Origin of the sequence: Xanthocytophaga agilis, assembly GCF_030068605.1 — a bacterium.
GTDB classification, from domain to species: domain Bacteria; phylum Bacteroidota; class Bacteroidia; order Cytophagales; family 172606-1; genus Xanthocytophaga; species Xanthocytophaga agilis.
Window position 1 is genome coordinate 1 of sequence record NZ_JASJOU010000001.1, and the last position, 57,671, is coordinate 57,671.

Below are 57,671 nucleotides of genomic sequence, written 5' to 3' on the forward strand. Positions count from 1 at the left end.
TAGGCAGATCGGTAGGGTATCAGACTAGTTGGGATGCAGATGGCACAATGAAAGTAACCTTTAGTGAAAGACTGGCTGCCGGTACGTATGTGGCTATTCTGGTAGCAAAAGATGGATCTTCTTCTTCGCGATTTAAATTTGTGGTGCAGTAAGCTTTTGCTTAATCTTGTAAATAAAATTTCAAAAGGGGGCAGCAAAAAATGTTGCCCCCTTTTGTATTATGATAGTTATGAAATAGCTTTACAAATTATTGTTTTTTAAATCTATTTCTTAAGGTAGCTGGATGGTGCTTGAATTAATGATTCCTTAACTCAGTAATAGAATAAGGCAGCTTTATCTGCAATCAGTAATATAAAGATCTATTTCTTCTCTGATAAGCTTGATGAAATTAGATAATATTGATTCCGAGTTTATTGAATGAAAAAAATCTAAAAAAAATATCTTTAGAATAGAAGAAAAGTATATTCATTTACGTTTGCTCGTATAGAATACTACATGTATTTCTGAGTCAGATTACGCAATTGTTTCACAATGCACTAATCTAGTGTTTAATTACTTGATTTAAAGAATGACCAGCTTTTGTAGAAAAAAAGAATCCTATGGTAATGGTATAGGAGTAAAAATTTTTGTCCTGTGTTGGATGATTGTAAGTGTGATTGCCTTTGCTGCTTGTGAGTCACATTCACAAGAGAAACAAGCCCGACAGGATGCCTTACTAGTGGATAGCGTTTCTTTGTTGTTTAGCCCTGAAGATTCAGCTATAAAAGCCGCACAATTAGATACTTTCTTTCATAATCTGAATCAGAAACATGGATTCAATGGGACTGTTCTGGTCGCTCAATATGGGAAACCCATCTATAAAGGAGCTTTTGGATACAAAAATTTCTCTTCGCATGACACCCTTGCTCTGAATACTCCTTTCCAGTTAGCATCGGTTTCAAAGCAGTTTACTGCTGTTGCCATCATGCAGTTACAGGAAAAGGGCTTGTTGAGTTATGAAGACTCTATACAAAAGTTCTTTCCTGATTTTCCTTATCATGAGATTACCGTTCGATCTATGTTGACTCATCGTTCCGGACTTCCCAATTATATGTACGCCTTTGAAAAGATTATCCGGGATAAAAATAAACCTCTTACCAATGCAGAAGTAATTGACTTATTTATCAAGCATAAGCCTGGAATCTATTATTTGCCTAATAAGAAGTTTAACTACAGTAATACCGGGTATTTTTTACTGGCAGCTATTGTTGAGAAAATCACAGGTGAACGTTTCAAAGAGTATGTAGCAAAACATATTTTTGGACCAGCTGGAATGACTCATAGCTTTATCTTTGATGGTACAGACTCTGCAAAAGTAGCGAAGGCAGCTATCGGATATGTGGGAGGAAGATATATTCGACCTGTTACAGATAATTATTATTTAGAGGGTGTAACAGGTGACAAAGGAGTATATTCGACTGTAGAAGATATGTTTAAATGGGATCAGGCTCTGTATACTGGCAAAATACTTAAAACATGTACCCTTGAAGAAGCCTTTACTCCCAAACACTTTGATGTTAAAACGTATGCAAACTATGGCTTTGGATGGCGTACGTATTATGCGCCAGGTGGAGAACCACTAGTATTTCATGCTGGATGGTGGCATGGTTTTAAATCTTATTTTATGCGTAATCAGCGGGATCACAGCACCATTGTGATTCTGAGTAATAGAGCCTCTAATCATAGCTTGAGCCGGGTAAATGTAGTGCAGGCAATTTTATGGCCTAAAAGAGCCAACTTCTATCTGCATCGGGCTGACACAACCCAGCATACGACCGAATAATATTTTAGAGTGAGATTGAATCTTCTCATCTCACTCTACTTTTCTGCAAAGATTATCCGGCAGCACACATTGTTCCTCCAGCCAGGAAACATCCCAAACCAATCAGACAAAATATTTTTCCAACCTTTCTGCTGGGTTTGGGTATCAATAATATCAAGCCTATAAACAAGATAAAAGCTGCCAGTAGCAGAAAGAAGAAGCCCATACCAGCCATTTCACTGATATGAACCTCGGCAAAAATAAAGGCAGGTAGAATGCTTTTCATATGTGTGAAAAATATATATCGAATCGAAAATACAATCTTTTTTGGCATAGAGAATAATTTATCAAAACAATTTAGTGCTTTTTGGATTTGTATAGAATCTGATTGATGTCCGAACGATTGACTCACTCTATCAGGGACATTGATAACAATTTTATTCTATCACATGAAAATTGCAATTTTTTGGTTTCGGCGCGATCTGCGCCTGGAAGATAATGCCGGTTTCTCTGCTGCGCTGCAAAGTAAATATCCTGTATTGCCATTATTCATTTTTGATCAAACAATTCTCTCACAGCTTGAGGATCAGGATGATCCCCGTGTAACATTTATTTATGAGACAATTCAAAAAATGAGATCAGAGCTGGAAGCTGCTGGGAGTACATTGTTGGCTTACTATGGCAAACCTACTGACATATGGAAAAAGTTAATAACTGATTATGAGGTTGCAGAGGTTTATACCAATCATGATTATGAAACCTATGCGATACAACGGGATGATGAAATACAGACCATACTCAAAACACACAATATTCCGTTGAGGACATATAAAGATCAGGTGATCTTTGAAAAAAGAGAGGTTTTGAATGGAAGAAATGAACCCTATACAGTATTTACACCTTACAGCAAAAAGTGGAAAAGCCAGTTAACAGATAAAGATCTGGCTGCATATAACTGCAATCAGTATTTTACAAACTTATATGCTGGAAAGGTAGATGTATTACCCACTCTAGCAGATATGGGTTTTGTACGATCTCCACTGCATATTCCTTCTTCTGAAGTTGATGAAAATACAGTGGTTTCCTACGCAAAAAAAAGGGATTATCCAGCTTTGGACGCAACCACACATCTTGGAATACATTTACGATTTGGAACAGCAAGCATTCGGCAGTTGGTAACAAAAGCCAGACAGTGGAATGAAGTCTGGTTGAATGAATTAATATGGAGGGAGTTTTTTATGATGATACTGGCAAACTTTCCACAGGTGGAGAAACACGCTTTTAAGCCTGCCTATGATCGTATCCAATGGCGCAATAATCCTGACGAATTTCAAAAATGGTGTGATGGACAAACAGGTTATCCTATTGTAGATGCAGGTATGAGACAATTGAATGAAACAGGCTTTATGCACAACCGGGTACGAATGATCACAGCCAGCTTTTTAATAAAACATCTGTTGATTGACTGGCGTTGGGGAGAGGCTTACTTTGCCCGTAAGTTATTGGATTATGAATTAGCAAGTAATAATGGCAACTGGCAATGGGCTGCAGGTAGTGGATGTGATGCTGCTCCATATTTTCGGGTTTTTAATCCAGCATTACAAACACAAAAATTTGATAAGTCTCAGGCATATATCAAAAAGTGGGTGCCAGAGGTAGGAACTAAAGACTATCCTGATCCTATAGTAGAACATGAATCTGCCAGAGAGAGAGTTTTAAAAGCTTACAAAAAGGCTCTTCAAAGTTAAGTGTATGTTTCTCTGAAATGGACTATCTATTTCAGAGAAACAGCTACAATCTATAGTGTTTTCAATACTCGCTCTAGGTCTTCGGGCGTTTCTATACAGACACTTTCCATTTCTGTAAAAGCAACCTTGATACGATATCCATTTTCAATCCAGCGCAACTGTTCCAGCGATTCTGCCTTTTCTAAAGAAGATACAGGTAATTGAGTAATAGCCTTCAGAATATCAGTACGATAGGCATATAACCCTACATGTTTGTAAAATGTATGCTTATGAAGCCAGTTTTCAGTAGCTTCACCCCGAACAAAAGGAATAATGCTACGACTAAAATAAATAGCCTCCTGACGTGTGTTAATTACAACATGCGCTTCTCCAATATCTGTTAAGGTATGATAGTCTTCAATGGTCTTTATCAACGTAGATAACTCAGCTTCAGGAGATAATACAGATGTAAGTGTGTCAATTTGTGCGGGTTGAATAAATGGTTCATCCCCCTGAATATTTACGACAAAATCGTAGTGTCCACCAGTTTTCTGAAATGCTTCATAACAGCGATCCGTACCACTGGGATGCTCTTCAGCTGTCATCACAACCTCACCTCCAAAGTTTTGTACATGATTAAAAATCAATTCATTGTCTGTTGCCACAATTACTTTGGCTAACGATTCTGCTTTTTTAGCTTGTTCGTACACTCGTTGTACCATGGATTTACCAGCAATATCTGCCAGCATTTTTCCAGGAAAACGTGTAGATGCATAACGAGCCGGAATAATTCCAAGTATATTCATAACGTTTGGATAGAAATATGAGGCAGCAAAGATAGAAGGTTTTGTTTTTGGAAAAGATGTTTTTTGAACAGACTTGGTATATATTTGAACATTTGTAAGAATTTCTATTACTTTGGGGAGATAGATATCTACATTTACATGTATACCTACTTTATCCATGATACATCTTTCCCGATTATTCCATCTTAGTTTATTATTTCTTTTATTTAATTCCTGCACTCAACAAAAAGACTCCTTATCTGGGCAATCTGGTAATGACTGGCCTGAATATCTTGGAAATGCGGCCAGAAGCCACTACTCAACGCTTGAGCAGATTAATTTACAAAATGTAAACCAGTTGCAGGTTGCCTGGACATACCAGTCTGGAGGAAGGGATACAACCAATAACCAAACACAAATACAATGTAATCCGATAATCATAGATGGAATACTCTATGCTACTTCGCCTCGAATTGAGGTGTTTGCGTTGAATGCCGCTACAGGAAAGGAAATCTGGAAGTTTAGTGCGGCTGATTTTTGGGGTGGAAAAAATGCAAGTGCAGGAACAAACAGAGGCGTAACATACTGGAAGTCTGATTCGGATGATGATCAGCGAATCCTCTTTACCGCAGGTTCGTTTTTATTTGCCTTGGATGCCAGAACTGGGAAACCTATTGAAAGTTTCGGAGATAGTGGACGAGTGGATATGCGCGAAGAACTGGATTATGCTAAGAAAGATTTTTTCATTGTTTCCAATACACCCGGGGTAGTATACAAAGACTTTTTGATTATGGGTATGCGTTTGTCTGAAACAGCTGATGCTGCTCCAGGGCATGTACGAGCCTATAATATTCGGACTGGTAAACGGGAATGGATTTTTCATACGATTCCCCAACCCGGAGAATATGGATATGATACATGGGAGGATAAGGACTCCTGGACAAAGATAGGAGGCGCCAATTGCTGGACTGGTATGGCTGTAGATCAACAGCGAGGAATTGTGTTTGTTCCTACAGGGTCAGCAGCTTTTGATTTTTATGGCGGAAATAGGAAAGGACAAAATTTATTTGCCAACTGTTTGATTGCCTTGGATGCCAGAACTGGTAAACGAATATGGCATTTTCAGACTGTACATCATGATATATGGGATCGGGATTTGCCATCACCACCCAACCTGATTACAGTAACACAAAATGGTAAAAAGATCGATGCTGTAGCACAGACTACCAAATCCGGTTTTGTATTTTTGTTTGAACGGGAAACCGGACGACCTCTCTTTCCAATAGAAGAAAAGCCTGTACAGGAATCTACTATGTCCGGAGAAAAAGCCTGGCCTACACAACCCAGACCTGTAAAACCTCAACCATTTGCCAGACAATCATTTGAGGTCGCAGATGCAAACTCTTTCTCTACACAAAAAGATTCGTTGATTGCCAAGCTTAAAACTGTTAAAACAGGCGAGAATTTTATTCCACCCAGTCGTGAGGGTACTGTAATCTTGCCTGGATTTGATGGTGGTGCAGAATGGGGTGGGGCTGCGGCTGATCCTGATGGGATCTTATACATCAATTCCAATGAGATGCCCTGGATATTGCAAATGATAGATATTCCGACTGTTAATGCCAGTGACCCACATAGTGAGGCCAAGCAGTTATTTGCAACCAATTGTACCAGTTGTCATGGTGCAAACCGACAAGGAAATGGTGTATATCCATCCCTTATAGATGTAAAGAAACGACGTACAGAGACTTATGCACTTAATCTTCTGAAAACAGGAAAAGGATTTATGCCCGCATTTGCAGCTTTAAAGGATTCAGAACGTGAGGCATTAGTGAATTTTTTATTTGACAAGGTTCCTCAGCAGAAAGAACCGGGCTCATTAGCTGATATGCGTACATTAGGGGTACCTTATACTATTACCGGATACAATCGGTTTGTAGACAAGGATGGTTATCCTGCAATCAAGCCACCTTGGGGTACTTTGAATGCTATTGATATGAATACAGGTGAATACTTATGGAAAGTACCTTTGGGAGAATATACGAATTTGACAGCAAAAGGCATTGCTGTTACAGGTACAGAGAATTATGGCGGTCCTGTCGTAACCGCTGGCGGATTACTTTTTATCGCAGCAACGAAAGATGAAAAATTCAGGGCTTTTGATAAGAAAACAGGCAAGATAGTATGGGAGACTCAACTTCCTGCTGGTGGATATGCTACCCCCAGTACCTATGCCGTAAACGGAAAGCAATATGTGGTAATTGCTTGTGGTGGTGGAAAGATGAACACAAAGTCAGGAGATAGCTATGTAGCCTTTGCTTTACCTGAAAAATGAGAAGAAAATACTAAGGAATTAACTGTATACATAAAATATACACAGTTTAATGGAATTACAATTGCCACCTTATAAAGAGTATCCTATTGTAAGTAATGAAAGAATTTTGCTGAGACAGATTAAATCAGAAGAGATCAAAGATATTCTGGAGATTTCATTTTACGATGGTAAAAGGGCTTCAACTATAGAAGAAGCGTCTGCTATGCTACAAAAAATTGACGTTGATTATCAGGATGGTACTTCTATCCATTGGGGAATTTTTGATAAACTTACTACTATACTGGTAGGAACTTGTGGTTATTATCGTGGTTTTGCAGATGCAACAGGAGAACTGGGATGTATTTTAAGACCAGCATATTATGGAAAAGGGTATATGACTTCTGCACTTCAGTTGGCTATTGGGTTTGGAAAAGAACAGATGGGACTAAAGAAAATAATCGCTATTACAACCAAACATAATAATCCAGCATTGCACCTTTTGAATCGCCTAAGTTTTGTTAAGACACAAGACCTTATGGGTGATGACGTAGAATATGAGTTTATAATCCGGAAGTCTGATTAAAAGTTGTTCAATGAACCACAAAACTTGTTTCTGTTATTTTATGAGGGTATTTAAATTACTACTTGTATTTATAATCATTTTTTTACAAACACTCGGCGGATTTGCTCAGAACTTCTATCTCTTTATAGGAACATTTACAGGTCCTGCAGGAGGAGATGGAATACATGTATATCGTTTTGATAGCAAAGCAGGTACATTAACCAAAGTTAGTAATACGCAGAAACTTGTTAATCCATCCTATCTGACTGTCTCACCTGATGGTAAATTTGTGTATTCCTGTACTGAAAGCCGACTACCAGGATCAGGCAATGTGAGTTGTTTCGCCTTTAGTAAACAGACTGGTGTACTTACATTTGTGAATAAACAACCTTGCGGTGGCGATAATCCTGTGTATGTAGCTGAGCACAGTAGCCGGAAATGGTTAATTAGTGGTAGTTATACAGGAACCAGTATTACCGTATTTCCACTGGCAAACGATGGAAGTATTCTTCCTGCTGGCCAGATAATTCGTTATACTGACAGCACCATTGTAAATCAAAGAGACAATAAGTCTCATATTCATGCTACCGTTTTTGCTCCTGATGAAAAGTTTGTTTTTGTGCCTGATTTGGGTGCAGATAAGATCCGGTGTTTTTCTTTTGATGCTTTAGTTACTAAACCTTTACAGTTTGCATCAACACCTGCCACGTATGTTGTTCCAGGAAGTGGCCCAAGACATTTTGTTTTCCATCCCAATAAAAAGTTTGCCTATTGTGCTGAGGAATTGAGTGGAACGGTTGCTGCTTATACCTATACCAATGGAAAGCTTGATTCTATTCAACGCATCCTTGCTCATGAGGCAGCTACACCAAGCCCTTATGCCAGTGCAGACATTCATATTTCTCCAGATGGTCGTTTCCTATATGTTTCCAATCGGGCAAAAGAAAATACTATTGCTATTTTCAAAATTGATCAGAAGAGTGGTAAGCTTACAAGTATAGGATATGAGTCTACTTATGGAGAGCATCCCAGAAACTTTATGATTGATCCTACTGGAAGATACCTGTTAGTTGCGAATGAAATATCTAATTCGGTAGTTGTTCTAAAGAGAGATCGTAAAACAGGATTGTTAACTAAGACAAATACCACAATCAATATACCTGGGCCGTCCTGCCTGAAAATGTTGGCAGTCAATTAAGAAATTCTATAACAATAACAATAGAAGAAGCATTATATACTTTTGCTTTCCAGATTGTTTACAATATTTTCGCAAATAGTTCGTCTGTGTGGGAGTACTCTAACTAATCACTATAACTTCTTCACCTATTCTATACAATATTTGTTATAGCTGTATTGTTATCTTTTAGGAAAGGTTTACAAAAAGCAGAATTTTGCTATAAATGTTATAATTTTTTAGGAAGGGGATGGTTGTGTAAATGGTTGATAAGTAGATGGTTGTATTTGTTTGTTGAGTGTTAGAGAATAATGTGTGTATGCTGTTTTTGATTTTTATAGGGTTACCAATTATAGGAGTTTCCCATCAAGAGTTGTTCTATTGAAAAAACAGTTTTGCTATATATAATTTGAATAATTATGTGGTCATCCTTACTACAAAGACTCTTTAATATTGGTAAAGCCAAAGCCAATGATGCCCTGGATCATATAGAAGATCCTGTACAGATGATCAAGCTTGCTACTGTAGAGTTAGAGCAAGCTATTGGGAAAGCTACAAAGGCATTGGCAGTAGCTATGGCAAACCAGAAAAAGCTGGAGAAAGATCATGATCAGTTTAAGCTGGAAAGTATGAACTGGTATCAGAAAGCGGCCGCAGCTCTACAGTCCGGCAAAGAAGATCTGGCTCAAAAAGCGTTGACGCAAAAAGCGCTGGCAGATAAGAAAGAGGTTGAATACAAACTTTTGGCTGAGAATGCTGCTAAAATAGTGGGACAGTTACAAGAACAACTGGACGATTACAAACTTAAACTGGAAGAGTTAAAGACTCGTCAGTCTATCTATACAGCGAAAGCTGAAAGTGCCAAAGCTCAAAAACAGATCGCGGAATCTCTTAGTGGAGTAAATGGTTCTGCTTTGGCGAACATTGAGAAATACGAGAATACTATTAATCAGATGGAGGCTGAGGCCGAAAGCTTAACCCAACTGAATAGTGATAAAAATAAGTTGGAAAAAGAGTTTAAAGCACTGGAAAATACTATCAGTGTACAATCTGATCTGGATAAGCTGAAAGAAGAACTAGCGTTGAAGAGCAAACAAAAAGAAGAACAGAAAATTGTGGACATTCAGCAAAAGTTTGATGAGCTAAACCGGAGTACCAACACCAACCAGTTGAAGATCCAACCTACTCCTAAGGAAGACATCAACAAAAAAATCGACGACTTCTTTAATAAAAAGTAATCAGATTTCTGATAAAGAGATTGTTTACTTTTCGATCCTGACAAATTGTTCTGAATCATTTCAGATATAATTTGTCAGGAGTAGGAATACTATTTTCATTACAAACATCAAAATAAAAACTTTACATATCCAAACACACACTTAACTCACACACTTATGTCAATCAATCTGAAAAAAGGCGGTTCTATTAATCTGACCAAGCAAATGCCCAAACTGAACAAAGTTATGGTTGGATTGGGTTGGGAAATGTCTTCCTACACACTTGATTTGGATGCCTCAGTTTTTATACTGAGTGCGAACAACAGGCTGATCTCAGATGAATACTTTGTATTTTATAATAACCTGAAATCTCCAGATGGTTCTGTACAACATTTGGGTGATAACCGAAGTGGTTCTGCTGATGACGATGATGAAGTAATACTGGTAAATTTGGAAAATATCAACCCTGCTGCCGAAGATCTGGTAATCTGTGTTTCTATTCACGATGCCATCGCCCGTCGTCATAATTATGGCTTATTGAAAGATGCCTATATTCGTATTGTAGATGTCGATAATCAGAAAGAGATTGCTCGTTACGACCTGGATGCGAGCCATACTGGTGAGAATGCAGTAGTTTTTGGCCGCATTCGTAAGTCTGGTGGTGAGTGGCACTTTCATGCTGCATCTCAGGGAACTCAAAATGAGTTACAGGGATTGGTCGATATGTTTGCGTAAAGATCTTCATACAAGATAAGAGGTTGTAATTCTCTTTTACTTATTTGCATATTATATTTATTACAATGATCAATTTAAAGAAGAACTCACAAATCTCTCTGGAAAAAAACGGAGAAGATTTCAAACATATATGTATTGGCCTTGACTGGGGTGTAATCAATAAAAAATCTTTCTTTGGCCTTTTCAACGATAAAGAATCTGTCGATCTGGATGGATCTGTGACCATGTTTGATTCCAAAAAGAAAGAGAAGGATACGGTATATTATCGCAAGCTTGTGTCTAATGATAAAGCGATTCGCCACAGTGGCGATGATAGAGTAGGGGATAGTTCTGCCGATAACAAAGACAATGAAGTTATTTACATTGATCTGCAAAAGGTTTCTGTAGATGTAGATACGATCGTATTTTACCTAAACTCCTTCAAGCAACAGGATTTTTCAGATATTCCGTATTCAAAGATTAGAATTATAGAAGGTGAACATCATAATCCTAATAAGGTATTTGCCAGTTATGATTTGTCAGGAGATTCTTCATTCAAAGGATTTACCTCTATGGTAATGGCTAAAATGAATCGTGCCCCCGGTGGAAGATGGACCTTCACAGCCATTGGTGAACCTATAGAAGCCAAAGACATAGCCGGAACAATAAAAGTTATTCGGGAAAAATATCTGTAACTAGGAAAGATCATAAATATTTGAACACCTCAGAGAATAGTTTTAGTACTATAATCTGAGGTGTTTTTTTATGACCCATTCCCTCTCATTTTAGTAAGATGTATGGGAATGATGACAGAAATTGCCATACTTTGTGTAGTCAATTTATAAAAACAATGCAATTAACAATTACAGGCTATTCAACAGCTCTTTTTTCAACCTGGTATTTTATTGAAGAGCTTGGGATCTTATTTGATGCCGGAGATGGTGTTTCTTCAGGACTCCTGCAAAAAAGTCGTAAAATAGAGCATATCTTAATTTCACATGCAGATCGGGATCATTTAACAGGTTTGCTCCAACTCAATCAGTTAAATGCAAGACCAGGGTATCCTGTTATTTATTATCCGCAGAATAGTGGTTCATTCCCTCCACTGGAGGCATTCTCAAAGAAATTTGATCCACATGTGAATGGAACTCAATGGATTCCGACGAAAGAAGGTGTGGAGATTCGTATTCGGGAAGATATATTGGCTATTCCTGTTCAAAATGGTCATGTAGTGACGCAGGGAGAAGGGATCAAAAGTTTGAGTTACCATATTGTACAGACCAAACGAAAATTAAAACCAGAATTGGCAAAGCTATCAGGACAGGAAATAAAACGAATGGTAGAAGAGCTGGGAAAAGAAAATACAACAGTAGAAGTTCGCACTAATCTGATAAGCTATTCAGGTGATACTCCTGTCGAAGATCCCCAACGCTGGAAAGACACAAAGATCCTGATTCATGAAGCTACTTTTCTGGATGGAGAAGAAGACACTAAAATCCGTCCCCATAGTAATAAACATAGTACCTTGGAGGAGGTAATGGAGATGGTAGGGGCTAGTACTATTGAAACCCTGATTTTAGGACATTTTTCGTCACGTTATTCTGCAGAACAGATTGATCTGCGTATTAAACAACTATGTGAAAAGTATGCCATTACTATTCCTGTTTTTCGAGTATTGCCTGGAGAGATCAGTCGGAATATTCTAAATGGAGTACCTGTGAATCAGTAGCATTTGTCTATTTTGATATTCTTTATTTGCCTTTAAAAGCGTATTTGTTTTTGTAGATGTATATGTACAAATCTGTTCTTATTGTATTTTTTATTAGTTTATTAAGTGGGTGTGGTAATGATTCAACTGTAAAGGAAAGTAGCACTCCCAGTCCAGATACCACCCTTGTTTCTGATTCTATACTAATAGAAAGATATTTTGCCTGGCAAGATTCAATTGAGTATACAGATGATGATGATAACTACTATAAAAATACTATTAGAGACCATGAGAAAATACGCGATACAATATTGATTACTTACTATGCACAACAACTAGCAGACTCTCTGACAAAAAGAACAGGGCTTACTTTATCTCTTGAAGGATGGGCTAAATATCTTCATACTATTGATTTGAATGGGGATAATCAGTTGGATCTAATCTATGAAGGACAATCTGGAGGCGAACCATTTCTTACAGAATTTTTTCTGATAGATACTCTAGGGATTAAAAAGATATTTTCCGGTTATCAGGTTGTTACTAAAATGAATTTCAAGGAAGCTAAACTATCTTCATTCTCAATAATAAATCCTGGATGTTGTACTGATCCTGCTATCGTGGAATATTTTTATACAATAAAGTTTGATAGCTCGAAAGTGTCTTTGACGTTAGTAAATACTTTAGGTTATTTAAATCGTCTAGAAAAACCAACACAGAAACTAAGTGCTTCAGTTGCTTTTACTTTGAAAAAAATATCTAAGTTGAGGTGTGAGGCAGCTTCATTTGATGGATTTGAAAATCCAGTTTAGGGTAATGAAGGTAATTCTATAAGTTTATACTCAATAGGGAGTAAAGGAATAGTATATGGTAGTAAAAGATATCAGGACGAAGAATGGTTGTATGTATCTATGAATCCCGAATCCAAGCCAGTAAACAGTGAATTTCCTCAGTTTTTAGAGCAACCTACACAATTGTATGGATGGATTAGAAAGGAGGATACAGATTTGTACGCTGATTGATTCTGGATTGTTCTATCTGAATTTCTATATAATAATCAATACTTTTAGTCTGAATGCTTATCTACCTGAAAAATCAGCAAAAGAACTTTCCTGTATTATTGGAGACATTCAAAAGGGTCTCAGTAATGCCTTATGATAGGACTAGACTGGTAGAAAAAGTCTCGGAAATTGTCCTTACCGTAGATAGGAATATAGAGGAACTGAATCTACAGACTTTGTTTTCCTATAAAGTATTTCCTGAGAATATTCTGATAGCTTTGGGACAATGGGAGATAGAACATAGAGATATGCAGGTTGGAGACACCATTGTACAACAAGTATTTATACCACCTATACAAATATTTTCGCAGAAAGCTGTATTTGGTGTAAGGATAAGTGAGATAATTGATGAACCACAGCAGAAAGGCTTTAGTTATGAAACATTGGAGGGACATATAGAGAAAGGAATTTCGACATTTACTATTGAGCAAACCAATAAAGGTCTAGTCTTTAAGATACATACTTTCTCTGTCCCTGGAAACTGGTTTACCAGGTTAGTGGGTCCGGTTTTCGCAATTCCTTATCAGACGTACTGTACACAAGCTGCTTTAAAGAAAATCAAACATGATGTTAGTAATCGATTTATTTAAAAAAGTTTTTTCCTCTGGATTCAGTAGCTTGTTAACACAAAAGCCTCTTTATATAAAGAGGCTTTTGTGTTAACAAGCTACTGAATCCAGGCGATGTTTAAGTTGTTGTTTTCTATAAAATTGAAGACATCGAATGATTTCCAATTGCCATCTGAATTCAAATTGCAGATCCGTATTATTTTCAAGGGCTTCTTCAAATTGAGTTCGCTGTGAGATATTCAGGCGATTGAAAATATATTCTTCTATCAGATCTTCGTAGAACATTCCTTCTGGAGGCATGGTTAGAAAAATTATCAGTGTAGTAGTGGTTTTCAAGAATTAATACTCCATTTCCCCAAATAGTAAACACAAATGGTATGTAACAATTTTTTATATAACCAGGAATAATTGTTATCTGGTATGCTGAATCAATTGTTGTAAGGCTTCTTCTGTTGAGAATACAGGTAATTGACAACTCCGATTGTAACAGACATAAATAGTTGTCTGTCCATTTATTGCCTGCCGACTTTCCAAAAGAGGTATAGTAGTATCTGGTTGTTCTGCTAAAACACTAATTAAAATTTTATTAGGATAGTAAGTCTGTTCAATTTCCTTTCGGAAGACAGGTGCTTGGGGACCAACTACAATTATCTCTGCTGTAGGTTGTACAAAATAGGTAAGTAAACAAGCCCAGTTAGATAAATATTGCCCATCTGTAAGAATCAGATTCTTAACACGTGCTAGCATTCGGCTTGCTATTGTATGATAGTCTGAACGATCTAAAAGGACACCAAGCAGATGAAGATTCTTGGCCATGGCAGAATTGGAGGCAGGAATAACATTGTCAAATAATTCCTTCTTTCTAACTATAAGTTTTTCAGCAGTTGCATCTGTAAAGAAAAACAGTTGTTCCTTTTCATCATAAAAATTATCAATAGTATAATCAAGCAGTTGTTGAGCCGAAGATAACCACGTTTCATCTGTTGTTATCTGATACAAAGCTGTGTAAGCATCTATGACAAAGGCATAATCTTCCAGATATCCAGGCAATGTTGCCTTACTGTTTTTATAATTGTGCCATAGTTGAGGCCCATTCTGCATTTTTTCTTTTAAGAAGGTTGCATTCTGTAATGCCAGATCAAGGAATCGTTTTTCTCCAAAAACAGCATATGCATCAATTAGTCCTTTAAGCATAAGTCCATTCCATGAGCAAAGTATTTTGTCATCCAGACCAGGGCGTATACGATGCTGACGTGCTTCAAGAAGTTTAGTTTTAGACTTAGCTAACACTTCTAAAAATTCTTCTACAGGAAGCTCATTTTCTTCGGCAAATAGTTCTGGTTTTTGTGTACTATGTAAAATATTATTTCCATGCTCCCAGTTGCCTTCTTCTGTAATTCCATAGTATGCACATATCCATTCAACATCATGACCAAGAATGGTTGAAATCTCCTTTTTTGTCCATACATAAAATTTCCCTTCTTCTCCTTCGCTGTCCGCATCCAGCGCTGAATAGAACCCTCCTTCTGAAGATGTGAGTTCCCGTTCTAAAAACTCAATAGTTTGATAGACTACTTGTTTGTATAAAGGATCCTTAGTTGCAGCGAAGGCTTCACTGTAGAGACTGACCAACTGTCCGTTGTCATAAAGCATCTTCTCAAAATGAGGGGCAAACCATTCCGGATCTGTGGAATAACGAGCAAATCCCCCACCTGCCTGGTCATAAATACCTCCTAATGCCATTCGGTCTAAAGTAAGGCGAAGTTGTTTTAGGGCTGTAGAGTTTTGTGTAATCTGCCAGTAACGAAGAAGAAACAGATAAATACTTGGCATTGGGAATTTATTCCGTTCTTTACGCATACCTCCTCTTTCTGTATCAAACTGGCTGGATAGTTTGGTATATATTTGTTCCAGATCAGAATGGGTGTATTGAGTTTCATTGCTCTGTAACCGATATTTCTGACTTTCTGTAATTCCCAGATGTTCTGTAAATGATTCTGCAGATTCCAGAATCTTATCTCGCTGCTGATGGTACGCAACTGATATTTGTTTGAGAATGTCTACCCAATGCTGAGGAGGGAAATAGGTGCCGCCATAAAAAGGTTTAGCTTCTGAGGTTAGAAATACATTTAAAGGCCAGCCTCCTTGTAAGCCCATTGCATGAAGTGCATCCATATATATCGCATCTACATCCGGACGTTCCTCACGGTCTACTTTGATGCATACATAATGTGTGTTCATAATCTCTGCAATAGGAGCTTTTTCGAAACATTCCCGCTCCATAACATGACACCAGTGACAGGCCGAATAGCCAATACTGACAATAATGGGTTTGTCTTCTGCACGAGCTTTTTGTAAAGCTTCTTCCCCCCATGGATACCAGTCAACAGGATTGTAAGCATGTTGCAAAAGATAGGGGCTGGTTTCCTGTGCTAATCGATTGGGTGTATGTGATGTATGAACCGATGCTGTCATAAAGATAGGAATATAGGTTGTCTGTGTAAACTATTGGTGACAACGAAAAGTTTATAGGATACATAAAAAATCCGTACCTGTAGTAAGGTACGGATAAGATCTACAAAATATACTATAAAATGTCTATTCCACAATAGCTGTGAACTCAATTTCAACCATATATTCAGGAGCTACAAGTTTGCTGATTTCATAGAGACTTGTAGTTGGCTTAATATCTTTAAAATAGGTTCCATGAGCTTTGGCTATATTGTCAAACTGTGTGATATCTGTTGTAAATATACGTGTACGCACTACATCTTTCATGGTAGCACCAGCTTGCTCCAGTACCTTTTCAATTCGTTCCAGAATGTTTTGAGTTTGTGCATAAGCATCATCCGCTTTTACTTTTTCTCCATCCACAATAGCAACTGTTCCGGATACTTCTATGATATTTCCAATACGAACAGCACGGCAGTAGCCCATTTTATCTTCCCATGGAGATCCAGTCAAAATATTTTGTCTTGGCATTTTAAATTAGGTTACGTGATTAGTAAAATTGTGAGATTAAAACTAGATGTATTTTATAAAATCTATAGAAGGTCTTTAAAACAACTTTAATTGCTGATAGCCACCTCCATTGCTGGCTTCATGTTCAATCAGCCATTCTTTGCGCCAGATTCCCCCTGCATATCCTACCATATTGGTATCACTACCCACTACACGATGACAAGGTATAATCAAACACAGACGATTACGACTATTTGCATTACCGATAGCCCGAATGGCAGCTGGAGTTTTTAATTTATATGCTAAGGCTTTGTATGTAGTCAGCTTTCCATAAGGGATCTTTGCAAGTTCTTCCCAAACCTGTACTTGAAATTCAGTTCCTTTAACAATAAGAGGAAGATCAAAAGTAAGACGATGCCCTTTAAAATATTCATCTAATTGTATTTGACAATCGAGGATAAATTTAGGAAGATGTTCAGATACTGCTTTGGTTTGATTTTCGACAAATAGTACAGATGAAATTCCTTCATGAGTAGCTGTGATTTCAATCCAGCCAATAGGAGAGGAGTAGTACGAAATAAAAGAAGTATCCATTTGTTTAATTCTCAGTTGTCTATGGACAATCTGTCAACTTTTATAGCCTGAATAGCACAGGTTTAGGTAAAATTATTCCTATTTCTCGAAAGTTACCTCAAATATAGGTCTTTGTCAAAATCATTTTATTTCCGCATTTTGCAGTATCCGAATTTTAACAAACCATTTTATCGATTTTCTATGAAAAAAAGAGACTACCCGTTGTATAGTCAAAATAATATATTGCACTTATGGGAGAATACCTACCTATGCGTAGTGAAAAATAAACTATGTGGATTTTTTTTCTTCCAGTTGTGTGTTATTCTTCTGTCGTTTCATCCTACAACTGCACAGAATGTACCTACTCCAGAGAAATTTCTTGGCTATAAGCTTGGAGACCAGTTTACCCCACATGACCGTCTGGTGCGCTACTTTGAAACTATTGCAAGTCAGGCTACAGACCGTTGTAAACTCGTTCCTTATGGTCAAACTTATGAAGGACGCCCATTGATGGTAATGGTGGTAGCAACTCCTGAAAATATAAACAGACTGGAGGAAATTCGTACCAATAACCTGAAGATAACAGGTTTGGTATCAGGAACACCCTCTTCAGTTCAGCCTGCAATTGTCTGGTTGAGTTATAATGTCCATGGGAATGAGGCTGTTTCATCAGAAGCTGTCATGCAGGTCTTATATGATCTGGTAAACCCAGCAAATGCAGAGATGCAGGGATGGCTTAAAAATATGGTAGTGTTATTAGATCCTTGTTTAAATCCAGATGGACATGAGCGATATGTGCAATGGTACAAGCAAGTAGCTAATTTTCCTTATCAACCATTACCTTTCTCAAGAGAACATCAGGAACCTTGGCCTGGAGGTCGTTTCAATCATTATTTATTTGATTTGAACAGAGACTGGGCTTGGCAGACCCAACAGGAAACACAACAGCGAGTAGCATTATATAATCAATGGATGCCTCATTTGCATGCCGATTTTCATGAAATGGGTCCCGAGTCTCCCTACTATTTTGCTCCGTCGGCTAAACCCTATCATGAAGCACTTACACCTTGGCAGCGCCAGTTTCAGCAGCATATAGGTGAGGCAAACAGAAAGTATTTTGATAAGAACTATTGGTTGTATTTTACACGTGAAAAGTATGATCTGCTTTATCCAAGTTTTGGTGATACCTGGCCTTCTTTCAATGGAGCAATCGGAATGACCTATGAGCAAGGTGGAAGTGGACGGGCTGGATTAGGTTATTTAACTTCTGAAGGAGATACCCTAACTTTAACAAAGCGAATTGCTCATCATGTAGCAGCTAGTTATGCCAGCATTGAAGCTGTTGCTTCACGAGGAGATCAGGTATTAAAAGAATTTAAGACTTATTTTGACCAATCCCGCAATAATCCACAAGGTGCCTATAAAGGGTATCTGATCAAAGCAAAGGGGGATGAATCGAAAGCGCAAAGCATTGCACAACTTCTGGATAGAAATGGTATCCGGTATGGTTATGCAAATAAAGAAGGCTCAGTAAAAGGATTTAACTATGCTACAGGAAAGAGTGAAGCGGCTAAAATAGAAGAAAATGATCTGGTTATTAGTGCTTACCAGCCTAAGTCAGTGATGCTGCGTGCTTTATTTGATCCTAAACCTATGCTCGAAGATTCTCTTACCTATGACCTGACATCCTGGGCAATACCTTATGCATTTGGAGTGAAAGCCTATGGATTGCCTGATGCAATTGCTAGTGGCAATACATCGGATAAACCTAAAAGTCCAACTTCTGCACAATCTCCTGTGGTAGTAAAACCCTATGCGTATCTGGTTGAATGGAAAGATTTACGGGATGTTCAGTTTTTATCTGCTTTGCTAAAGAAAAAAATTAAGATCAGAAATAGTGAAGTCGCCTTTGAAATGAATGGAAAAACATTTGCTCCTGGAACTTTGTTAATTACACGGACAGGTAATGAAGCTTTGGGAGAAGCATTTGATACTTTTATTACTGATCAGGCCAAGTTAGCAGGTATTATACCAATGCCTGTATCTACTGGATTTGTTGATAAAGGGTTTGACTTTGGTTCTGACTATAATCATTTTATTAAGGCTCCACGTATTGGCCTTGTAACAGGAAGTGGCATTAGTACAGATGGCTTTAGTTCTACATGGCACTTCTTTGAGCAACAGATTCATTATCCAATCTCTGTAATAGATGTAAGTCGGCTTAGTTCTGTTCCTTTGCAACAACTGGATATTCTTATTTTACCTTCCGGATCTTATAGTGGTATATGGAATGAACGAATGATAAACAAACTGAAAGAATGGATTCAGGATGGGGGGAAAGTAATTGCAATAGAAAATGCGGCTGAAGTATTAGGTGAGAAAGCTGATTTTGAATGGAAAAAGAAAGATGAAGGTAAACCTGCACCCAAAAAAGTTAATTCACCTGCTGATACATTGAAGATCTATGGACACAGAGACCGAGAGTACATTGCAGAAGATATTCAAGGCAGCGTTTATCAGGTGACATTAGACAATACACATCCTTTGGCTTTTGGATATGATAAGAACATTGCTATACTTTTTAGAAACAACTCTCCTTATGAACTGATGAAAAAGGGATGGAATGTAGGCTATCTGCAAACTACAAATTATACAGCCGGGCATGTTGGCTATAAAACCAAAGCCAAACTGCAAAACTCTGCTATTTTTGGTGTACAGGAAATGGGACGTGGACAAATAATTTATATGGCTGAAAATCCTGTTTTCCGCGCGTTCTGGCATGGAGGAAAGTTGTTATTTGGTAATGCTGTTTTTATGGTTGGACAAGCTTATTAAACTAGACAAGCCTGAATATTGTCAACAACAGAGAATCAGGGCAGAAGTAGTGTATAATGAAATGGATCTGCCATAGTAAACAAGCATGAGTTCTGTATCTGTATTCATATGGTGTTATTTCACGAAAGTCTGTAATCACTTACAGGCTTTTTTTTATGATTTTGAATCTGCTGGATTTTATTTTGCGTATACATGGCAAGTGTACATTTTTTTGCTAAAAACTGAACTTAAAACAGCATTGTAACGTATTTTTTTTAATAGTTTTGCAACCAGCTTTGTTTAGATATAATTGTAATAGAATAATTGTATTTTGCCAAGCCGATTTAAGAGAAAAGGTCTGTTAACTATAACAGAGAAATAGTAAACTTAATAATCTATTATTCGTATAAAATAACCATTTCTAACACCTTACACTGCCGATGAACACAGCCGCCATGCGTGCGAAGAAGAAGCCTGCACCGAAAATGAAAGCACCACCAATGAAGAGTTACATAGACCTGGTGGACCAGACATTTGAGTTTCCGGAAGAACTGAAGGTGAAGAACAATGAGTTGTTATTTAATGGTGTCCCTTTGATGGATATTATTCGCAAATATGGCACCCCATTAAAGCTGACTTATCTACCAAAGATTAGCGAGCATATACAATATGCAAAAGAGATCTTTAATGATGCGATAAAAAAATTCAATTACGCAGGTTCTTATACCTATTGTTATTGTACAAAGTCTTCGCATTTCCAGTTTGTGCTTGAAGAGGCATTAAAGAATGATATCCATATCGAAACTTCTTCTGCCTATGATATTCCTATTGTAAGAGCACTGGAAAAAGCAGGATCACTGGACAAAAACAGATATATTGTTTGTAATGGCTATAAAAGACCACTCTATACTCAATATATTAGTGAATTAGTGAATGACGGTTTTGTCAATTGCATACCTGTATTGGATAATCTGAAGGAGTTGGATGCATATGATGCTGCTGTGAATGTACCTATGCAACTTGGCATTCGTGTTGCTGCAGATGAGGAGCCAAATTTTGAGTTTTATACCTCCCGTTTAGGTATTCGTTACAACGACATTACAGACTTCTATAAGAATCGTATTCAGGATAATCCGAAGTATACATTGAAAATGCTTCATTTCTTCATTAATACAGGTGTGAAAGACACTGCCTATTACTGGAGTGAATTAAGTCGTTTTGTATATAAATACTGTGAACTGAAAAAAGTTTGTCCTGAGTTAGATACAATTGATATCGGAGGCGGGTTTCCTATTCAAACATCTCTTCAGTTTGAATATGACTATGAGTATATGGCTGAGCAGGTAATTGAAAATATTCAATGGATCTGCGAAAAGAACAACGTACCCGTACCAAATATCTTTACTGAGTTTGGTAGCTTCACTGTTGGAGAAAGCGGTGCAGTTATCTATTCTGTTTTGGATCAGAAGTTGCAAAACGATAAAGAATTATGGTATATGATTGATGGTTCATTCATCACTCAGCTACCTGATTCATGGGGAATGAATCAAAAATTCATCATGCTGGCCATCAATAACTGGGATAATCCTTACCATAAAGTGAATTTAGGTGGATTAACGTGTGATAGCTTAGATTATTATAATTCAGAAGCACATATTTCGGAGGTGTTCTTACCTCAGATTGAAGGAGATGAGGAATTATATCTTGGTTTCTTCCATACAGGAGCGTATCAGGAGTCGTTGGGAGGCTATGGTGGTATTCAACATTGCTTAATTCCTGCTCCGCAACATGTAATTATTGATCGGGATGAAAAGGGAAATATTGTTACTAGTTTATTTGCACCTGAACAGACTAGTGAATCAATGTTGAAAATATTAGGTTACAAATAGGCATGCTTATTGTACTAATATATAGAAACTTGTAAAATATTACATTAGACTTCAACCTAAGTCTAAAGAAATCAATGACTTATTTATTTGAAGTTAAAAAAGATCTGTATATTTGATTAACTAAAAAGAAAAAATCATTCCATGAAAAAGGTATTACTTATAGGATTGGTTGTTATTGCCAGTCTATCTGCTTGTGCTAAAAAATACACATGCCCTACTTATTCTAAGGCTAATGGTGTAGAGAAACTACATGCAAGTGTAAAGCAAGCTGAAAAGGGTAATAATTAATATTACCCTTTTTCCAATATCTATTACATTATATGATCTTTACAAAGAGCGGATAGCTTCTGCTTTTCCTATGTATATTTTATCCACAGGATTCTTAACGTAATCTTGTGGATTTTTTATTAAGCCTCAGCAGAGAACTGGAGAATGAACCGACTAGCCTCTAATAAATTTTTTGCATTATAAATTGCTGTAGAGGGAGTTGGTTCCTGAGTAGATATAAATATTCCTTTAATCTGTTGCTTATTTCCTGCTTCAATATCTCGTTGTCTATCACCAACCATCCAGGATTGATTGCGATCAATATTAAATTTAGCAATGGCCTTCTCTATCATCAATGAATCTGGTTTTCTTGTAAGAGATGCTGTGTCATAATCCGGATGATGTGGACAATAGTAAAGCGCATCCAACACGTTTCCGCAGGCTTCCTGTATTTTATTGTGACATTCAAGGACCTCTTTTCTGGTATATTTACCCATCGCTATACCTGCCTGATTAGTAACTACAACAAGTAGATAACCTGCTTTTTTTAATTGTTGAAGTGCTTCGGGCATTCCCTCAGGAATAATAAGATCCTCACGTTTATAAACATAGGTACCAATTTCTTCATTTAATACACCATCCCGATCTAAGAATATGCATTTATTCATAATAGTATCTGGTTGAATTTAGATTGCTGCTCTTTTAACTGACAAATAAATCTTTAGGTTTTGAAGATATGATTTTTACATGTTATTTGTCGAGAAATATAAAGGGTAAGTATTTTGTATAGGTTTGAATAAAGAATATTAGGCCTGAAAGGATATTCAGTATTATTCACTTTGTATACTTATCTCTTGTTTTTTTGACACTTTATACCAAAAATCTTTTCAAGTAACCTTTATTCATATGCAAAAATTTCTTTTACTAAGTGGAGCCATACTGGGAGGTTTAGGAGTGGGACTGGGCGCTTTCGGTGCTCATGCTCTAAAACCTATGCTGGAAGCATCACAGCGATTAGATACCTATGAAACAGCTGTTAAATACCAGTTTTACCATGCATTCGCTTTATTAATTACTGGATTGCTAGCCTATCGTATAGAGAATCGCTTATTAACCTACGCTGGATATTCTTTTTTAGGAGGAACACTGATTTTTTCGGGATCACTCTATATTCTGTGTTTATCAGGAATCCGTTGGTTAGGGGCAATTACACCAATTGGAGGCGTTTTAATGATTATAGGTTGGGTATTGGTTGCCTGGGTTGTTGCAACCGGAGAATAGATAATAAATAAGAGAAGGCTTCTGCGTACTCTGACAAAAGCCTTTTCTTATTTATTTTGTTTTAGTTAAACTATATTGTTTTACTGTTTTATCTATTGCGTCTAATAAGCCACCTGTGGGAACATCGTTATTTAATTCCCAGAACATGATACCATTTAATTTCTTATCAAGAGCATATTTGGTTTTAATTTGAATAGATCGAGGATCATCATAGGTAAAGAAAAGCTTTTGTGTAGCATCATACATATAGGGAGACTGAGCTGTGGAATCCCAAAACGAATGAAAGTTTTTATTCTTTGCCAGAAATTCAGGCAGTCCTTTGTAATCAACACCATGCTTGAATTTAGTACTCTGATTCAGGCCATTGTTTTCAGGAGCTACATTCTCAAAAATTCTTCCATAGAAGGCGGCACCAATTACAAGCTTATTTTTGGGTACCCCCAATGCTTCCAGATATTTAACGGCATTATCTGTTGATTCTTTTTGAACACTTGTAGAATAAAGAGGAGTATGGTGCCCTGTAGTGGTACTGTAACCATTTGTCAGATCGTATGTCATAAGGTTTACTCTATCTACAAGAGGCATTACTTTCTTCCAGTCAATAGACTGTTCGAGATAAGTAGTAAATCCACCGGCTGCAAAGCTGATCTCATATTTGTTGCCCATAGTTGTGCGGAGGCGTTGTACAAGATCTGTGAAATTGTCTTTATCTGCGGGAAGATACTGATGCCCGGGAACGCCTTCTATTGCAGGATATTCCCAATCCAGATCAATACCATCTGTTTTGAAATAAATCATTACCGCTTTAACAGACTCCGCAAATTCTTGTCTGGCCGCTGGTGTAGAAAATACTTGTGAACATGTCTCACAGCCTCCCCAACCTCCTAAAGAAAGCTGAATCTTCAGATTGGGATTACGTTTCTTAAGTGCTACCAGATGTTGAATAGTTAACGTATCTTCTTTTTTATCTACAGTAAACTTATTTCCTTTCAGATGTAAAAAGCTGAAAATGATGTGTGTTAATTTTTCAATAGGATACTGATCAATGTCTTTGGTACTACCTGCATAGTAGGCAATTACAGTAAAGTTGTTTTTAGGTGGATGACTTTTAATTGTTGCAGATGTAAATAATAAACCTGCTAGTACAAAGATTGTACTGAAGCGGATAAAAGAATAATGCATACTAAATGGTAAAATGAAGTGGTTGGGAAATAACAAACCAGCAGAAATACTATAAAGTATATTATTTCTGAGAGCTTGCGATCAAAGTTATGCTTTAGAGAGAAAAACAAAAAGTATTAAACAGGATAACCTGATAATTAGAGTTGGTATCACAGGCACTTTAGTTGGTAAAGCAATAAATAATATATTATCGCTTTGGAAGAACGTTACCTTGGATATATAGGCGTTCGTTACCTGTTGCCGCATTGGATACAACCGTAATGGTTTTGTTTTGCTGATTAAGAGAAGATTTACTATCAAAAGTAACCGTAATATCACCTGATTGCCCTGGAGGAATTGGAGTACGGGTCCATTCTGTTACAGTACAACCACAGGTTGGCTGAACTACACTTATAATCAGAGGATCTTTGCCTGTGTTTTTGAATGGAAAAGTATGTGTAACTTTTTCACCTTGAATGATATCTCCGAAATCATACCATCGGTTGGCAAAAGAAAATGCAGCCTGACTACGTACTATGGTTGGGTTAGAGACGATAACGGAACTAACTAAATGACTGGAACGTGTGGGTTTACGATACGCTGTTTTAGAACGATATTTGGAAGATGTTCTTGCACTGTATATTACCTTGCTTTTAGGCTTTGCTTTTCCTTTGTACTTACTTTTCTGAGCTTCTGCTGAAAATACTATGCATACAATACCTGATAGTATAAGTAAAATAGTTTTTAGAGTGAGAATGCTTCGGTTCTTTTGCATGAGAATAACAGTAAGATATCAGATTAAGTACAAATTACATTCCATTTTTCTTAGAGACCAACTTCAAATCAACTATTAAAGAACTTTGTATGAAAATTCATGAAATATACCTCTTCCGTTGCCCGAGTGATGGCAGTATAGAGCCAACGTAAAAACTCGGCATTCAGATTTTCATCCGTTAAATAACCCTGATCAACAAAAACAGCAGACCATTGTCCTCCTTGTGACTTGTGACAGGTAAGTGCATATGCAAACTTTACCTGCAGTGCATTCAGGTAAGGATCTTTCCGAATTGCTTCAACTCGCTCGGTTTTCCGTGGAATATGTGTGTAATCCTGTAAGACGCTATCATATAATTTTTTATTGTCTTCGGAGCTTAAACTAGCAGCTACAGTATGTAATGTGTCCAGAAGTATCTTTGCCTCAAATGATGGATATTCAGGATAGTCAATCAATGTTAGTTCAACATTGGCAAAGCGAAATCCGTGCATTTCTTCAAAGCTTCTCACTTTTTTTATCTCAACAAAGTCGCCATTGGCAATAAACCCTGCTGGAGCATCTTCACCCAACACTGTGTAATTATTTCGGACCACCATTAATAAATCTCCTGCATCAATTTCACTTTCTGAAGAGTTGATCTGTCGACGTATATATTGGTTGTATTGTACAGCTGTTTTGTTTGATCGTGTGATGATAATGGTATTTTCACGGCCAAATTTATCATAAGCATACCGTAAGCCATCTTCCAAACGTTCACCTGTCATTTTATAGCAGTCTCTAAACCCACGAGTTTGTAACTCTATTGTTAGTTTTAGGTTAATGAGACTATTACGAATATAGGTAGCGTTGTGTAATATGCCTGATGCCTCTCCCTGACGGGTTACTTCGGTTAGTTCTTTTTCCCGTACACTAATGTCATACGTTCTCTGTAAATAGCTGCTATCCAGAGCTGGACTTAAGGTTTTGCCTACAGGGGGTAACTGTGCTGCATCACCTACCAGTAATAATTTATTGGATGGGTGTTCAAATACATAATCAATCAGTTCTGCAAGTAATCCTCGGCCTCCCATGAAGTCTGCCTCATCATCAATCATAGACGCCTCATCTATGATAAATAATGTACTGGTATTATAGTTAGGCTGGCGTTCAAATACCATATTTCCAGAATAAGCATCTGTTTTCTGCCAGAATATCTTTTTATGTATTGTCCAGGCTTTTTTACCAGAGTACTGGGCCATTACCTTTGCTGCACGTCCTGTCGGAGCCATAAGGATGGTTTTGTACCCAAACTTTTTGATAATCTTGACCAGTGTACTTAAGATCGTAGTTTTTCCGGTTCCTGCATATCCTCTCAAAAGAAAGACAGGAAGTAGTATTTCTTTGTCAGCAATAAATTCGTCCAGCATCTCAAATAATTCTGCTTGTCCCTGTGTAGGAGTGTGCGGAAATTTCTGTTTTAATAGTTCTGCTAGTGAAGTAGTAACGGGCATTGGTTAAAATAAATAGTAAGTGTAAGCTGGGAGGATTTATATTTGCTGAGATCCTATTTTTTTACGAAGAATTACCTGTTATTTCTCATTTATAACGTCAATGATTAACTAAGAAACAATGTAAAGGTACGAAAAACTTTGGAAAGTACTATTTTAATTGAGGTATTCACATTTTAATAAAATTATGCAATCAGAAGAGATATTGCAAAAATTCGGAAATAAACTGCGAGTCAGAGTATGTGGTATTTGTATTCAGGATGATAAATTATTGCTTGTTAATCTACGCCATGTAACCCGGACAGGGGATTTATGGTGTCCACCGGGAGGAGGAATGCAGGTGGGAGAAACGGCCCCCGAAACACTGATTCGTGAATTTGAAGAGGAGACAGGATTAAAGATTGAAGTAGGAGAGTTTATGTTTGTAAATGAGTTTACAGGAAATTCATTGCATGCAGTTGAGCTTTTTTTTCGTGTAACTATCCTGGATGGAGTCTTACGTAAAGGATATGATCCTGAATTAGAGCAGCAGGTACTGGAAGATGTGGCTTTCCTGTCATTTGAAGAAATTCGCAAGTTTAAACCAGAAGAACTACATAATCTATTTAGATATTGTTCTTCTCTGGAAGAATTGGTAAATCTTCAGGGATATTATCAGTTAAAAATCTGACATTTAGGTTTGAAAAGAGAAGATTTTATAAAAAAGGCCTCATTTTTATAAAAATGAGGCCTTTTATTATTTACTTACCATCAAATGCTGTTTTAGCATAATTGACATTCAGATACTTATATCGTTCTAGTTGCTGCGGAATACGCTTGGCAAAATCATCCCAGTTTTTTTGCTCTTTTGGCGACCAGACAACTTCAGCTAAAGCACTGGCTCTGGGAAATACCATATATTCTGCATGTTCAGGTGTTTTTATGTATTCAGTCCATAGATTTGCCTGTGCTCCCAAAATGTACTTGCTTTCTTCTACTGATAGTTCAGCAGGTATAGGTTCATAGGAGTATACTTTGGTTAATGGCAGGAATCCACCGATAGCCAGTGGTTCAGTTTTTTCTGGACCTTGATAATGATCAAAATATACAAATTCACCTGGAGTCATGACAGCATTGTGATGAGCTTTTGCAGCTGCAATACCTCCTTCTGTACCTCTCCATGACATAATAGTTGCATTAGGTGCAATACCGCCTTCGAGGATTTCATCCCAGCCAATCAATTTCTTGTTTTTTGCATTTAAAAACTTCTCAATACGTTGAATAAAATAACTTTGTAATTCGTGTTCATCTTTTAATTTAAGATCCTTGATCTTTTTCTTAATCAGTGGGGAGGTTTTCCAGTAGTCTTTAATCGCTTCATCCCCACCTACATGTATATATTCACTTGGAAACAATGTAATCACTTCAGTTAGTACATCCTCCAAGAAAGAGAATGTTTTATCTTCTGCATTAAAAATATCTGGAAATACCCCCCATTTGGTTCCTACTTCAACAGGTTTTCCTGTTACGCCAAGTTCAGGGTAAGCCGCAATAGCAGCCATTGCATGTCCTGGCATCTCAATCTCTGGTACAACTGTGATGTAACGTTCTTTTGCATATTGCACAACCTCTTTTATTTCATCCTGTGTATAGAAACCTCCATACCGTTTGCCATCAAAGCGTTCCACTTTTTCACCTGCATGCCCAATTAATGTTTCTTTACGCCACCCTCCAATTTCTGTCAGTTTAGGATACTTCTTGATTTCAATACGCCATCCCTGGTCATCTGTCAAGTGCCAATGGAAGGTATTTAACTTATGAAATGCCAGTAGATCAATGTATTTCTTGACAAACTCTTTCGGCATAAAGTGTCTGCAGACATCTAAGTGAAGACCTCTCCATACAAACCGAGGGGTATCTGTAATTTCAACTACAGGGAGGCTCCATGCAATACCATTCACGGCACTAGAGCTTTCAATGGCTGTAGGAAGCAACTGCCGAATGGTTTGATAACCATAGAAAACACCAGTGGCTTGATTGGCTTTCAGAGTTACCCCTTTATCTGTTACAGAAAGTGTATACCCCTCTTTACCAAGTGAATCCTGAGGAGTTTTTAATGTAAATACAATGTTGTTATCTGTATTTCCTGTATTTTCCTCCACTTTGATGGGAAGATTACCTGCTTTCTGAAACTGATCTGCAAGTGTTTGCGCAATCTTTTTTAACTCTTCATTTCCTGCATCTACTAGTATCTTTGTATCATTGTTTATCACAAAAGACCCTTCTCCTTTTTGCAGTTTCACTGGCTTAGGAATAATGGAAATGGCTGCTGATGTGGTTGTAGTTGTTTTCTCCTGCTTGGAAGTGCAACTACTTAACATTCCAATTGCTATGAGGAATGAAAGCAAGTAAGTAATTTTCATTTGATAAGAAGATAAATAGAATGGTATAACTTAGACGAGAAATACTTGCCTAAATATCAGAATAATTATTAATTATTTTTTCTTTTGCAAGAAAAGAAGAGAAAAAAATTTAGAAACTATGTTTTGATAAAATAAAATTAGTTTATGATTAATCAACCTGTTGTTCGATCATCTGGCTGGGAAACTGCAGATGCTATATTGGTAGAAACAACTTATCGGAAGATACAGTTTGAACTGTTTAGGAAAGAGCCTGCTACTACCATACAGATTAATGACGTAAAAGCCCCAACTCGTGCGGAATATTTCGGATTATATGTCAGAGAGTTATTTACCTTCTACCAATCCGTTTTAACTACAATGCGTTCGAGTACACAATGGATAGCATTGAATGCTCATTCTACTTACCATACACGAAATATATTGGCTGACACTGTAACCATTACAACAGAGGAGGATGAAGTGGATGTAATCGGATATTGCTTTAATCCAGTTGTTTTCAATTTTGAATGGATTGACAATACACTAGATCCAAACTGGAAGCCATGGGGATGGAAGATTCCTATTCTATCTGATGATCCGGATGATACGAACCTGTTTTACGATTTAACAGCCCATAAAGGAATTGTTCACCAAGGAACTACACCTGATAAGATCTTCTTTTATGGGTTTAGTCCTGCAGATTTTAATGGATTGCAATTTTTTGAAAAAATACTTGCTCAATAAATTGTAGTGAACTAATTCATTTTCGGAAAGCGTATTTTTTTAGGAAAGAGCAGACAGGTTTTCATTACTGACTTCCTGGTGAACGGGCATAATACGGGTATTTAAAATGTTTGCAATTTCCAGCGGCGTTTCTGCAGAAAAGATTTCTCTCTCTACTTTAAGCAGATAGGTTGCATATATAGTAGGCATGAGCTCCGGAATAGAGTTTTTACCGACAGCTCTGCAATGGAGCCAGTGATAGCGCTGATCTCTTACATCGTAGACAATAACTGGTATCAAATTCGGATTGGAAGCATCAAAACAGTCCAGGAATAAAGGAAAGTCAAAAAGCTGGAGCTCTGCAAAGTCAGGATATAGGTTTGCATCAAAGAACTTGTATTGCCATATTTTTCCATCGATACGCATTTCATTCAAAGCAGTTCGAAGTAATTGTAACTGGAACTGCATTTGTTGATATGGCGTAAGCTGGTGTGCAAATTCTTCAATAGGGACCCATTGCTGAGTACTAACTTGTAAATACTGGAGTGATTTTTTGCCAACATCTAGTTTATAATCAAAGAGGGAATAACCTGGAACAAAGTATCCAGGGTAAAAGTATTGCAGACCTTGCTGTTGGCAGTAAGCAATTTTTTGGTAGATCAGGAATTTTCCCAGACTGTATTTTTTGTAGGCTGGATCATAAAAAGAAGTAATTCCTGCTGCACTTTTAGCCCCAATGTCAAAAAAGCCTGCTGCTATTAAAACATCACCATCGTAAATAGTTACTTCATATGTGTTATATATAGATGTTAGGTGGGTTGAATTGCCATACAACAGATAATGAAGAGAAGAAGATGCGTCAAATGTAATTCCCTGCTTATAACGGGAAAATAATGATTCCTTTTCCTGGGTAAGAGAGGCTTTTTGAATAGAAACCTGAAATCTGGCATTTTGTTTAAGCAGTTTCAGCTGTGTTTTGCTGGGTACAAAATCTTGTAAGTCTGCTCTAAGCCATATAGCACTTAGTATTTTATTAGTAACATTTAGAAAATTAGTAGTAAATATGGTTTGATCCATGCGAAACCAACCCTGTTCAAGATAATTATCTAATTCTTCCGGATCTATTTTTTCAGGGTACTTTGCTTCTGCAAACATAAATTATGTGGTATTTTATCTAACTATCTGGTCATAGTTTTCCAGATATGCCTATCAATTTACAAATCTTTTCTTTCTTAACAATAAAGAAAAACAGCGTAAAACATACAATGAATATCAGTGTCTGTAAATCAGGAGAGAAATTCATGCAATGCATTGAAAATCCATATACAACCGATTCCTATAGAGAATAAACCTACAATAGCATTAATTAGTTTAAAGACAAACTGATTACGTTCAATGAATCTTGAGACAGAGAAAGCTAATACACAACTATAGATTGTCATAGAAAAAAGAATACCTAAACTTTGTAATAGAATGACAAGCATAGCAACGGATGTATTCTCAGAAGCCAGAACCAATGCTACAGTACACGCACCTCCTGTACCTGCAAGTCCATGTAACATACCTATCCAAAATGAACGACTTAAAGGATTCATTGCAATTTCATCGCCTTGTTTTCCATGGATATGTAAGGCATTGGTAGTATGTAGGTGATCTGGGATTGCTTTATGGCTAGCCATCATCTCTTTTAACTGATGATTTCTGCGAATAGCAGAAATACCAAGCCAGATCATAACAGGACCAACAGCTATTTCTGCATAAGATGAAATATAAATAGGAAAAATAGCTTTTAGGAGTAATGCAAAAAAACTAAAAAGGATTAAGGATACCGAATGCCCAAGTGCCCATTGAGAAGATCTCCAGATAAGTTTTGCTATTCCCAGTCGTTGGCTGGATTTCTCGGAGGCTAGAACCGAAATTGCTGCCATGTGATCAGGTTCAAACGAATGTTGTATACCGAGTAGTATTGAATCAAGAAGCAATGGTGTAATCAAAGTATTACGGATTAAGTAGAGAATGAAACAAGAATTTATTAGTGGTGTAAATGATAGGAAATCATTTGGTCATGAGCATCAAATAATAAAAGAGAAAAGCTAACTTCTGGAATTACAGAGGTACATTGCCGATAACAGTAGCGGCAAAGTGTTTGATAAAATGGTTCATTTTCTGTAAATGGAAATAGTTCCGTGAGCCTTCGTGCCATTGTTAGTTCCTGAATCTGTGAACAGATTGCCGATGGGTATCCACTCTCTGTGGCAACTCTGATGATAAAATCTTTATCCCAGGACGATTGATCGCTATGTGTATTGAAATCTCCTTTGGCAAGCTTTACCGCCTTGCCAAGCATAATTCCCATGACAACTTTAGACACAGGTGTCATTTTTATTTTTTGGAGAGTTTCTCCAATCCAATTGCCATATTGGATAAATGCATAGTCAGGTAGATGTGGATAGCGTTTTTTGAGCTGCCTTTCTGTACGTCCACCGGAATTAATAATTAATTCCGTACACCCATTGGCAAGAGCTACATCTATTCCCTGTTCAATACTGGCAATATAAGCAGCGGCAGAAAATGGTTTGACAATACCTGTAGTACCTAGTATGGAAAGCCCTCCAACAATGCCCAAGCGAGCATTTAACGTTTTTTTTGCTAGTTCTGAGCCATTGATTACAAAGACCTCCAGATTCACGCCCTTCACTATATTCTGACTTTGTAAAACCTGACTCACTTCTCTGATCATCATCTGACGAGGGATAGGGTTAATTGCTGGCTCTCCAACTTCAATAGCCAGACCAGGAAGTGTGACAATACCTACGCCTTCTCCCCGTAAAAAGATAATCTGATTTATATTGTTCCAGCTAACCTTGCAACCTATTTCGGCTCCATGTGTAACATCCGGATCGTCACCTGCATCTTTAATCGTACTACAACTAGCAGATAGGAGTGTATATTGACAAGAGTTTATCAGAAAAGAGGCTATTCCTCCTATTGGCAGTTCTATCTCTACTTGTTTCACGGATGTTTGTTTAATCAATGCGAGCAAAGCAGCTTTTGCACAGGCCGTTGCACAAGATCCAGTAGTATAGCCTGTTCGTAAAGGTCCGGAAGGAATGGGCTGCAGACTCATAAATAAAGTGTCTTTAACTGCTCTTCTAGTTCCTGTTCTGTGGATACAATTTGAAACGATTCAGGTATTGTTGGTCGTTCAACAATAATCAAATTGGTTTGGGTTTGAATTGCAGCTTCTATTTTACTCGACAAAAAACCGGATTCTCCACTGTCCTTTGTAAGTATACAATCAACTTCCAGATTTTGTATCAGCAGTATTTCCTGTTTAACACCTTGACCAGGCATTGCTGCCAAAATATTTTTCTCCAGTAAGCCGGCTGCTAATGCCTGGTTAATGGAGGTCTCTCTGGGTAAAATCCGAAATGTAGTTTGTTTTTCCATCCAATATGATTTCATAGGAGCAATACTTTGAACACCTGTAAGTGCAAGTAAATGATGGCATTCTATCTGATACAATTTTTCAATAGCAGCTCCAATGGAAGATACATAATGAATTTTAGGATGAATGACTCTTTCGAAATATATCCTTTCAAAGCGTATAGCTGGAATAGAATGCCTTGCTATTACTTGGGCAATTGTCTGATGTAATTGTGAGGCAAAAGGATGGCTGGCATCCAAAATAAGTTTCACAGATTGTTTCTCTATATAGGTAGCAAGGTCATCTTCTGTAAATGCTCCATATCTGTATTGGACATGTGGATGTCTTTCAAACTCAATATTTGTTTTTGTTGAATAGATATAATCCAACTGCACTGTATTCAGATAGTGGGCAACTCGTTTGCCTTCGGTTGTTCCTCCAAATAACAAAATCATGTCTACAGTTTTACAGGTTTTCCAGTCCTGAAAATATGCTTGTGTTCCGGATGATATAATTGAGATCGGTTCTGGCGGGCTCCAATAGCCACTCCTACAATAATCAGAACGGTTCGGGTAAGTTTATGTTCCCGAATGATTGCTGCAAGTTCATTCAAGGTCCCTGTATACACTTCTTCATCCTTCCATGTAACTCTGTATAGAATGGCAATAGGAGTATCTTCCGAATAATGTTCAAGCAACTGAGCCTGGACAGTTTTAGCAATAGTTGCACTCAGGAAGATACACATGGTAGCTTTATGACGCGCCATTTCGTTGAGTTTTTCGTGTTCTGGTAAAGGTGTATTACCTTCACCCCGAGTTAATATAATGGTTTGAACTACTTCCGGAATCGTAAATTCTGATTTCAGGTAAGCTGCTGCTGCCTGAAAAGCTGAGATACCAGGGACAATAAAGTAATCCATGCCTCTTTCCTCAAATATACTAATCTGTTCCTGAATAGCTCCATAGATAGAAGGATCTCCTGAATGCAACCTTACAATCATTTTACCTTGGGTATAGTAGGCTACCATCAATTCAATCTGTTCTTCCAGGTTCATACTGGCTGAATTTCGTATGATTGTATCTGGCTTGGCATAGGTAAGTAATTCTTCGGGTACCAAACTGCCTGCGTATAAGATTAAATCTGCTTGCTCCAGTAATTGTTTGCCTTTGACACTAATTAGTTCAGGATCTCCAGGACCTGCCCCAACGATGGCAATCATCGCTTTTCTTTGTACTGTCTTATCTAGAGTCAGTGCAAGTGTATATTTTTTTCCAGAAGATACTGTGATCTTTTGTTTTTCCAGCAACAGATCCTGATTCCTGGCTGATAACATGGCAGATGCTTCCGACACGCTGTCTACTCCCAGTTTTTCACGAACCGTTTCTGACGGATTTTTAACCTGTTGGGTATTGAGTTGATCTGCAGTCCAGGTAACAAATGGAATCTCTAGGTTTTGTGCTAATTGAATAAACGCTTCTTCATCATATTTGATATCGATAGATCCAAGTGATTTTATGGATTCAATGGCTATCTTATGCTGCAACAGTTGATTCCTGAAAGATTCTTCCAAAAGATGAGTTTCAATACCTCTTGAACATCCCATTCCTACATGTAGAACCTGAGGATGATAGAGTAGGGTAGGCAGAGATGAATTATATATTTTATAGGTTACTGCTATGAAAAGTTCGTATTGACTAAAGTCAATCTGCAGGTAGTCATAATAAAAGTCAACAAAATCGGGTTTATTCTTTTCCAGATAGGTTGTTCCCGGATCTTTGATATCCAGTAAGACAGCAGTTGGTTTATTATTGACAAACAATGAGATTAATGTAGTAAGGCTACTTGTTGTTCTTATTTTCCACCCAAATTGATTTGATATGGTATCCAGATGCCAGATGTTCTGGATATCACTGGAGGTCGTAATCACAGCCTGAGCTCCCGTAATAGCTGCTATTTTATGGGTGAGTTCATTCGCTCCTCCTATATGTCCGGAAAGAACAGATTGGGCAAACTTTCCATGATCATCTATATTGACAATAGCAGGATCTTCTTTCTTATCCTGAATATAAGGAGCAACACTACGAACACAAATTCCCAAAGCTCCAATAAAAATAAATGCATCAAAAGAGTGAAAAGAGGTTTGCAGAAAATCTGCAATAGAAGTAATTGATTGTACTTCTGTTTTAGTAGAAGAACGTGTAGATACCAGAGCAGATTTCTGAAACTCTTTTTGTACTATAAGTCCCAGAGTTACTCCCCGGTCTGTGCTGGCAATAATAGCTATTCGGTTCATTAGGGTTTTTCGGCGGCTAAAATGGTAATTGGATTATGTTCATCTACCCGAATGGTTATCTCTGGCAACAACACATAATTGAGTTTTTGAATGCTTTGTATAAAACTTGTTTTGCTTGTTTGTTGAACTACATTCATTACAAGACGTCCTTTGGATTGCAGGTAGGTATCAACTTTGAAAATAAGTTCTTCTAATCTATTGCCGTGTCCTCCTATGAAGACTGCATCTGGTTGTTGAAGTGTAGTCAGATCTATCTCAAGAAAATCGCCCATTACTTTAGCAATTCCGGGTGTTGAATGTGTGCGGGTATTTACCTCAAATAATTGGTCACATTCTGGACGCTTTTCGAAAGCAGTTACTTGCAGGTGAGGAAAACGACATCGTGCTTCAATAGCTACTGATCCTGTACAAAAGCCAATGTCCCACAAAGAGTGGCGTATAGACAGGTCAAGTTGAGATAAACTTACCATACGCACAGGCATTTTTGTAATCATATTTGGACGATTGTCCAGGTAGGCAAATGATGAATCTGGAATACCAAAATGTTTCGGTTTCGGTTTTGTTTGTTTGAGTAAAATACAATTTAATGGATGACAGGTAGTATGAGCGGCTTCTTCCAGAGTCATATTTTTAATTTGCTCTTCGACACTTTCCAAGGCTTCACCAATTATCATTGTGTAATTATCAAACCGATAATCCAACATTCGTTGTGCAATAGACGCAGGTGCCTTCTGTGCATCGGTGAGTACTCCAATCTGTGGCAATCCACGCAACAAGGCTGTATCCAGTTCATCCCAGGATCTGCCATGTACTGATATCGGAGTAACCTGATGATAAGGTAGCAGTAGTTTGTGACAGAGAAGCTGAATGCTGTTAAACCAGGGATATACTTTTAGTGTAGCCTTTGGATCAAATTTTTGTATAGTGCTTGCAAAGCCATAAAACAGTGGGTCTCCAGATGCAAAAACAATAATAGGCTGGTTAATAGATTGAAACTCTTTGAACAAACCTTCCATATCCCCTTTAATATCAATCCATTGATGAATAGGAGGGAGCTTATCTTTGACCAGTGCATAGTGTCGTTTTCCTCCCGAGAAAATGGTATAGGAAGATAGGCAGGATAGTATATCTTCCTGTAATCTAAACTCAGTAGAGTTTCCTAGTCCTATTACAATATAATCTGCCACCTGCTGTCAATAGGTATTGTAAAAAACTACTTTATCTTTTTCTTTGCGTTTTTCCCATTGTAGGGTTTCCAGTTCAGGCTGTGTGAAAAATCTGTCTACATACCCCAGGCACAAATACGCTATCAATTGATTGGATGCTGGGGCAGATAGGATTTGTTTTACTTTTTCTGCGTCAAGAATACTTACCCAACCTAATCCAATATTAAGTGCTCGTGCCATTAACCACATATTCTGAATCGCACAGACTACACTATACAACCCCGCTTCCTTCATGCTGGTCTGACCCAGCACCACTTCTGCAGATGGTTTGTAGAAAATGGCAATGTTCACAGGGGCTTCCAGAATGCCCTCCAATTTTAACTTGATATATTGTTTTTGTTTTTCATCCGAAAAGCATTGGACTGCCTTTTCATTTTCTTCTTCAAAGCTTTCCCGAATCTGCTTTTTAATAGTCTCATCTTTGATGATGACAAACTCCCAGGGTTGTGAAAATCCAACGGAAGGGGCATGCAGGGCTGCCATCAGTAGTTTGTCCAGAGTATCATCTCCTAATGGTTTATCCAGAAACCGATTTCCTCTTACATCCCGGCGGTTAAGAATAATCTCTTCCAGCAATTGTACATCTTCCTGAGTAAATAGTTTTCCTTCTGTCATATACCTGTATCCGTTTGGTAAAATGAATCAAGTGTAAATGCTGCATTGACTATGCTTGCTGCTACATTACTTCCTCCTTTTTGCCCTTTTATTAGAACATAAGGAACAGTAGGAATAGCTTTTAGCTTTAATTTGGACTCTACTACATTAACAAAACCTACAGGAGCGGCAATAATGCCCGCAGGCTTAATCTTTTGGTCAATCAACTGATCACAAAGCTCAAACAAGGCAGTGGGAGCATTGCCTACTACAAATAAGGCAGTAGGATGTTCCTCTGTAGCAATTCGCATAGCAGCCTGACTACGAGTCAGTTCTTCTTGGATGGATAACTCTTCAACACGAGGGTCATTCAGATAACAAATAACCTGAGTTTTGTATTGTTGTGTAAAGGCTTTGGTGATACCAGCTTGTACCATCGTAACATCTGTGACAATGGTTCCACCTTGTTTTAGATAGAGATTCCATTGAGTCATAGCCTCCAAAGAAGATTCATACAGATTTTCATATTCAAAGTCTGCTGTTGAGTGGATACAACGAATAACAGCCCATTGATCAGTTGGATGAAGATCTGTACGTTTTAACTGTTGTTGTATCTGACGGAAACTTTCGTCCTGTATCTGTTGCCCTGTTTGCGGTTTGCGGGATAGATATCCTCGTGGAGTAACCAGAAAGTTTTGAAATGTATAGGTTTGGGAATTGCCTATCATCACCAGCGAAAACATATCTACCAGACTGGTATCCATCTTTTCCAGAGTGGTCAATGTAATCTGTTCAGCTGGTCGTGTAATCTGTCGGATGATAGCGACAGGTGTATCCGGGCTTCTGTGCTGAAGAAATATCTCACGAAACCGCTCTAACTGCCAAAATCTTTTTTTGCTGCGGGGATTATAGATTGAGGTAACAAAATCACCCGTTGCTGCTCCCAAAATACGTTTTTCAATCGTACTCCAGGGAGTCATCAAATCAGATAATGAGATACAACAAAAGTCATGACCCAGTGGAGCTCCCAGTTTACCTGCTGATGCAATAAAAGCACTGATACCTGGAATGGTTTGAAGTTCTATATCTTTGTTTGCAGACAAACGGGCATATTCATAAACAAGAGATGCCATCGCATAAATGCCTGCATCTCCGGAACTGATAACCGCTACATGTTTGCCATCCTCACATCTTTCAACTGCCAGTTGAGCTCGGGCTTCTTCCTCACTTAATTCTTTACCAATACATTCGCAGCCTGGTTTGAGTAAATGTTCAATAAACTGAAAGTAGTAACTATAACCAATCACAATATCCGCCTCCGATAGTACTTGCTGGGCTATAGGTAAAATATAATCTTTGTCACCCGGACCAATGCCTACAACACTTAACTTCATAATTGTTTTTTGAGAATGAGCAATGAAAAATAGGGAATATCACGGTTCATGATTTCTTCCAGTGAGGTGCTGATGAATTGTTGTGCTGTACCCAAACGTTCACAATAGAAAAGCATTACCGCCTGTTGTTGGATGACAGGGATTATTTCCTGTAAAATGCTCCTGACTTTGATGAGAATTACCGTTTCAAAATCAGAAAGGTACTGTTGTAGTTGCAGAACATTGCTTGTACGAGGCAGAACGACAATTTTTTCAGTAAGTAAGGCCAACGGAATCTGATGCTCCGCTGCTCCCAATAGAAACGAAGGAACTCCAGCCACAATTTCTACTTCTAACTGATGTTGCTGAATGTAGGTTAACAGATAGGAAAAGGTACTATAAAAAGAAATATCCCCTTCACTAACAAACGCAATCTGCAGGCCATTCTGATAATCAGTAAGCATTTGCTTAAAGGTATTGGCATACGTTTGTTGGGCTTCATTCCGATTATCTGACATCTTCAAAAACATTCCTGTCAGTTTGTTTTCATCCAGATCATACGCTTTCAGGATAGGAAGAGAATAACTGGTTGTCGTACCTTCTTCAGTTACAGAGCCTGGATAGTAAATTCTATCCACTGTTTGTAACAATCGCAGCCCTTTTACTGTAATCAAATCCGGATCTCCTGGACCCAGTGAAATACCATATATCTTTCCTTTTTTCAATGAGTTAGTGTTGGTTTTTACTTAAATGCCCAGAATCTTTTTTACACCAGAGAGAATCCCTTTCTTCTCTGCAATTTTCTCATCCTCTTCAAAAAGGATTCCTTTTACTGCTAAGTGATGCCCAACCTGTTCTTTTCCTACCTCATTTTCAAAGCCAACAATCTGTGTACGGTATTTACACAACTGGCAGTTCATATTAGGACTTCCTTTTTCTGCTTCTGTAATGCGTTCACTTAAGGCTTCGAGCAACAGATCATCTGTTTCAAAGGAACTGGTATAGAGAAATTCTTTCTCTGAGGTGCTATTGAAGGTATCTATCTGTTCGTAAATTCGTTTTAAAAGTACTCCGGTAAAAAGAAAGATTGGAAGTACTACCACACGTTGGAAAGGCAAATGTTCCAGCAAAGGCAGGGTGTCTTTGAGCAAAGGTGTTGTTACACCAATATAGGCTGTAGTTCCAAATCCAAAGCCCATTCCTTCCCATAACATACGCATAAGTTTAACCACATCTGAATTTGCATCCGGATCAGACGTTCCTCTTCCAACCACCAGCAAACAAGTTTCTTTGCGATCTGTTTGTGGATGCTGAGCTTCCAGAACTTCAATGTTTTTCTTTGCCAGTTGGAGAATGGATGGTGTGATGCCTATATGACTGGCTAGCTTGATCGTTAATCCCTCATATTGTTGCTGGAGGCTATTCATCTCATATGGAATATCGTTCTTGGCATGCCCTCCGGCAAATAAAATGGCAGGCACAGCCGTAATTTCACGTACTCCTTCCAGATACATCCGTTCCACTGCCGCTGCATATACCGGATGAGAAAATTCCAGAAAGCCATAATCCACTATACGATCCGGATAACGGTGTTTAAGTAGTAACACCAGTTCCTTGAAGCCTTCAATGCCTTCTTTATCACGACTGCCGTGTCCACAAAGTAATATTCCTCTTTTCACTACTGACAGGTTAATAGATTTAGTGTTTGTTGATGCTTTTTTCAATGGCTGAAATGGCCAGAATATCCGGATAGATAAATGTATAATCTAACCTTTGTTTGATTTTGTCAGAACGGACGATTTTATAACCTGTTGCTGATTTGTCTGAAAATTCAGGCAAAGATAATCTATATACGGTTGCCTCTGTCATATAAAATTCTTTTCGTGTAGGATGGGTATCTGCACAGGCGTTAAATACTTCTCCCCATACATTTTGGTCAATAATTTTTTCAATCAGTTGGATACAATCATCTCTATGAATAAGATTCAATGGCGTATGGACATCTGTAACCCGCTTCTTATTGTGAAGATAATGATGGGGCATTCTGTCATAGCCGATCAGTCCTCCAAACCGCAGACAAGTAGTCGAAAATTGTTTTTGTAAAAGATATTCCGACAGATGCAACGCTTTTCCACTTCCTTTTTCTGCCAATTGTGTTTCTGCTTCTGTTACTTCCCGATTCACATCCCGATAGACAGAAGTAGAGCTGATAAATAAAATGTGTTGTAAAGATGATGTTTTCATGACAGATACTAATTGCTGTATCTGAGCCGGATAATAGTGTTCAATGTCTTCTCTGCGAGATGGTGGAAAGCAGACAATCAAAATATCACAAGACAGAAATCCAGCAAGATCATCACAGAAAATACTTTGATCTGTGATTTCAAGATGATAAGGAATAATATTTCGATCTTTTAATTTTTCTATATCAGTAGTTGATGCAGTCGATCCTTTAATAGGATATCCTTTTTGTAAGAGATGTTCTGCCAGAGGTAATCCCAGCCAACCACAACCTAGTATACTGATAGTCAAAGAATTCATCTGATGAAATTAGTGGGCTGTTCTACTATGTATTTTGTAACGGATGTAAAGGTCGATATACAACAATGCGATTAAACCTATAAATACAAGCCCCACTACATTGTTTTGGAAATCATCAAGTTCCAGTGCAGGATTAACCATACAGCTTAATTTATAGGCGGGAATTGCAAAACACATGAATGTAATCAATACATTGAGTTTAAAGCGATGGTTGCGAATCCGTTTCTGATCAAACTTCTGGAGTAATTTGCTAAGATAAAGAGAGTCGAAAGTACCTGTAAGCATCAAACCTCCTGAAAATACACAACCTCCAATAACTGCATAAACCCATTGGTCAGAAGCAGAAACTGCATAGCCAAATGCAGCAATCTGAGTAGAGGTATCAAAGATGAATCCAAATATAATTCCAGTTAAAATGATAGAGAATGGATTCAGGTGGGAGGTAAGTGATGTAGGCAGTAACCATTTACGTAGACTAACTGTCTTTACCTCTTGTTTTTGAGTGAGAGTAATGACATTGGAAATACCAATTATGACCAACATAATCAATGGAACCCATTCAATTAATAAGTTGAGAGATTCGGGTACTTCAAAACTGTTCCGCAGTAAGCTAAGGAATAAAGCAATTCCAGTAACCATAAGTCCATGACCGAATGTAAACAGAGTTCCTACCCAGCGAGCCCAACGGCTTTTGGTTTCATGAAGGCGGTAAGTAAATCCATCAATAACAGTAATGTGATCAGGGTCAAGTCCATGTCTCAAGCCTAATACGAAAAGTAAAAGTAATCCGGAAACATGATTCCCTGTAATTTCCAACATAAAGAGTAACAAATTTAGAGTGAACAGTAAGTCTGACTCCAAACCTGTAGGGATATATAAACTAAGAGGGGATTGGGCACACAAAGCCCATACATCTCTCTCTTCTGCTTTTTTCCCGAAGCAGGATGGATTGCACAAATGGCAGGTCTTCTGACTTGTTCAGTTTTTAACGCCTTCCCATGAGAGATCTCACAGTGGCTGGAGATGTTAAAAACGTGTAGAATGAACTTACAGCAGCGGGTACTGTCCCGGACTTACACCGGATTCCCTTTTAATCTTTAGAAAATTATTCTGAAGAACCAGTTTGTGGTTGTAAAGATAGATATCTGTTTTAGATTTTTACAAAAACCAGTGTATTTGTATATCCAATCTATTCAAAATATAATATGTAAGGCTAATAATAAGTAGAAATAGAAGTGTGGTTGCATGATTAATATAATAGATTCGATAGAATTCGTTATGGGTAATATCTCTGACAGTATGACCAATAAAAGGTTTTTCAACAAGTTTACCATGATAAACATTCGGGCCGCCAAATCTCGTATCCAAAATACCTGCTAATGCAGCTTCCGGATAGCCGGAGTTGGGACTGGCATGTTTATGACCATATTGGAAAATAAACTGAAGTCCACGTGTATTAAATGTCACCAGCACCATCAATAATGCAGTGAGTCGTGCAGGTATAAAGTTTACTATATCATCCAGACGAGCTGCAACTTTTCCAAAGTAAAAATACTTGTCGTTCTTGTAGCCAATCATAGAATCCAGTGTATTAATCATCTTGTATGTCATCATACCTGGGACCCCTGCTAATGCATAATAAAATAAAGGAGCAATTACACCATCGCTCAGATTTTCAGATAGGGTTTCGCAGACTGCAGTACGTATTTGGTTTGCATTCAGTTGACTGGTGTCTCTCCCCACAATCCACGACAAACGTTTACGACCTGCTTCCAAACCCTTTATATTGAGTTGATCGAAGACTTCTTTTCCCTCCTCTAAAAGGCTTTTATTGGCAAGACCATAAAAAAGAAATACTGAAGCGAATATGTAATAGAGTACAGGGTGTATGTAATAAAGGAATTTTATCACCCAATAGAAAAACAAAAATGTGCTTACACATAGAGTAGTTGTTAGGAGTGCTCCTTTTATAACTTGAAATGAGTCCTTATTGAGAAGTTTTTCTCCATAATAAATCAGATTGCCAAATAATCGGATAGGATGTGGAAGCCATCGGGGATCACCAAGACACAAGTCAAGCAAATAACCAATCCACAGAGGAATTAGAAATACTAAATAGGAGTGTGACATGTAGAATTATTCTGTATAAGTCAAAGATTGAGAAGATTCTTAATGCCTACCAGATCATATAGAAAACTGCAATCTTCTCCCCAATAAAAATGAATATAGGAAGCAAGTACATTATTCTTTCTATATACAGGTACATCAATATCTTTCAGACGTGCTGTTTTAACCTGAATATCTGTTGTACTTTCATTGTCTGTAGTCATTATTGAGTAATGGAATTCATGTCCTTTGTATATATTATCATTATGGTATACAGATCGATATCCTAACGAAAGTTTTGCATGCTGCATGGATGTGGTAATATCCAGAAATCCAATCATTGGATATTCTTCTCCTTCTGCATTGATAATAGATTTTCCCAGATACATCATACCTCCACACTCTGCTAATACATACCCGTTGTTTTGGCAATAAGCCAACAAAGCATCTCTTAAGGATATGTTTTCTGATAGCTGTTTTAAATGTAGTTCAGGATAACCTCCAGGCAGATAGATTAAATCTGCTTCAGGTAGAATAGTATCATGTAATGGGCTAAAAAAAGTGACTTGTCCTAATCGCTTTAGGACTTGAAGATTTTCCGGATAGGTGAAGTTAAACGCTTCATCTTGTGCAACTGCTATTTTTAGAGAAGCTATATTGGGAGTATTAGCAGGTGAAGTCTGAGCAGTTGGAATAGTGCAAAGATCTAATAGCCGATCTATTTGTACGGTTTTTGAAATATGTAGAGCCGCTTTCTCTATTATTTCTGAATAATTGTGTTCAGAAGAAACAGAAAGTCCAAGATGACGGGATGGGATACTTATTTCCGGATTGGCAGGAACATATCCAAGGCTTTCAAGTTCTACATCTTCACAAGCCTCTTTTAAAAACTGATAGTGACTTTCTGTAGTAACAAAGTTGAAAATCACTCCTGCAATTTTAAGCCGGGAATCAAATGTCTTAAATCCATGCAGCAAGGGTGCAACCGAATAAGCCATGGCTTTGGCATTGACAACCAGAATAACAGGAAGATCCAATAATATTGCCATTTCTGCGCTACTGCCCTGCATTTTGTATGCACCATCAAAAAGACCCATAACCCCTTCCACTACAGCTACATCTGCATTCTGTATATTCCATCTATAAAGAGAGTGAATATGTTCCTGACTCATCATAAATGCATCCAGGTTGATGCTTTGTTGACTGGCTGCCAATGTGTGATGTTTGGTATCCAGATAATCAGGACCACATTTGAAAGGTTGTACCTTATATCCTCTAAGACTTAATGCTTTTAATAATCCAAGTGTTAGTGTAGTTTTGCCGCTATTACTGGTTGGAGCGGCAATCAGAAATTGAGGTTTCATGCCTCAAAGATAGAAGTTTTATTCCAGTACCTGCTTTTTCATTTGCTATAACAATTGAATGTCTGTTAACACAAAAGTATATGCCAAACCGGGAGAACTTATTCAAGGGATGCTTCCGGATGGTACCCGGTTTCTGGTGAGTAATAAATCGTCGCAGCTGTTTTATACTAGTACAACTATTAGATCTCATGATAAAAATGCTGTACTTAATCCTCTTAAACCCAAAACTTGTCAGGCAATACATGTATTTTATGATTACCTGTCAAAAGATAAGTATATATCTAAACAGCAGATAATTCATATTCAACAGTCATCCAATATTCCACAAGGAAAAGGGTTGTCCTCCAGTTCAGCAGATATTCTCGGGGTTTTGAGTGCCTTGAATTTATTTTATCAAACTAACTATACAGCAGAGATTCTTTATCAACTGGCCGTTCAGGTTGATCCAACAGATCCTTGTTTACATGAAGGAAATATAGTATTTGACTCTTCTCAGGGAGCAGTAATGAAGAGTTTAAACGAAATTCCTTACTGTATTCTCTACTTTGATACAGATTTTGATTCAACTGTTGATACTATTAGCTTTGGCCGATCTGTTCACTATTCTGAAGTACAAATGCAGAAATACGAGGAAATAATACAGAATTTGCAAAGGGCTTTCAAAAATCAAGATTATACTCTTTTATATGAATGTACAAAACTAAGTGCCCAAATAAATAACCAGATCTTGCCTAAACCTGGTTTTGATTTACTGAATGAATTTGCGCTGACACATGATTGTGGAGTTTTTGTAGCCCATAGTGGTACCTACATGGGATTGATTATGGATTTAGTAACCTTTCAGCAAATTCATAAAAAGGCTATTGCCTGGATTAAAAAACATTGGAATACAACTATTTATTCTGAATATCTATGACTGTTCTCAAACCCATTATGTTTGTGGGTACGGCTTCTGATGTTGGAAAAAGCATTATTAATACTGGGTTTTGCCGGATCTTTAAACAAGACGGCTTTAACCCTGCACCGTTTAAGGCACAAAACATGTCTTTAAACAGCTATGCAACACCTGATGGATTAGAGATTGGAAGAGCACAGGCAGTACAGGCAGAAGCCTGTGGGATTGACTGCCATACAGACATGAATCCGGTGCTCTTAAAACCGTCTAGTGAAAAGAGCTCTCAGATAGTTCTTAACGGAAAGCCGGCTGGAAATCAATCAGCTTATGATTATTTCATGGGAAATAATAAACAGGAATTATTTAAAGAGGTAATTGCTGCCTATGATAGGTTGTCCCAGAAATACAATCCAGTTGTGATGGAAGGAGCTGGAAGTATTTCAGAACTTAATCTGAAACACAGGGACATTACAAACATGCGTATGGCTTTGTATGCCAATGCAGATACATACCTGGTTGCTGATATTGATAGAGGAGGAGTATTTGCCAGCATTTATGGAACGATTGCTTTACTGCCTCCAGAGGAGAAGGCGTTGATCAAAGGAGTAATTATTAATAAATTCAGAGGCGATAGCCGATTGTTTGAGGATGGTCGTAAAAAAATAGAAGAGCTATGTGGAATTCCGGTTGTAGGAGTAGTCCCTTATTCAAAAGGTCTGGATATTGAGCAGGAAGATTCGGTAGCATTACAACAAAAGCAATTCCGTCAGAAAGAAGGGAGAGTAAATGTGGTAGTGGTGTTATTGAAAAGACTATCTAACTATACCGATTTCAGTGCCTTGGAAAGAGATGATCGTGTACATCTGTTTTATAGCCATGATCCATCAGAAATAGCAAAGGCTGATATTATTATCCTTCCAGGTAGTAAAAATACTATTGCAGATCTGATTGATATTAGAAACAGCGAGGTGGCACAAGTCATTGTTAGTGCATTTTATCAGAATAAAACTGTAATAGGAATTTGTGGTGGGTACCAGATGATGGGATTAACAGTTAATGATCCGCTTCACATAGAAGGAGAAATAGAAACGATGCCAGGCTTGGGTTTATTGCCTGTACATACTACACTAACTGCTGAAAAGATTACTAGACAATGTCAGTTCAGATATAAAGCCCGCCATGAACTATGTGAGGGCTATGAAATCCATATGGGTATTTCTGAAACAGAGCAGAACAAACCTCTGACTAGTTCACTATCTGGACAAACGGATGGGTATTGGCTTTCAGATTTATGTTGGGGGTCGTATATACATGGCATACTGGATAATAAAATCGTTATAGACGATTTACTGAGTAGGTATCTCTCCCACGCTCATACTCTATCTGACTTCATTGATACGAAAACGTATAAAGAGCAACAATATGATCAACTGGCTCAACACTTGCGTACTCATATAGATATTGCTTACATTTACCAACAGCTTCAATCCTGATATATGTTAAATGGTCACGGAGACGATGGGTATTTATATCAAACTCCTATTGTTGCCAACTTCAGTTCCAATGTGTTTTATGATGGTTTTCCCGATTCCTTAAAAAATCATCTGGCTACTATATTAACAAATGTAAAAAGCTATCCGGAAGTAGATGCAAAGCAGTTGGCTAACTTATTAGCTTCAACAAACACTGTGGATACAGATCAGTTGATCGTTACTAATGGTGCTACAGAGGCTTTTTATCTTATTGCACATGTATTTAGAAGGAAGTCTGCCACTATAGTTATTCCCGCGTTTGCAGAGTATGAAGATGCCTGTAAAGCCAATGATATACAACTGGAGTTTTTGCATTGGGATAATCTTCATTCTGTTTCTAACTTAAGAACAGATTTGTTCTTCATCTGTAACCCCAATAATCCAACGGGAGCTGTTATTGAACAAGATTTGTTGCAAGAGTGGATTATAGCAAATCCTCAGACTACCTTCATAATTGATGAGGCATACATAGATTTTACGCATTCCATTCACTCCTGCCTGCATTTTACTCAGACGTATCGAAATGTGATTGTGGTTCGGTCTATGACAAAAGCCTACAGTATTCCTGGCTTGCGTTTGGGATATCTGGTTTCAGACTCAGCATTAGTCAAGCAGATCTTTGTTGTTAAAATGCCCTGGTCTGTGAATAGTTTAGCTATTGAGGCTGGTATATTTATTCTCAATCATAAGGAAAACTTTATTCTCCCTTTGGATGAGATCTTGTCTGAAACCAAACAATTACAAGATGAATTAGCCATATTACCTGGTATAGAGATAACTCCATCTCATACAAATTTCTTCCTGTGCCGAACCGGAAGGGAAACATCTGCTCTATTAAAAAACTATCTGATACAACAATATGGTCTTTTGATACGGGATGCTTCTAACTTCAGAAGTCTTAAACCACAACATTTTCGTATTGCCAGTCAGGGCGAAAACAAAAATAAACTTTTGATTAATGCTTTAAAACAATGGTTGGATTCTGGAAAATAGAGAAATGATGTAATTGCTACTATTGATAGTTCCTTATTTTTGTGTTCTGTAAAGATATTGTTTTCAAATTGAAAGTCTAATCTGTACCTTTGCCCGAATTCTTATAATACAGGAAGATAATTATTTATTTAGTAGATCAGAAACAAGTGAAATATTACAAATACTTTCTGCTTAGTTTGGGTGTAATTATCCTTGATCAGGCTGTTAAAATGCTTGTACACCATACCATGTATCTTGGAGAAGAGTTTTCTGTGTTTGGTGATTGGTTTAAGATACACTATACCCGTAACCCGGGAATGGCCTTTGGAATTGTACTTGATCATCAGTATGGAAAGCTGGTTTTAAGTGTATTTCGTTTGTTTGCTATGGTTGGGATAGGCTACTATCTGTATTATCTGGCACAAAAAGGTGTAAATGAAGGTCTGCTATGGTGTACATCTCTTATATTAGGTGGCGCTATTGGTAACGTGATTGATAGCACTATTTATGGTGTTCTTTTTGATTTGACTACTCCTAATGCTCCCACACCCTGGTTTCATGGAGAAGTAATTGATATGTTTTATTTTGATCTGTGGAGAGGAACAATCCCTTCATGGGTACCACTATGGGGGGGAGTAGAAACCTCTCTCTGGCCTATCTTTAATATTGCAGATTCTTCTATTTTTGTAGGTGTTGCTATTATTCTTGTGATGCAGCGTACGTTTTTTGCACATCAACAGGAGACAGAAAATCCAAAAGAAAACTCGTTGGAAGTGACCTCAGAGAACGAAACAAACTCTAATACTGGCTCTACAGAATCCACAACGGCTGGTTGAGGACAGTATTATTTTCATTTAGTATACAAACCACTTAGCCATAGAACTAAATCGCGTCTATTTTACTTATAGATGTAATTTAGTTCTATGGCTAAAATTTTATACCCGATAGTAAGAGGTGTTATTGCTATTTTTTTACTTTTTGCAGATTGATGAGATGAGCTATACAAAACAATTAAGAAGGTTTGGTCAGGATGTTCCTGATAATGTAGTGAAGGAATTATCAGGCTATACCTGGAGAGACTGGTTGAGAGTTCCTAAGAATAAGCGGTTTGTTATTAGAGAAACTGTTTTTGTCTTTTTGATTTATGCGATATTTTCAAAAGGATGGTCTTGGCAACCTATTATCAGTTCCCTGTTTGTGAGTTTGCCAGCTGGGTATATACTCGCTAATTTTGAAGCTCATGCTTCTGAATTTCGAATGATATTTCGCAGGAGGCGATTTTGGACTTATGTTATATTTAAGACATTACGTCTCACTTTGATTCTAACAGTTATATTTCATGTGATATTTTCCATTGCCTATGTTTTGAAGATATCCTGGTTATTTCCATATTCCATCTTTGTTGATAACTTTGAAGATTTTTATACAAGACAATTTTTCGAATTTTTAATAGTTACATTAGTATTAGAGATGTTTGTAAATGTCTATTTAACATTAGACAGGAAGCTTGGAAAGAATTCGCTTCTGAACCTGGTCACAGGTAAGTATCATCAGGCGCAACGTCAGGAAAGAGTGTTTCTATTTCTGGATATTAAGAATTCAACAACGATTGCAGAATCAATGGGCGAACTGAAGTTTAGTGAGTTTTTACAGGATTTTTACTACGATATTAGTGATCCTATAGATCGTCAGGGAGGAGAGGTATACCAATATGTAGGAGATGAGGTAGTTGTTTCGTGGGAGGTATCAGAGGGTTTTAAAAATAATCACTGTGTAAGAGCATTTCTGGATGCGAAAACGAAAATTGAAAACTTCAGAGAGTATTATTATGATACCTATGGAATTGTTCCAGAATTCAAAGGTAGTTTACATTCGGGGTCTGTTATCGCTGCAGAAGTTGGAAAAATAAAATCAGAGATTGCATTCCATGGCGATGTATTGAATACTGCTTCACGAATGTTAGATTTGTGTAGAGAATTGCAGCAGGAGTTATTAATGTCTGAACGGGTATTCTCACAATTACAACCAACAGAACTTTTCTACACAGTTGATCTTGGACATTATAACCTTCGTGGCAAGAATCAGTCTGTGGGATTATATGGTGTAAAATCTTTAAAAGATTCCTTTAAAAAAGAAAATAGCAAAATAAAAGTAGAAGCATAGTATTTGACTTCTATTGCGAATGGGAAACAAGTGTTAGTATATGTTTAAAGAAACCGAACTCACTCAAAAAGCACAGCAACAGGCTGAGGGTTTACTGCAAGGTCTGGATAATAGTACATTTATTTATCATAATCTGGCACATACCCAAAGTGTTGTCAAAGCAGTTGTAGAGATTGGAGAAGCTAGTGGTGCATCTGAAAAAGAGATGGAAATATTGGTAATTGCTGCATGGTTTCATGATACTGGCTTTTTAAAAGATCCTTCTCATCATGAAGAGCATAGCATTAGTTTTGCTACTAATTTTTTAGGCGAAAATCATAAAGATGAACACTTTATCTCGCAAGTAGTTGGATGTATTCAGGCAACAAAAATGCCACAGAGTCCGCATAATTTTCTAGAGCAGATTATCTGTGACGCAGATTTATATAAATTAGGGACAAAGGACTTTTTTGAAAATACAGAATGCCTGAAACAAGAACTTTCCTGTCGTTTTTCGAAGACCATAGCATTAGACCACTGGAGTGAAGAGAACATTAAGTTTTTAAAGGATCACCAGTATTTTACTGTATACGCAAAAGAACATTTGCAACCCAGAAAAGATAAAAATATTAAGAAGCTAAAAAAGAAGCTTCAGGAATATCAGGAATCCAATAATCCGGAAAATCATTCTGAGCAAACAGAACCAATTGAATTGAAGAAAGATAAAGAAAAGGATCAGACAAAAGATAATAAGTTTGGCAGAGGTGTAGAAACCATGTTTCGCACTACTTCTTCCAATCACCTGCAACTGAGTGGCATTGCAGATCAAAAGGCAAACATTATGATTTCAGTAAATGCTATCATTGTTTCTTTATTGATCTCTGTTCTTTTTCGAAAGTTTGAACAATTTCCGAATCTTATCATACCTACCTCTATTTTGGTTAGTTGTTGTCTCACAGCTATTGTCTTTGCTATTCTGGCTACACTGCCCAATATAAATTCAGGAAGATTCACACAAGAAGATGTAATGAAACAAAGAACAAATCTTTTATTCTTTGGAAACTTCCACCGAATGGAACTAAGAGAATATGAATGGGGGATGAATCAGCTTATCAAAGATCCTAATTTGTTGTATACCAGTATGATCCATGATATCTATTTTTTAGGTAAAGTACTGGGCAGAAAATATAAACTAATCCGCATTTCCTATACAGTTTTCATGTTTGGATTTGTGATTTCTGTAATCTCTTTTGCAATTGCCTTAATATTTTTTCCTGTAGAATCATTTTAAGGTCAAAAATTATAGCTTATCTGGTATATACTTGCAACTAATGATCATTTTTGCCATATATAATAAGGCAAGATGTCATCCTTTTATCAATTATTCATTTATAGTTATTATTTTAAAACCGTCTTTTAAGATAGGTAGTGACATTATTATTTTATGAGAACAATTTTACTAATAAGTATTTTCCTGGGGAGTTCATTTATAGGATTTGCACAAAACCAATCTATAATGGATTCTGTGCAAATAGTAGCCATTCTAAACACAGTTGATACAGATAGCACAGCTCACCCAGTAAAGTTAGACTGGAACTATGTGAAAAGTTACTGGTATGATACAAAAGCTGTTGTGACAAGACCTTTTTCATGGAAGGAAAATAATATTACCCAATTCGCTCTTATTTCCTGGGTATCCGGAGCGTCTTATTTACTGGCTGATCAAAAAATAAAGAACTGGTCTCAGGAAAACCGGACAGATTTTACCAATACAGCATCAGAGATTGTTGACCCGTTGGGAAATGGCCGATATTTGTGGATTACTTCAGGCCTGGTATTTTTACATGGTCAGGTTTTTAAAAATCAGAAGAGTACCCGGGTTGGGTTGCTTATTCTTGAATCCCAATTGATTAATGGTGTACTGGGACAAATTATAAAACTATCTGCCGGGCGTAAACGTCCCTGGGATGGTGCTACCTCTCAGGAATGGGCCGGTCCTCAATATCCTCCTTATCATTCCTTCCCTTCAGGACATGCACAGACTGCTTTTGCGTTGGCTACCGTAGTAGCAATGGAGTTTAAACATATACGAGCTGTACCTATTGTTGCTTATTCACTAGCTACCCTAACTGTATTATCCAGAATCAATGCTAATGCACACTGGACTTCTGACTTGATTGTTGGAGCTGCATTAGGTCATTTTATTAGTAAAACTATCGTAAGACAACATCCTGAATCAGGTGATGGATATAAGAAGAAACTAGGTTGGCAATTACTTCCTACTGGTACAGGTTTTACTCTGGCAAAAAGCTTTTAAAATAATTTGGTTGCCAATACGTCTGAATAAAGATGATGAGTAGTAAAAATTACATATTACTAGGATTGGCTTTCTTATCACTGGGGTGTGATACACGGAGTTTAAAAGAAATTCCGAAAGTTCCCAGTGGTAAGCTTCGTTATGATATCAAACATCCTAGCCAGAAGTTTTTTATGCCGGATGAACTGGAAGAGATTTCAGGGATTACGTATTATAAACCGGGTCAGATAATGTGTGTACAGGATGAGGAGGGTAAAGTGTTTTTGTATAACCTGGATGAACGAAAAGTAAGCCGACGAATACGTTTTGCTAAGGATGGAGATTATGAAGATCTGGTTTCCGTAGGAGAGGAGATATATGTAGCAAAGAGTAATGGTACATTGCATCATTTTGTTGTTACAGATGAAAAAAAGGTCAATGACGATGAACTGGATACACCTTTAACAGAAGATAATGATATTGAAGGTATTTGCCTTGATCCAGTGACTCAGCAATTATGGATAGCCTGTAAAGGAGACGCAGGAATTAACACGGATTCTTTGAAAGGACGTGCGGTCTATGCCTATGATATACAATCCAATGCAATGAATCCGAAGCCTGTTATCTTCTTGACCAGTGAAGATCTGGAGTCGTTTGTAAAACCTAATCTCAAACAGACAAAAAAGAAAAAGATATCATTTAAACCTTCTGCTATTGCTGTAAATCCAGTGGATAAGAGAATTTATCTTTTGGCTGCTACTGGTAATTTATTAGTGGTTTTAAATAGAGATGGCTCTATTTATGAGGCTATTCCTTTATCTCCTAAAGTATTTCGCCAGCCTGAAGGATTATGTTTTTCACCGGAAGGGGATATGTTTATTGCAAGTGAAGGTGACGGAGAAGTTGGATATATTGTACGTTTTGAATACCTGAAATAAAATACTTAACTTCTACACTATGGACCCTTTAGAAATTTGTTGTTCTCCATTTATATACGAGAATTAATTATGAGGCATTTTTTTACTATTACTTTATTTATTTTTTATTCTTCTTTCCTTTCAGCTCAATCTCCTAAATACACACTTTTCTTATTAGGTGATGCAGGAGCACCTGTGTTGAATGGTCAGGATCCAACCTTGCAGTTGCTGAAAACACAACTGGAAAAAACGCCCAATAGTGCTTTGATCATTTTGGGTGATAATATTTATCAGAATGGAATGCCAGATGAGGAATCTTCGGCTCGGGAGAATGCAGAAGCCCGAATAGTTGCTCAGTTAAAAATCCTGGAAAGTTATAAAGGTAATACATATGTAGTACCGGGAAACCATGATTGGAAACGCGGTAAGGTTGGTGGCTGGAAATATCTGGAAAATCAGGAAAAGTTTGTTGAGAACTATCTTAAGAGAGGTAATGTGTTTTTACCAGATGAAGGATGTCCTGGACCTGTTGAAATAGCTTTAACTAATCAAGCTACCTTAGTGATTCTGGATACTCAGTGGTGGTTACAACCAAAAGAAGATCGTCCAGGAGAAGATTCAGATTGTGAGTGTAAAAATGAAGCGCAGGTAGTAGAGCGGTTACAAGATATAATGACCAGAAACCAAAGTAAGCAAGTTATAGTGGCTGCTCACCATCCAATGTATACATATGGAGAACATAATGGTGCTGCTACCTGGAAGGATCATATCTTTCCATTTACTCATCTGAAAAAGAATTTGTATATACCATTGCCTATACTAGGTTCTATCATGCCTCTTTATCGGGGTGCATTTGGCGATATCCAGGATATGAAACATGGGAAGAATCGTTTTATGCGAAAGTCTATTCTTGATGTTTTAACAGCCTATCCTAATACAATTTATGTAAATGGTCATGACCACAATCTGCAATACATTAAACGGGATAGTATGCATTTTATAACAAGTGGGGCTGGATCTAAACGAACTGTTGTGAGAAATGGGAAATATGCTTTGTTTACAGACAGTCAAAAAGGATTTGCTCGTTTGGATTTCTATGAAGATGGTACTGTAGGGCTAGAATTTTGGGAAGCAATTAAGCCTGAAAGCGCTGTATTTAAGCAAACCATTATCTCCAATGGAAAACCTGCTATTGCAGTTCAGCAAGATAGTATATCCCCTAAGAATATTGTATTGCCCAAAAGTCAGATAGTATCTGCCAGTCAACAATATGGTACGTCAAAATGGGGTGAAATATGGTTAGGAAAAAATTATCGTGCAGAGTGGAAACAGCCTATAGAAGTACCTGTATTTGATATTGAAAAGGAGAGATTAAAAATCCTTCAGAAGGGGGGAGGACAACAAACAAAATCACTTCGGTTAGAAGATGCGAGTGGTAAGCAGTTCGTTTTGCGGTCTATTGAAAAAGATCCGGAAAGTGCTATTCCTGAATTCATTCGTAAGACCGTTTTTGCTGATTTGGTACAGGATCAGATCTCTGCAGCACACCCCTATGGGGCCATTGCTGTACCTGGATTGGCTGAAGCAGCGGGTGTTCCTCATGCAAATCCCAAAGTTGTTTTTATTCCGGATGATCCCCATTTTGGACAATATCAAAAGTTATTTGCCAATACATTGGCTATTTTTGAAGAAAGAAACCCTGGTAATGAAGAAGATGAGAATACTAAAAGCTATAGTACCATCAAGGTAGTGGAAAAGTTGGAGGATGATAATGACAATCGTGTAAACCAGCAGGCGGTAGTTCGGGCAAGATTATTTGATATGTTTATCTCAGACTGGGATCGCCATGATGATCAGTGGCGTTGGGTGGGACAGAAAACAGAGAAAGGAATAATTTTCAGCCCTGTGCCTCGTGATCGTGATCAGGCTTTTTTTATCAACGAGGGGTGGATTCCCAAGCTTGCCAGTCGCAAATGGGCCATGCCAAAGATTCAAGGGTTTGGTTATACAATCAGGGATGTACGAACACTGAATTTTAATGCCCGTTACTTTGATAGATCGTTTTTAACAGAGTTATCTTTACCTGATTGGCTTCAGGTTGCGAAAGATATACAACAGCGCATGACAGATGAGGTGATTGAAAAATCTGTTCATCAACTGCCGGATAGCGTTTTTAAAATCAGAGGTCAGGAGATTATCAATAAGTTGAAGTCTCGGAGAGAGATATTACCACAGGAGGCTGAAAAATTTTATCGCTTTCTGGCAAGGAAAGTAGATGTGGTAGGTAGTGACAAGAATGAATATTTTCTGGTAAATCATCTGAATGATACTCAGATTGAGATAAAAGTGTACAAGACTAACAAAGATGGAGATTCTACGAAAGCCTTATATACTAGAACATTTTCTTCTCCGGAAACCAAAGAAATCAGTTTATATGGATTAGGTGGAAAGGATCTCTTTATGATTTCTGGAAACACTAATAAATCGATTAAAGTACGAATCATTGGTGGTGGTGGCAAGGATGTAATTGCTGATAATTCCAGAAATAGTGCCGGAAAGACAATTGTATATGATACCAAAGATAATACAGAGATAAAAACATCTGCTTCTGTTCGGGACAAAACGTCAGATGATCCAAAAGTCAATGAGTACAATCGAAAAGCGTTTAAATATGATTTAGTACTACCCTTATTGTCTGCTCAATATAATCCAGATGATGGGGTTTTCTTTGGTGGAGGTGTTCTGATTCGCAAACAAGGTTTTAGAAAAGAGCCATTTGCTGCCCAACATAAAATTACTGTTAATCATGCGGCTGCTACGGAAGCATATAACTTTGACTATCAGGGGACATTTACAAATGTTTTCCCTAAAACAGACCTTCAAATTAATGCGGAAATAAAGGCACCTAATTTTGTAAATAACTTTTTCGGACTAAGCAATGAGAGTGCGTATGATAAAGAACAACGCATCAATTACTATCGGGTACGATTTGAAAATCTGAGTCTGAATGCCTTATTTTTTAAGAAGCTCAGTTCTCAGACAAAGTTCTTTCTGGGACCACAAATTGAAAGTGTAGAAATAGAAAGTTCTTCGAGAAAGCGGTTCATCTATGAATATGCTTCTGAAAATAATTTACCGGAGAGTTTCTTTGACCGGAAAAGTTATGCTGGTTTGATGGCAGGTTTTCGAATTGATTCGCGGGATAATAAAGTATATCCTACCAACGGTGTTTTCTGGAATGCTGACTTGAAAGTGATGCGCACCCTGAATGACAATATCACGCAGCCATACACGCAACTTTCTTCAGAGCTAGCCTTTTACTGGAGCATAAAGCTACCTGCCCGGGTGACTTTCGCAACCCGGTTTGGTGGAGGAGTTAACTTTACCAATTATGAATTCTTTCAGGCAAATAGTTTGGGTGGCCTGACAAACCTAAGAGGCTATCGTCGTACCCGGTTTTCTGGAAGGGATAGCTTTTATAACAACACAGAAGTTAGAGTTCGGTTATTTAGCTTTAGAACCTACCTATTCCCTGCGTTTGGGGGAATTGTTGGGTTTCATGATGTGGGTCGTGTGTGGGTGGACAATGAAAAATCCAATGTATGGCATACTGGTTATGGCGGAGGTATTTTCCTGGTGCCGTTTCAACAGGTAGTTATTACTGCCTTATACGGCTTCTCCAAAGAAGATAGTTTACCCGTGATACGGCTAGGCTTTTTCTTTTAGAAAGAATCAAATCTATCGTTTATGACAGGCTGATATACATAAGTATGTCAGCCTGTTTTTTATGCCATAACTTTTTGTAAGAGATGGATAGATTGTTCAATTTCTTCCAGATTAGAAGATGCAAATCCCATGCGAGTCATATTTTGCAGATTACAATCATAGTTCTTTCCATTACCTAACAGTAAGCCTTGTTTTTGAGCTTCCAACGATAACGTTTCCAGATTGTGTCGTTGATAAAATGTAGCCCATACAGCCATACCACCTTCTGGCACTTTAAATGAAATGGATTCAGGAAAGTAATTTTCTAACAGATCACAGAAGAAGTT

Annotated in this window: 52 protein-coding genes and 1 riboswitch (1 of these 53 running past the window's edge); of the genes, 26 read left to right on the forward strand and 26 right to left on the reverse strand. The window is 37.6% G+C overall.

What is annotated here, in order from left to right:
* Nucleotides 1-568: 568 nt before the first annotated feature.
* On the forward strand, nt 569-1,822 hold the full coding sequence (locus QNI22_RS00005; protein ID WP_314508524.1) for a serine hydrolase domain-containing protein: 1,254 nt from the start codon (nt 569-571) through the stop codon (nt 1,820-1,822).
* Nucleotides 1,823-1,874: 52 nt separating this feature from the next.
* On the opposite strand, the gene QNI22_RS00010 is transcribed toward QNI22_RS00005, so the two are convergent.
* Complete coding sequence (locus tag QNI22_RS00010; protein ID WP_314508525.1) at nt 1,875-2,087, reverse strand: hypothetical protein; 213 nt, start codon at nt 2,085-2,087, stop codon at nt 1,875-1,877.
* A gap of 163 nt (nt 2,088-2,250) precedes the next feature.
* Between QNI22_RS00010 and QNI22_RS00015 the strand changes: the two genes are divergently transcribed.
* Nucleotides 2,251-3,549: a cryptochrome/photolyase family protein gene (locus QNI22_RS00015; RefSeq protein ID WP_314508526.1), complete on the forward strand. Its 1,299-nt coding sequence runs from the start codon at nt 2,251-2,253 to the stop codon at nt 3,547-3,549.
* A 50-nt stretch (nt 3,550-3,599) separates the two neighbouring features.
* Here the strand turns inward: QNI22_RS00015 and kdsB are convergent, their stop codons facing one another.
* Nucleotides 3,600-4,334 carry a 3-deoxy-manno-octulosonate cytidylyltransferase gene (gene kdsB, locus QNI22_RS00020; RefSeq protein ID WP_314508527.1) on the reverse strand — a complete coding sequence of 245 codons (735 nt, stop codon included), beginning with the start codon at nt 4,332-4,334 and terminating at the stop codon, nt 3,600-3,602.
* Between the two features lie 157 nt (nt 4,335-4,491).
* On the opposite strand from kdsB, the gene QNI22_RS00025 reads away from it, so the two are divergent.
* The 9 genes from QNI22_RS00025 to QNI22_RS00065 all read left to right on the forward strand — a co-directional run bounded on the left by QNI22_RS00025 (nt 4,492) and on the right by QNI22_RS00065 (nt 13,650).
* A complete protein-coding gene (locus QNI22_RS00025) occupies nt 4,492-6,648 on the forward strand; it encodes an outer membrane protein assembly factor BamB family protein (protein WP_314508528.1) in 2,157 nt (718 codons plus the stop codon).
* Between the two features lie 49 nt (nt 6,649-6,697).
* On the forward strand, nt 6,698-7,210 hold the full coding sequence (locus QNI22_RS00030; protein ID WP_314508529.1) for a GNAT family N-acetyltransferase: 513 nt from the start codon (nt 6,698-6,700) through the stop codon (nt 7,208-7,210).
* 40 nt (nt 7,211-7,250) lie between these two features.
* The gene (locus QNI22_RS00035; protein WP_314508530.1) at nt 7,251-8,387 is read left to right on the forward strand and encodes a lactonase family protein; all 1,137 of its coding nucleotides are present in this window, start codon (nt 7,251-7,253) and stop codon (nt 8,385-8,387) included.
* A 395-nt stretch (nt 8,388-8,782) separates the two neighbouring features.
* The gene (locus QNI22_RS00040; RefSeq protein ID WP_314508531.1) at nt 8,783-9,601 is read left to right on the forward strand and encodes a PspA/IM30 family protein; all 819 of its coding nucleotides are present in this window, start codon (nt 8,783-8,785) and stop codon (nt 9,599-9,601) included.
* A gap of 156 nt (nt 9,602-9,757) precedes the next feature.
* The gene (locus tag QNI22_RS00045; protein ID WP_314508532.1) at nt 9,758-10,315 is read left to right on the forward strand and encodes a TerD family protein; all 558 of its coding nucleotides are present in this window, start codon (nt 9,758-9,760) and stop codon (nt 10,313-10,315) included.
* A 65-nt stretch (nt 10,316-10,380) separates the two neighbouring features.
* The gene (locus QNI22_RS00050) at nt 10,381-10,989 is read left to right on the forward strand and encodes a TerD family protein (RefSeq protein ID WP_314508533.1); all 609 of its coding nucleotides are present in this window, start codon (nt 10,381-10,383) and stop codon (nt 10,987-10,989) included.
* 155 nt (nt 10,990-11,144) lie between these two features.
* Nucleotides 11,145-12,023 (forward strand): MBL fold metallo-hydrolase, encoded by an 879-nt coding sequence (locus QNI22_RS00055; RefSeq protein WP_314508534.1) that lies wholly within the window; start codon nt 11,145-11,147, stop codon nt 12,021-12,023.
* Between the two features lie 62 nt (nt 12,024-12,085).
* Nucleotides 12,086-12,811, forward strand: coding sequence for a hypothetical protein (locus tag QNI22_RS00060; RefSeq protein ID WP_314508535.1), 726 nt, complete (start codon nt 12,086-12,088; stop codon nt 12,809-12,811).
* Nucleotides 12,812-13,074: 263 nt separating this feature from the next.
* Nucleotides 13,075-13,650 carry a DUF1990 family protein gene (locus QNI22_RS00065; protein WP_314508536.1) on the forward strand — a complete coding sequence of 192 codons (576 nt, stop codon included), beginning with the start codon at nt 13,075-13,077 and terminating at the stop codon, nt 13,648-13,650.
* Nucleotides 13,651-13,719: 69 nt separating this feature from the next.
* Here the strand turns inward: QNI22_RS00065 and QNI22_RS00070 are convergent, their stop codons facing one another.
* The 4 genes from QNI22_RS00070 to QNI22_RS00085 form a co-directional block, all read right to left on the reverse strand.
* Nucleotides 13,720-13,965 (reverse strand): hypothetical protein, encoded by a 246-nt coding sequence (locus QNI22_RS00070; RefSeq protein WP_314508537.1) that lies wholly within the window; start codon nt 13,963-13,965, stop codon nt 13,720-13,722.
* Between the two features lie 75 nt (nt 13,966-14,040).
* Entirely contained in the window at nt 14,041-16,104 is a 2,064-nt protein-coding gene (locus QNI22_RS00075) for a thioredoxin domain-containing protein (RefSeq protein WP_314508538.1), read from the reverse strand.
* A gap of 123 nt (nt 16,105-16,227) precedes the next feature.
* Nucleotides 16,228-16,611: a RidA family protein gene (locus tag QNI22_RS00080; protein ID WP_314508539.1), complete on the reverse strand. Its 384-nt coding sequence runs from the start codon at nt 16,609-16,611 to the stop codon at nt 16,228-16,230.
* Nucleotides 16,612-16,686: 75 nt separating this feature from the next.
* Nucleotides 16,687-17,184 (reverse strand): methylated-DNA--[protein]-cysteine S-methyltransferase, encoded by a 498-nt coding sequence (locus tag QNI22_RS00085; protein ID WP_314004178.1) that lies wholly within the window; start codon nt 17,182-17,184, stop codon nt 16,687-16,689.
* Nucleotides 17,185-17,439: 255 nt separating this feature from the next.
* Between QNI22_RS00085 and QNI22_RS00090 the strand changes: the two genes are divergently transcribed.
* The 3 genes from QNI22_RS00090 to QNI22_RS00100 all read left to right on the forward strand — a co-directional run bounded on the left by QNI22_RS00090 (nt 17,440) and on the right by QNI22_RS00100 (nt 22,154).
* Complete coding sequence (locus tag QNI22_RS00090; protein ID WP_314508540.1) at nt 17,440-19,998, forward strand: M14 family metallopeptidase; 2,559 nt, start codon at nt 17,440-17,442, stop codon at nt 19,996-19,998.
* 479 nt (nt 19,999-20,477) lie between these two features.
* The gene (locus QNI22_RS00095; protein ID WP_314509846.1) at nt 20,478-21,866 is read left to right on the forward strand and encodes a type III PLP-dependent enzyme domain-containing protein; all 1,389 of its coding nucleotides are present in this window, start codon (nt 20,478-20,480) and stop codon (nt 21,864-21,866) included.
* Nucleotides 21,867-22,007: 141 nt separating this feature from the next.
* Nucleotides 22,008-22,154: a hypothetical protein gene (locus QNI22_RS00100; protein WP_314508541.1), complete on the forward strand. Its 147-nt coding sequence runs from the start codon at nt 22,008-22,010 to the stop codon at nt 22,152-22,154.
* A 119-nt stretch (nt 22,155-22,273) separates the two neighbouring features.
* Here the strand turns inward: QNI22_RS00100 and QNI22_RS00105 are convergent, their stop codons facing one another.
* Nucleotides 22,274-22,801: a D-glycero-alpha-D-manno-heptose-1,7-bisphosphate 7-phosphatase gene (locus QNI22_RS00105; RefSeq protein ID WP_314508542.1), complete on the reverse strand. Its 528-nt coding sequence runs from the start codon at nt 22,799-22,801 to the stop codon at nt 22,274-22,276.
* 238 nt (nt 22,802-23,039) lie between these two features.
* Here QNI22_RS00105 and QNI22_RS00110 point away from each other — a divergent pair, with 238 nt between their 5' ends.
* Nucleotides 23,040-23,414 (forward strand): DUF423 domain-containing protein, encoded by a 375-nt coding sequence (locus QNI22_RS00110; RefSeq protein WP_314508543.1) that lies wholly within the window; start codon nt 23,040-23,042, stop codon nt 23,412-23,414.
* A gap of 51 nt (nt 23,415-23,465) precedes the next feature.
* Here QNI22_RS00110 and QNI22_RS00115 read toward each other — a convergent pair whose 3' ends face one another.
* From QNI22_RS00115 to QNI22_RS00125, 3 genes are all read right to left on the reverse strand, one after another.
* Nucleotides 23,466-24,596 carry a glycoside hydrolase family 18 protein gene (locus tag QNI22_RS00115; protein ID WP_314508545.1) on the reverse strand — a complete coding sequence of 377 codons (1,131 nt, stop codon included), beginning with the start codon at nt 24,594-24,596 and terminating at the stop codon, nt 23,466-23,468.
* 187 nt (nt 24,597-24,783) lie between these two features.
* A complete protein-coding gene (locus QNI22_RS00120) occupies nt 24,784-25,350 on the reverse strand; it encodes a DUF1573 domain-containing protein (protein WP_314508546.1) in 567 nt (188 codons plus the stop codon).
* A gap of 68 nt (nt 25,351-25,418) precedes the next feature.
* On the reverse strand, nt 25,419-26,840 hold the full coding sequence (locus QNI22_RS00125) for an ATP-dependent DNA helicase (RefSeq protein ID WP_314508547.1): 1,422 nt from the start codon (nt 26,838-26,840) through the stop codon (nt 25,419-25,421).
* A 184-nt stretch (nt 26,841-27,024) separates the two neighbouring features.
* Here QNI22_RS00125 and QNI22_RS00130 point away from each other — a divergent pair, with 184 nt between their 5' ends.
* Nucleotides 27,025-27,507 carry an NUDIX domain-containing protein gene (locus tag QNI22_RS00130; RefSeq protein WP_314508548.1) on the forward strand — a complete coding sequence of 161 codons (483 nt, stop codon included), beginning with the start codon at nt 27,025-27,027 and terminating at the stop codon, nt 27,505-27,507.
* Nucleotides 27,508-27,577: 70 nt separating this feature from the next.
* On the opposite strand, the gene QNI22_RS00135 is transcribed toward QNI22_RS00130, so the two are convergent.
* Nucleotides 27,578-29,239: a beta-N-acetylhexosaminidase gene (locus QNI22_RS00135; protein ID WP_314508549.1), complete on the reverse strand. Its 1,662-nt coding sequence runs from the start codon at nt 29,237-29,239 to the stop codon at nt 27,578-27,580.
* Nucleotides 29,240-29,383: 144 nt separating this feature from the next.
* Here QNI22_RS00135 and QNI22_RS00140 point away from each other — a divergent pair, with 144 nt between their 5' ends.
* Nucleotides 29,384-29,962: a hypothetical protein gene (locus tag QNI22_RS00140; protein ID WP_314508550.1), complete on the forward strand. Its 579-nt coding sequence runs from the start codon at nt 29,384-29,386 to the stop codon at nt 29,960-29,962.
* Between the two features lie 39 nt (nt 29,963-30,001).
* On the opposite strand, the gene QNI22_RS00145 is transcribed toward QNI22_RS00140, so the two are convergent.
* The 14 genes from QNI22_RS00145 to QNI22_RS00210 form a co-directional block, all read right to left on the reverse strand.
* Nucleotides 30,002-31,096, reverse strand: a complete 1,095-nt coding sequence (locus QNI22_RS00145; protein WP_314508551.1) for a GNAT family N-acetyltransferase — start codon at nt 31,094-31,096, stop codon at nt 30,002-30,004.
* Nucleotides 31,097-31,227: 131 nt separating this feature from the next.
* On the reverse strand, nt 31,228-31,869 hold the full coding sequence (locus tag QNI22_RS00150) for a hypothetical protein (protein WP_314508552.1): 642 nt from the start codon (nt 31,867-31,869) through the stop codon (nt 31,228-31,230).
* Nucleotides 31,870-31,973: 104 nt separating this feature from the next.
* On the reverse strand, nt 31,974-33,068 hold the full coding sequence (locus tag QNI22_RS00155) for a cobalt-precorrin-5B (C(1))-methyltransferase (RefSeq protein WP_314508553.1): 1,095 nt from the start codon (nt 33,066-33,068) through the stop codon (nt 31,974-31,976).
* Complete coding sequence (gene cobK / locus QNI22_RS00160) at nt 33,065-33,823, reverse strand: precorrin-6A reductase (protein ID WP_314508554.1); 759 nt, start codon at nt 33,821-33,823, stop codon at nt 33,065-33,067. The genes QNI22_RS00155 and cobK overlap by 4 nt, the downstream gene beginning before the upstream one ends.
* A 2-nt stretch (nt 33,824-33,825) precedes the next feature.
* Nucleotides 33,826-35,661, reverse strand: coding sequence for a precorrin-4 C(11)-methyltransferase (gene cobM, locus QNI22_RS00165; RefSeq protein WP_314508555.1), 1,836 nt, complete (start codon nt 35,659-35,661; stop codon nt 33,826-33,828).
* Entirely contained in the window at nt 35,661-36,848 is a 1,188-nt protein-coding gene (gene cbiE, locus QNI22_RS00170) for a precorrin-6y C5,15-methyltransferase (decarboxylating) subunit CbiE (RefSeq protein ID WP_314508557.1), read from the reverse strand. Before cbiE ends, cobM begins: the two co-directional genes overlap by 1 nt.
* A gap of 6 nt (nt 36,849-36,854) precedes the next feature.
* On the reverse strand, nt 36,855-37,502 hold the full coding sequence (gene bluB / locus QNI22_RS00175) for a 5,6-dimethylbenzimidazole synthase (RefSeq protein WP_314508560.1): 648 nt from the start codon (nt 37,500-37,502) through the stop codon (nt 36,855-36,857).
* Nucleotides 37,499-38,875: a precorrin-3B C(17)-methyltransferase gene (gene cobJ / locus QNI22_RS00180; RefSeq protein WP_314508562.1), complete on the reverse strand. Its 1,377-nt coding sequence runs from the start codon at nt 38,873-38,875 to the stop codon at nt 37,499-37,501. The genes bluB and cobJ overlap by 4 nt, the downstream gene beginning before the upstream one ends.
* Nucleotides 38,872-39,579, reverse strand: a complete 708-nt coding sequence (cobI, locus tag QNI22_RS00185) for a precorrin-2 C(20)-methyltransferase (RefSeq protein WP_314508564.1) — start codon at nt 39,577-39,579, stop codon at nt 38,872-38,874. The genes cobJ and cobI overlap by 4 nt, the downstream gene beginning before the upstream one ends.
* 21 nt (nt 39,580-39,600) lie before the next feature.
* Nucleotides 39,601-40,578, reverse strand: a complete 978-nt coding sequence (locus QNI22_RS00190) for a sirohydrochlorin chelatase (RefSeq protein ID WP_314508566.1) — start codon at nt 40,576-40,578, stop codon at nt 39,601-39,603.
* Nucleotides 40,553-41,395, reverse strand: a complete 843-nt coding sequence (locus QNI22_RS00195) for an NAD-dependent epimerase/dehydratase family protein (RefSeq protein WP_314508568.1) — start codon at nt 41,393-41,395, stop codon at nt 40,553-40,555. Before QNI22_RS00195 ends, QNI22_RS00190 begins: the two co-directional genes overlap by 26 nt.
* A 9-nt stretch (nt 41,396-41,404) precedes the next feature.
* Nucleotides 41,405-42,214, reverse strand: coding sequence for a HoxN/HupN/NixA family nickel/cobalt transporter (locus QNI22_RS00200; protein WP_314508570.1), 810 nt, complete (start codon nt 42,212-42,214; stop codon nt 41,405-41,407).
* Between the two features lie 123 nt (nt 42,215-42,337).
* A riboswitch (cobalamin riboswitch) is annotated at nt 42,338-42,534 on the reverse strand.
* A 19-nt stretch (nt 42,535-42,553) separates the two neighbouring features.
* The gene (gene cbiB, locus QNI22_RS00205; RefSeq protein WP_314508572.1) at nt 42,554-43,525 is read right to left on the reverse strand and encodes an adenosylcobinamide-phosphate synthase CbiB; all 972 of its coding nucleotides are present in this window, start codon (nt 43,523-43,525) and stop codon (nt 42,554-42,556) included.
* 20 nt (nt 43,526-43,545) lie between these two features.
* A complete protein-coding gene (locus tag QNI22_RS00210) occupies nt 43,546-44,865 on the reverse strand; it encodes a cobyrinic acid a,c-diamide synthase CobB (RefSeq protein ID WP_314508574.1) in 1,320 nt (439 codons plus the stop codon).
* A 58-nt stretch (nt 44,866-44,923) separates the two neighbouring features.
* Here QNI22_RS00210 and QNI22_RS00215 point away from each other — a divergent pair, with 58 nt between their 5' ends.
* The 9 genes from QNI22_RS00215 (at nt 44,924) to QNI22_RS00255 (ending at nt 57,345) form a co-directional block, all read left to right on the forward strand.
* Nucleotides 44,924-45,781, forward strand: coding sequence for a GHMP family kinase ATP-binding protein (locus tag QNI22_RS00215; RefSeq protein ID WP_314508575.1), 858 nt, complete (start codon nt 44,924-44,926; stop codon nt 45,779-45,781).
* Nucleotides 45,778-47,253 (forward strand): cobyric acid synthase, encoded by a 1,476-nt coding sequence (locus QNI22_RS00220; protein ID WP_314508577.1) that lies wholly within the window; start codon nt 45,778-45,780, stop codon nt 47,251-47,253. The genes QNI22_RS00215 and QNI22_RS00220 overlap by 4 nt, the downstream gene beginning before the upstream one ends.
* A gap of 3 nt (nt 47,254-47,256) precedes the next feature.
* Entirely contained in the window at nt 47,257-48,285 is a 1,029-nt protein-coding gene (locus QNI22_RS00225; RefSeq protein ID WP_314508579.1) for a pyridoxal phosphate-dependent aminotransferase, read from the forward strand.
* A gap of 146 nt (nt 48,286-48,431) precedes the next feature.
* On the forward strand, nt 48,432-49,100 hold the full coding sequence (locus QNI22_RS00230) for a lipoprotein signal peptidase (RefSeq protein WP_314508581.1): 669 nt from the start codon (nt 48,432-48,434) through the stop codon (nt 49,098-49,100).
* Nucleotides 49,101-49,257: 157 nt separating this feature from the next.
* Nucleotides 49,258-50,427 (forward strand): adenylate/guanylate cyclase domain-containing protein, encoded by a 1,170-nt coding sequence (locus QNI22_RS00235; RefSeq protein ID WP_314508584.1) that lies wholly within the window; start codon nt 49,258-49,260, stop codon nt 50,425-50,427.
* A gap of 40 nt (nt 50,428-50,467) precedes the next feature.
* Entirely contained in the window at nt 50,468-51,697 is a 1,230-nt protein-coding gene (locus QNI22_RS00240) for a Pycsar system effector family protein (RefSeq protein ID WP_314508585.1), read from the forward strand.
* A 153-nt stretch (nt 51,698-51,850) separates the two neighbouring features.
* Nucleotides 51,851-52,723 (forward strand): phosphatase PAP2 family protein, encoded by an 873-nt coding sequence (locus QNI22_RS00245; RefSeq protein ID WP_314508586.1) that lies wholly within the window; start codon nt 51,851-51,853, stop codon nt 52,721-52,723.
* 32 nt (nt 52,724-52,755) lie between these two features.
* Complete coding sequence (locus QNI22_RS00250; protein WP_314508587.1) at nt 52,756-53,640, forward strand: SdiA-regulated domain-containing protein; 885 nt, start codon at nt 52,756-52,758, stop codon at nt 53,638-53,640.
* Between the two features lie 69 nt (nt 53,641-53,709).
* Nucleotides 53,710-57,345 (forward strand): metallophosphoesterase, encoded by a 3,636-nt coding sequence (locus tag QNI22_RS00255; RefSeq protein ID WP_314508588.1) that lies wholly within the window; start codon nt 53,710-53,712, stop codon nt 57,343-57,345.
* 59 nt (nt 57,346-57,404) lie between these two features.
* Here the strand turns inward: QNI22_RS00255 and pdxR are convergent, their stop codons facing one another.
* Nucleotides 57,405-57,671: the final stretch of a MocR-like pyridoxine biosynthesis transcription factor PdxR gene (pdxR, locus tag QNI22_RS00260; protein WP_314508589.1), read on the reverse strand. 1,197 nt of this gene lie beyond the right edge of the window; only the last 267 of its 1,464 coding nucleotides appear in the window; its start codon lies beyond the right edge, outside the window; the stop codon is at nt 57,405-57,407.

Coding starts and splice junctions, on each gene's coding strand:
- QNI22_RS00005 (WP_314508524.1), top strand. CDS start 569: ATGACCAGCTTTTGTAGAAAAAAAGAATCCTATGGTAATGGTATAGGA.
- QNI22_RS00010 (WP_314508525.1), bottom strand. CDS start 2,087: ATGAAAAGCATTCTACCTGCCTTTATTTTTGCCGAGGTTCATATCAGT.
- QNI22_RS00015 (WP_314508526.1), top strand. CDS start 2,251: ATGAAAATTGCAATTTTTTGGTTTCGGCGCGATCTGCGCCTGGAAGAT.
- kdsB (WP_314508527.1), bottom strand. CDS start 4,334: ATGAATATACTTGGAATTATTCCGGCTCGTTATGCATCTACACGTTTT.
- QNI22_RS00025 (WP_314508528.1), top strand. CDS start 4,492: ATGATACATCTTTCCCGATTATTCCATCTTAGTTTATTATTTCTTTTA.
- QNI22_RS00030 (WP_314508529.1), top strand. CDS start 6,698: ATGGAATTACAATTGCCACCTTATAAAGAGTATCCTATTGTAAGTAAT.
- QNI22_RS00035 (WP_314508530.1), top strand. CDS start 7,251: ATGAGGGTATTTAAATTACTACTTGTATTTATAATCATTTTTTTACAA.
- QNI22_RS00040 (WP_314508531.1), top strand. CDS start 8,783: ATGTGGTCATCCTTACTACAAAGACTCTTTAATATTGGTAAAGCCAAA.
- QNI22_RS00045 (WP_314508532.1), top strand. CDS start 9,758: ATGTCAATCAATCTGAAAAAAGGCGGTTCTATTAATCTGACCAAGCAA.
- QNI22_RS00050 (WP_314508533.1), top strand. CDS start 10,381: ATGATCAATTTAAAGAAGAACTCACAAATCTCTCTGGAAAAAAACGGA.
- QNI22_RS00055 (WP_314508534.1), top strand. CDS start 11,145: ATGCAATTAACAATTACAGGCTATTCAACAGCTCTTTTTTCAACCTGG.
- QNI22_RS00060 (WP_314508535.1), top strand. CDS start 12,086: ATGTACAAATCTGTTCTTATTGTATTTTTTATTAGTTTATTAAGTGGG.
- QNI22_RS00065 (WP_314508536.1), top strand. CDS start 13,075: ATGCTTATCTACCTGAAAAATCAGCAAAAGAACTTTCCTGTATTATTG.
- QNI22_RS00075 (WP_314508538.1), bottom strand. CDS start 16,104: ATGACAGCATCGGTTCATACATCACATACACCCAATCGATTAGCACAG.
- QNI22_RS00080 (WP_314508539.1), bottom strand. CDS start 16,611: ATGCCAAGACAAAATATTTTGACTGGATCTCCATGGGAAGATAAAATG.
- QNI22_RS00085 (WP_314004178.1), bottom strand. CDS start 17,184: ATGGATACTTCTTTTATTTCGTACTACTCCTCTCCTATTGGCTGGATT.
- QNI22_RS00095 (WP_314509846.1), top strand. CDS start 20,478: ATGAAGAGTTACATAGACCTGGTGGACCAGACATTTGAGTTTCCGGAA.
- QNI22_RS00100 (WP_314508541.1), top strand. CDS start 22,008: ATGAAAAAGGTATTACTTATAGGATTGGTTGTTATTGCCAGTCTATCT.
- QNI22_RS00105 (WP_314508542.1), bottom strand. CDS start 22,801: ATGAATAAATGCATATTCTTAGATCGGGATGGTGTATTAAATGAAGAA.
- QNI22_RS00110 (WP_314508543.1), top strand. CDS start 23,040: ATGCAAAAATTTCTTTTACTAAGTGGAGCCATACTGGGAGGTTTAGGA.
- QNI22_RS00115 (WP_314508545.1), bottom strand. CDS start 24,596: ATGCATTATTCTTTTATCCGCTTCAGTACAATCTTTGTACTAGCAGGT.
- QNI22_RS00120 (WP_314508546.1), bottom strand. CDS start 25,350: ATGCAAAAGAACCGAAGCATTCTCACTCTAAAAACTATTTTACTTATA.
- QNI22_RS00125 (WP_314508547.1), bottom strand. CDS start 26,840: ATGCCCGTTACTACTTCACTAGCAGAACTATTAAAACAGAAATTTCCG.
- QNI22_RS00130 (WP_314508548.1), top strand. CDS start 27,025: ATGCAATCAGAAGAGATATTGCAAAAATTCGGAAATAAACTGCGAGTC.
- QNI22_RS00135 (WP_314508549.1), bottom strand. CDS start 29,239: ATGAAAATTACTTACTTGCTTTCATTCCTCATAGCAATTGGAATGTTA.
- QNI22_RS00140 (WP_314508550.1), top strand. CDS start 29,384: ATGATTAATCAACCTGTTGTTCGATCATCTGGCTGGGAAACTGCAGAT.
- QNI22_RS00145 (WP_314508551.1), bottom strand. CDS start 31,096: ATGTTTGCAGAAGCAAAGTACCCTGAAAAAATAGATCCGGAAGAATTA.
- QNI22_RS00150 (WP_314508552.1), bottom strand. CDS start 31,869: ATGGCAGCAATTTCGGTTCTAGCCTCCGAGAAATCCAGCCAACGACTG.
- QNI22_RS00155 (WP_314508553.1), bottom strand. CDS start 33,068: ATGAGTCTGCAGCCCATTCCTTCCGGACCTTTACGAACAGGCTATACT.
- cobK (WP_314508554.1), bottom strand. CDS start 33,823: ATGATTTTGTTATTTGGAGGAACAACCGAAGGCAAACGAGTTGCCCAC.
- cobM (WP_314508555.1), bottom strand. CDS start 35,661: ATGAACCGAATAGCTATTATTGCCAGCACAGACCGGGGAGTAACTCTG.
- bluB (WP_314508560.1), bottom strand. CDS start 37,502: ATGACAGAAGGAAAACTATTTACTCAGGAAGATGTACAATTGCTGGAA.
- cobJ (WP_314508562.1), bottom strand. CDS start 38,875: ATGAAGTTAAGTGTTGTAGGCATTGGTCCGGGTGACAAAGATTATATT.
- QNI22_RS00195 (WP_314508568.1), bottom strand. CDS start 41,395: ATGAATTCTTTGACTATCAGTATACTAGGTTGTGGTTGGCTGGGATTA.
- QNI22_RS00200 (WP_314508570.1), bottom strand. CDS start 42,214: ATGTTGGAAATTACAGGGAATCATGTTTCCGGATTACTTTTACTTTTC.
- cbiB (WP_314508572.1), bottom strand. CDS start 43,525: ATGTCACACTCCTATTTAGTATTTCTAATTCCTCTGTGGATTGGTTAT.
- QNI22_RS00210 (WP_314508574.1), bottom strand. CDS start 44,865: ATGAAACCTCAATTTCTGATTGCCGCTCCAACCAGTAATAGCGGCAAA.
- QNI22_RS00215 (WP_314508575.1), top strand. CDS start 44,924: ATGTCTGTTAACACAAAAGTATATGCCAAACCGGGAGAACTTATTCAA.
- QNI22_RS00220 (WP_314508577.1), top strand. CDS start 45,778: ATGACTGTTCTCAAACCCATTATGTTTGTGGGTACGGCTTCTGATGTT.
- QNI22_RS00225 (WP_314508579.1), top strand. CDS start 47,257: ATGTTAAATGGTCACGGAGACGATGGGTATTTATATCAAACTCCTATT.
- QNI22_RS00235 (WP_314508584.1), top strand. CDS start 49,258: ATGAGCTATACAAAACAATTAAGAAGGTTTGGTCAGGATGTTCCTGAT.
- QNI22_RS00240 (WP_314508585.1), top strand. CDS start 50,468: ATGTTTAAAGAAACCGAACTCACTCAAAAAGCACAGCAACAGGCTGAG.
- QNI22_RS00245 (WP_314508586.1), top strand. CDS start 51,851: ATGAGAACAATTTTACTAATAAGTATTTTCCTGGGGAGTTCATTTATA.
- QNI22_RS00250 (WP_314508587.1), top strand. CDS start 52,756: ATGATGAGTAGTAAAAATTACATATTACTAGGATTGGCTTTCTTATCA.
- QNI22_RS00255 (WP_314508588.1), top strand. CDS start 53,710: ATGAGGCATTTTTTTACTATTACTTTATTTATTTTTTATTCTTCTTTC.